This is a genomic window from Allotamlana fucoidanivorans (assembly GCF_006265225.1).
Taxonomy (GTDB): domain Bacteria; phylum Bacteroidota; class Bacteroidia; order Flavobacteriales; family Flavobacteriaceae; genus Allotamlana; species Allotamlana fucoidanivorans.
This window is the reverse complement of the sequence record NZ_VDCS01000005.1, coordinates 57,672-115,342: the sequence shown is the minus strand read 5'-3', so window position 1 is coordinate 115,342 and position 57,671 is coordinate 57,672. Positions and strand designations below refer to the sequence as shown.

General features: G+C 34.4%; 54 protein-coding genes and 1 tRNA gene (2 of these 55 cut by a window edge). 29 read left to right on the top strand and 26 right to left on the bottom strand.

The features are described 5' to 3' along the window. From FGF67_RS06110 to FGF67_RS06100, 3 genes are all read left to right on the top strand, one after another. Positions 1 to 111: the final stretch of a ClpP family protease gene (locus FGF67_RS06110; RefSeq protein ID WP_139695769.1), read on the top strand. It extends 429 nt beyond the left edge of the window; the window shows 111 of its 540 coding nt (coding positions 430–540); its start codon lies beyond the left edge, outside the window; the stop codon is at positions 109 to 111. Then, complete coding sequence (locus tag FGF67_RS06105; RefSeq protein WP_139695767.1) at positions 112 to 1,041, top strand: DUF58 domain-containing protein; 930 nt, start codon at positions 112 to 114, stop codon at positions 1,039 to 1,041. Positions 1,042 to 1,165: 124 nt separating this feature from the next. After that, a tRNA-Asp gene (locus FGF67_RS06100) sits at positions 1,166 to 1,242 on the top strand. Between the two features lie 172 nt (positions 1,243 to 1,414). Here the strand turns inward: FGF67_RS06100 and FGF67_RS06095 are convergent. After that, a complete protein-coding gene (locus FGF67_RS06095) occupies positions 1,415 to 2,212 on the bottom strand; it encodes a sulfite exporter TauE/SafE family protein (protein WP_139695766.1) in 798 nt (265 codons plus the stop codon). 573 nt (positions 2,213 to 2,785) lie between these two features. Here FGF67_RS06095 and FGF67_RS06090 point away from each other — a divergent pair. Continuing rightward, entirely contained in the window at positions 2,786 to 3,235 is a 450-nt protein-coding gene (locus tag FGF67_RS06090; protein ID WP_139695763.1) for a hypothetical protein, read from the top strand. Positions 3,236 to 3,329: 94 nt separating this feature from the next. Further along, entirely contained in the window at positions 3,330 to 4,214 is an 885-nt protein-coding gene (locus tag FGF67_RS06085; protein WP_139695761.1) for a helix-turn-helix domain-containing protein, read from the top strand. 3 nt (positions 4,215 to 4,217) lie between these two features. Here FGF67_RS06085 and FGF67_RS06080 read toward each other — a convergent pair whose 3' ends face one another. The 5 genes from FGF67_RS06080 to FGF67_RS06060 all read right to left on the bottom strand — a co-directional run bounded on the left by FGF67_RS06080 (position 4,218) and on the right by FGF67_RS06060 (position 8,191). Next, positions 4,218 to 4,607 (bottom strand): hypothetical protein, encoded by a 390-nt coding sequence (locus FGF67_RS06080; protein ID WP_139695760.1) that lies wholly within the window; start codon positions 4,605 to 4,607, stop codon positions 4,218 to 4,220. Between the two features lie 135 nt (positions 4,608 to 4,742). After that, complete coding sequence (locus tag FGF67_RS06075) at positions 4,743 to 5,105, bottom strand: rhodanese-like domain-containing protein (RefSeq protein ID WP_139695758.1); 363 nt, start codon at positions 5,103 to 5,105, stop codon at positions 4,743 to 4,745. Positions 5,106 to 5,116: 11 nt separating this feature from the next. Continuing rightward, positions 5,117 to 5,485: a DsrE family protein gene (locus FGF67_RS06070; protein ID WP_139695756.1), complete on the bottom strand. Its 369-nt coding sequence runs from the start codon at positions 5,483 to 5,485 to the stop codon at positions 5,117 to 5,119. 527 nt (positions 5,486 to 6,012) lie between these two features. After that, a complete protein-coding gene (locus FGF67_RS06065; protein ID WP_139695754.1) occupies positions 6,013 to 7,326 on the bottom strand; it encodes a hypothetical protein in 1,314 nt (437 codons plus the stop codon). 259 nt (positions 7,327 to 7,585) lie between these two features. Then, a complete protein-coding gene (locus FGF67_RS06060) occupies positions 7,586 to 8,191 on the bottom strand; it encodes a hypothetical protein (protein WP_139695752.1) in 606 nt (201 codons plus the stop codon). Positions 8,192 to 8,435: 244 nt separating this feature from the next. Between FGF67_RS06060 and FGF67_RS06055 the strand changes: the two genes are divergently transcribed. After that, positions 8,436 to 10,331 carry a helix-turn-helix domain-containing protein gene (locus FGF67_RS06055; RefSeq protein ID WP_139695750.1) on the top strand — a complete coding sequence of 632 codons (1,896 nt, stop codon included), beginning with the start codon at positions 8,436 to 8,438 and terminating at the stop codon, positions 10,329 to 10,331. Between the two features lie 8 nt (positions 10,332 to 10,339). Here the strand turns inward: FGF67_RS06055 and FGF67_RS06050 are convergent, their stop codons facing one another. The 9 genes from FGF67_RS06050 to FGF67_RS06010 all read right to left on the bottom strand — a co-directional run bounded on the left by FGF67_RS06050 (position 10,340) and on the right by FGF67_RS06010 (position 25,894). Next, positions 10,340 to 11,821 carry a pyridoxal phosphate-dependent decarboxylase family protein gene (locus FGF67_RS06050; protein ID WP_139695748.1) on the bottom strand — a complete coding sequence of 494 codons (1,482 nt, stop codon included), beginning with the start codon at positions 11,819 to 11,821 and terminating at the stop codon, positions 10,340 to 10,342. Positions 11,822 to 12,145: 324 nt separating this feature from the next. After that, positions 12,146 to 12,493: a hypothetical protein gene (locus FGF67_RS06045; protein WP_139695746.1), complete on the bottom strand. Its 348-nt coding sequence runs from the start codon at positions 12,491 to 12,493 to the stop codon at positions 12,146 to 12,148. A 2-nt stretch (positions 12,494 to 12,495) separates the two neighbouring features. Further along, positions 12,496 to 15,798: a VCBS repeat-containing protein gene (locus tag FGF67_RS06040; protein ID WP_139695743.1), complete on the bottom strand. Its 3,303-nt coding sequence runs from the start codon at positions 15,796 to 15,798 to the stop codon at positions 12,496 to 12,498. Positions 15,799 to 15,818: 20 nt separating this feature from the next. Next, complete coding sequence (locus FGF67_RS06035) at positions 15,819 to 16,667, bottom strand: N-acetylglucosamine kinase (RefSeq protein ID WP_139695741.1); 849 nt, start codon at positions 16,665 to 16,667, stop codon at positions 15,819 to 15,821. Between the two features lie 2 nt (positions 16,668 to 16,669). Continuing rightward, positions 16,670 to 18,721 (bottom strand): beta-N-acetylhexosaminidase, encoded by a 2,052-nt coding sequence (locus FGF67_RS06030; RefSeq protein ID WP_139695739.1) that lies wholly within the window; start codon positions 18,719 to 18,721, stop codon positions 16,670 to 16,672. A 17-nt stretch (positions 18,722 to 18,738) separates the two neighbouring features. Continuing rightward, a complete protein-coding gene (locus tag FGF67_RS06025) occupies positions 18,739 to 19,164 on the bottom strand; it encodes a hypothetical protein (protein WP_139695737.1) in 426 nt (141 codons plus the stop codon). Positions 19,165 to 19,171: 7 nt separating this feature from the next. Then, positions 19,172 to 21,049 carry a glucosamine-6-phosphate deaminase gene (gene nagB, locus FGF67_RS06020; protein WP_233244023.1) on the bottom strand — a complete coding sequence of 626 codons (1,878 nt, stop codon included), beginning with the start codon at positions 21,047 to 21,049 and terminating at the stop codon, positions 19,172 to 19,174. A gap of 154 nt (positions 21,050 to 21,203) precedes the next feature. After that, positions 21,204 to 22,781, bottom strand: coding sequence for a RagB/SusD family nutrient uptake outer membrane protein (locus FGF67_RS06015; RefSeq protein WP_139695733.1), 1,578 nt, complete (start codon positions 22,779 to 22,781; stop codon positions 21,204 to 21,206). Positions 22,782 to 22,786: 5 nt separating this feature from the next. After that, positions 22,787 to 25,894, bottom strand: a complete 3,108-nt coding sequence (locus FGF67_RS06010; RefSeq protein WP_139695731.1) for a SusC/RagA family TonB-linked outer membrane protein — start codon at positions 25,892 to 25,894, stop codon at positions 22,787 to 22,789. 470 nt (positions 25,895 to 26,364) lie between these two features. On the opposite strand from FGF67_RS06010, the gene FGF67_RS06005 reads away from it, so the two are divergent. From FGF67_RS06005 to FGF67_RS05990, 4 genes are read left to right on the top strand one after another with little or no spacing between them, the layout of a single operon-like run. Further along, on the top strand, positions 26,365 to 27,165 hold the full coding sequence (locus FGF67_RS06005; RefSeq protein WP_233244019.1) for a sensor histidine kinase: 801 nt from the start codon (positions 26,365 to 26,367) through the stop codon (positions 27,163 to 27,165). After that, a complete protein-coding gene (locus tag FGF67_RS06000; protein WP_139695729.1) occupies positions 27,165 to 27,887 on the top strand; it encodes a LytR/AlgR family response regulator transcription factor in 723 nt (240 codons plus the stop codon). Before FGF67_RS06005 ends, FGF67_RS06000 begins: the two co-directional genes overlap by 1 nt. Before the next feature lie 24 nt (positions 27,888 to 27,911). After that, positions 27,912 to 29,240: a sugar MFS transporter gene (locus FGF67_RS05995; RefSeq protein ID WP_139695727.1), complete on the top strand. Its 1,329-nt coding sequence runs from the start codon at positions 27,912 to 27,914 to the stop codon at positions 29,238 to 29,240. 3 nt (positions 29,241 to 29,243) lie between these two features. Continuing rightward, complete coding sequence (locus FGF67_RS05990) at positions 29,244 to 30,335, top strand: acyltransferase family protein (protein WP_139695725.1); 1,092 nt, start codon at positions 29,244 to 29,246, stop codon at positions 30,333 to 30,335. 104 nt (positions 30,336 to 30,439) lie between these two features. On the opposite strand, the gene FGF67_RS05985 is transcribed toward FGF67_RS05990, so the two are convergent. Next, positions 30,440 to 32,959, bottom strand: coding sequence for an outer membrane beta-barrel family protein (locus FGF67_RS05985; protein ID WP_139695723.1), 2,520 nt, complete (start codon positions 32,957 to 32,959; stop codon positions 30,440 to 30,442). Between the two features lie 252 nt (positions 32,960 to 33,211). Here FGF67_RS05985 and FGF67_RS05980 point away from each other — a divergent pair, with 252 nt between their 5' ends. The 4 genes from FGF67_RS05980 (at position 33,212) to FGF67_RS05970 (ending at position 37,521) form a co-directional block, all read left to right on the top strand. Beyond that, positions 33,212 to 34,216 (top strand): LacI family DNA-binding transcriptional regulator, encoded by a 1,005-nt coding sequence (locus tag FGF67_RS05980; RefSeq protein ID WP_139695721.1) that lies wholly within the window; start codon positions 33,212 to 33,214, stop codon positions 34,214 to 34,216. A gap of 352 nt (positions 34,217 to 34,568) precedes the next feature. Continuing rightward, positions 34,569 to 34,715 (top strand): hypothetical protein, encoded by a 147-nt coding sequence (locus tag FGF67_RS17230; protein WP_158293185.1) that lies wholly within the window; start codon positions 34,569 to 34,571, stop codon positions 34,713 to 34,715. 103 nt (positions 34,716 to 34,818) lie between these two features. After that, complete coding sequence (locus tag FGF67_RS05975; protein WP_139695719.1) at positions 34,819 to 36,837, top strand: tetratricopeptide repeat-containing sensor histidine kinase; 2,019 nt, start codon at positions 34,819 to 34,821, stop codon at positions 36,835 to 36,837. Positions 36,838 to 36,846: 9 nt separating this feature from the next. Further along, the gene (locus tag FGF67_RS05970; protein WP_139695717.1) at positions 36,847 to 37,521 is read left to right on the top strand and encodes a response regulator; all 675 of its coding nucleotides are present in this window, start codon (positions 36,847 to 36,849) and stop codon (positions 37,519 to 37,521) included. Positions 37,522 to 37,765: 244 nt separating this feature from the next. Here FGF67_RS05970 and FGF67_RS05965 read toward each other — a convergent pair whose 3' ends face one another. Continuing rightward, on the bottom strand, positions 37,766 to 38,269 hold the full coding sequence (locus FGF67_RS05965; RefSeq protein WP_139695716.1) for a DUF456 domain-containing protein: 504 nt from the start codon (positions 38,267 to 38,269) through the stop codon (positions 37,766 to 37,768). Between the two features lie 117 nt (positions 38,270 to 38,386). Here FGF67_RS05965 and FGF67_RS05960 point away from each other — a divergent pair, with 117 nt between their 5' ends. After that, the gene (locus FGF67_RS05960) at positions 38,387 to 38,863 is read left to right on the top strand and encodes a hypothetical protein (protein ID WP_139695714.1); all 477 of its coding nucleotides are present in this window, start codon (positions 38,387 to 38,389) and stop codon (positions 38,861 to 38,863) included. On the opposite strand, the gene FGF67_RS05955 is transcribed toward FGF67_RS05960, so the two are convergent. Both FGF67_RS05955 and FGF67_RS05950 read right to left on the bottom strand, forming a co-directional pair. Further along, positions 38,864 to 39,988 carry a glycosyltransferase family 2 protein gene (locus FGF67_RS05955; RefSeq protein WP_139695712.1) on the bottom strand — a complete coding sequence of 375 codons (1,125 nt, stop codon included), beginning with the start codon at positions 39,986 to 39,988 and terminating at the stop codon, positions 38,864 to 38,866. Continuing rightward, complete coding sequence (locus FGF67_RS05950) at positions 39,985 to 40,953, bottom strand: lysylphosphatidylglycerol synthase domain-containing protein (protein ID WP_139695710.1); 969 nt, start codon at positions 40,951 to 40,953, stop codon at positions 39,985 to 39,987. Before FGF67_RS05950 ends, FGF67_RS05955 begins: the two co-directional genes overlap by 4 nt. A 50-nt stretch (positions 40,954 to 41,003) precedes the next feature. Between FGF67_RS05950 and FGF67_RS05945 the strand changes: the two genes are divergently transcribed. The 9 genes from FGF67_RS05945 (at position 41,004) to FGF67_RS05905 (ending at position 47,071) form a co-directional block, all read left to right on the top strand. Next, complete coding sequence (locus FGF67_RS05945) at positions 41,004 to 41,624, top strand: outer membrane beta-barrel protein (protein WP_233244018.1); 621 nt, start codon at positions 41,004 to 41,006, stop codon at positions 41,622 to 41,624. Further along, positions 41,624 to 42,172, top strand: coding sequence for a crossover junction endodeoxyribonuclease RuvC (gene ruvC, locus FGF67_RS05940; RefSeq protein ID WP_139695706.1), 549 nt, complete (start codon positions 41,624 to 41,626; stop codon positions 42,170 to 42,172). The genes FGF67_RS05945 and ruvC overlap by 1 nt, the downstream gene beginning before the upstream one ends. 14 nt (positions 42,173 to 42,186) lie before the next feature. Then, positions 42,187 to 43,323, top strand: a complete 1,137-nt coding sequence (gene hemW, locus FGF67_RS05935; protein WP_139695704.1) for a radical SAM family heme chaperone HemW — start codon at positions 42,187 to 42,189, stop codon at positions 43,321 to 43,323. 12 nt (positions 43,324 to 43,335) lie between these two features. Further along, a complete protein-coding gene (locus tag FGF67_RS05930; RefSeq protein WP_139695702.1) occupies positions 43,336 to 44,085 on the top strand; it encodes a cyclase family protein in 750 nt (249 codons plus the stop codon). Further along, entirely contained in the window at positions 44,086 to 44,439 is a 354-nt protein-coding gene (locus tag FGF67_RS05925; protein WP_139695701.1) for a DUF4260 domain-containing protein, read from the top strand. 3 nt (positions 44,440 to 44,442) lie between these two features. Continuing rightward, entirely contained in the window at positions 44,443 to 45,054 is a 612-nt protein-coding gene (locus tag FGF67_RS05920) for a DUF4230 domain-containing protein (RefSeq protein ID WP_139695699.1), read from the top strand. After that, a complete protein-coding gene (locus tag FGF67_RS05915) occupies positions 45,051 to 45,419 on the top strand; it encodes an MmcQ/YjbR family DNA-binding protein (RefSeq protein ID WP_139695696.1) in 369 nt (122 codons plus the stop codon). The genes FGF67_RS05920 and FGF67_RS05915 overlap by 4 nt, the downstream gene beginning before the upstream one ends. Positions 45,420 to 45,553: 134 nt before the next feature. Continuing rightward, entirely contained in the window at positions 45,554 to 46,378 is an 825-nt protein-coding gene (locus FGF67_RS05910) for a hypothetical protein (RefSeq protein WP_139695694.1), read from the top strand. A gap of 114 nt (positions 46,379 to 46,492) precedes the next feature. Next, positions 46,493 to 47,071: a PhnA domain-containing protein gene (locus FGF67_RS05905; protein WP_139695692.1), complete on the top strand. Its 579-nt coding sequence runs from the start codon at positions 46,493 to 46,495 to the stop codon at positions 47,069 to 47,071. A 64-nt stretch (positions 47,072 to 47,135) separates the two neighbouring features. Here FGF67_RS05905 and FGF67_RS05900 read toward each other — a convergent pair whose 3' ends face one another. Next, positions 47,136 to 47,999, bottom strand: a complete 864-nt coding sequence (locus FGF67_RS05900; RefSeq protein ID WP_139695690.1) for a fructosamine kinase family protein — start codon at positions 47,997 to 47,999, stop codon at positions 47,136 to 47,138. 111 nt (positions 48,000 to 48,110) lie between these two features. Then, positions 48,111 to 49,325: an RsmB/NOP family class I SAM-dependent RNA methyltransferase gene (locus tag FGF67_RS05895; protein WP_139695688.1), complete on the bottom strand. Its 1,215-nt coding sequence runs from the start codon at positions 49,323 to 49,325 to the stop codon at positions 48,111 to 48,113. Positions 49,326 to 49,525: 200 nt separating this feature from the next. On the opposite strand from FGF67_RS05895, the gene FGF67_RS05890 reads away from it, so the two are divergent. The 5 genes from FGF67_RS05890 (at position 49,526) to FGF67_RS17225 (ending at position 52,316) form a co-directional block, all read left to right on the top strand. Beyond that, complete coding sequence (locus FGF67_RS05890) at positions 49,526 to 50,104, top strand: RNA polymerase sigma factor (RefSeq protein ID WP_139695686.1); 579 nt, start codon at positions 49,526 to 49,528, stop codon at positions 50,102 to 50,104. A 38-nt stretch (positions 50,105 to 50,142) separates the two neighbouring features. Beyond that, positions 50,143 to 50,457 (top strand): hypothetical protein, encoded by a 315-nt coding sequence (locus FGF67_RS05885; RefSeq protein WP_139695684.1) that lies wholly within the window; start codon positions 50,143 to 50,145, stop codon positions 50,455 to 50,457. A 2-nt stretch (positions 50,458 to 50,459) separates the two neighbouring features. Beyond that, positions 50,460 to 50,999 carry a hypothetical protein gene (locus tag FGF67_RS05880; RefSeq protein WP_139695682.1) on the top strand — a complete coding sequence of 180 codons (540 nt, stop codon included), beginning with the start codon at positions 50,460 to 50,462 and terminating at the stop codon, positions 50,997 to 50,999. Between the two features lie 111 nt (positions 51,000 to 51,110). Further along, positions 51,111 to 52,031, top strand: coding sequence for a YHYH protein (locus FGF67_RS05875; protein WP_139695680.1), 921 nt, complete (start codon positions 51,111 to 51,113; stop codon positions 52,029 to 52,031). Positions 52,032 to 52,166: 135 nt separating this feature from the next. Then, entirely contained in the window at positions 52,167 to 52,316 is a 150-nt protein-coding gene (locus tag FGF67_RS17225) for a hypothetical protein (protein ID WP_158293183.1), read from the top strand. A gap of 85 nt (positions 52,317 to 52,401) precedes the next feature. On the opposite strand, the gene FGF67_RS05870 is transcribed toward FGF67_RS17225, so the two are convergent. The 5 genes from FGF67_RS05870 to FGF67_RS05850 all read right to left on the bottom strand — a co-directional run. Beyond that, positions 52,402 to 52,851 (bottom strand): hypothetical protein, encoded by a 450-nt coding sequence (locus tag FGF67_RS05870; protein WP_139695678.1) that lies wholly within the window; start codon positions 52,849 to 52,851, stop codon positions 52,402 to 52,404. A 10-nt stretch (positions 52,852 to 52,861) separates the two neighbouring features. Then, positions 52,862 to 53,359, bottom strand: a complete 498-nt coding sequence (locus tag FGF67_RS05865; RefSeq protein WP_139695676.1) for a hypothetical protein — start codon at positions 53,357 to 53,359, stop codon at positions 52,862 to 52,864. A gap of 44 nt (positions 53,360 to 53,403) precedes the next feature. Then, the gene (locus FGF67_RS05860; RefSeq protein ID WP_139695674.1) at positions 53,404 to 53,946 is read right to left on the bottom strand and encodes an RNA polymerase sigma factor; all 543 of its coding nucleotides are present in this window, start codon (positions 53,944 to 53,946) and stop codon (positions 53,404 to 53,406) included. A 296-nt stretch (positions 53,947 to 54,242) separates the two neighbouring features. After that, on the bottom strand, positions 54,243 to 56,069 hold the full coding sequence (locus FGF67_RS05855) for an ABC transporter ATP-binding protein (RefSeq protein WP_139695672.1): 1,827 nt from the start codon (positions 56,067 to 56,069) through the stop codon (positions 54,243 to 54,245). Then, a protein-coding gene (locus tag FGF67_RS05850; RefSeq protein ID WP_199240661.1) for a phospho-sugar mutase crosses the window boundary here: on the bottom strand, positions 56,069 to 57,671 show its 3' portion. The gene runs 128 nt beyond the window's last position; the window shows 1,603 of its 1,731 coding nt (coding positions 129–1,731); its start codon lies beyond the right edge, outside the window; it ends in the stop codon at positions 56,069 to 56,071. The genes FGF67_RS05855 and FGF67_RS05850 overlap by 1 nt, the downstream gene beginning before the upstream one ends.

Here is a 57,671-nt window from a genome sequence, read left to right as displayed (position 1 = left end):
GCCGATAATTGTGGGCAAGATTTTGAGAAAGTGATGAAAGACTTTAATAGAGATCATTGGATGGGAGCCGAAGAATCTGTGGCTTATGGTATAGTTGATAAAGTGATTTAATTGAATTTACAATCAGAATTAAATAAAGCTGAAGGGTTTAAAAATCTTGAATTACTTGCTAAACAAGTGGTTGAAGGTTTTGTGGCGGGTATGCATAAAAGTCCGTTTCATGGGTTTTCTGCTGAGTTTGCCGAACATAAAATTTATAATCAAGGTGAAAGCACGCGGCATATCGACTGGAAGTTGTTCGCGAAAACCGATAAGCTTTATACCAAGCGCTATGATGATGAAACCAATTTACGTTGTCATATCATTATAGATAATAGTAGCTCAATGCATTATCCAGAGTTAAAAGCCTTTTCAATAGATCACTTAAATAAAATTGCTTTTTCGGCTTTGGCGGCAGCTTCTATGATGCATATACTAAAGAAGCAACGGGATGCGGTAGGATTGAGTATTTATAGTGATAGCTATGATTATTATGCGCCCGAAAAAGGCAGTGAACGCCACCATCAGATGCTTATAAATCATTTGAGTGAAGCCGTGGTGTCAAAGCCTAAAATGCGGCGAACAGAAACCTATAAGTATCTTCATGAAATTGCCGAAAAAATCCATAGACGCTCTATGATTTTTTTGTTTACTGATATGTTTCAAACCGTTGAAGATGACATTAAACTTTTTGAAGCTTTAAGACATTTAAAGTATAATAAACACGAGGTCATTTTGTTTCATGTGTTTGATGGTGAAAAAGAAGTAAACTTTCAATTTGATAATCAACCCAAACGATTTATTGATGTTGAAACGGGTGAGTCTATTAATTTGTATGCTGATTCAATAAAAGACAGTTATAGCCATGCGGTTAACACCTATTTTGAAGCGATAAAATTAAAATGTGCACAGTATAAAATTACTTATGTCGAAGCAGATATTCATAAAAAATTTAATAATATACTGACAACGTATTTGTTAGAACGTCAAAAATTTGCTTAGAGTTTAAATGAAAATGTTTAAGGCGGTTGTAAAAAGAAACTTTTTAAAAAAATATGTAAAAAAGTTAAAAAAAGGTTTGACAAATTAAAAAAGCCGTGTATATTTGCAACCGCAATAAAGCAACGGTCTGGTAGTTCAGTTGGTTAGAATGTCGCCCTGTCACGGCGAAGGTCGCGGGTTCGAGTCCCGTCCAGACCGCCAAATTGCTAAAAGCTCTAAGAGATTAGGGCTTTTTTTGGCAATATAAAGAAGTTGTGTTGTTCCTAGAGAAATCTAGGATGTAGTTTGCCAAAGTGATTTGGTAACCAATGGAAAGCTTTCCTTTTTTCTTTATTGAAAATGGGGATGCTTTTTTGTTTTAAGTGAGATTATATTAAAAAAGCTCTATATACAAAATAGCAAATGCTATAAATAAAACCATCCATCCAAAGGACTTTTTGAGGTTTGAGCCTTTAATGTAGGAAGAAAGGTAATGGCCAAAGAATATACCTGAGATTGATATAGTCGTAAAAATCAAAAGAAATCCCCAGTTTATTTCAGTATTTCCAAGGTCGCCCAAAAAACCAACCAACGATTTTATGGCAATAATAAACAATGTTGTAGCAACGGCCTTCTTCATTTCAATTTTCAACAATAGAACCAGAGCAGGAATAATGATAAAACCACCTCCAATACCAATAACACCAGTTAACAAACCAATTATAATCCCTATAATAACAATCAAGAGGTAGTTATGGTGAATTGGATTATAATTTGATTCAATTATTTTTTTCTTTTTAATCATAGAAGTGGCAGAAAATATCATAATTACTGCGAAAAATACCATAATGGCTATATCCTTTGTAATTACAAAGTCATTCACGGTGATTATCTCCATCGGAATTAGAGGCATTAAATACTTACGAACAACATAAACAGCCAAAAATGCTGGAATAGCAAAAACAACAGCTAGTTTATATTCTATCAATCCTTTCTTCCAATTATTTAGAGTTCCTATTGAAGAGGACGTCCCAACTACAAATAATGAGTATGCCGTGGTGGTTATTGGATTGATGTGGAACAAATAGGTTAAAATTGGAATGGCGATTATAGAACCTCCACCTCCCATTAAACCTAATGTCACACCAACAATCAGTGCTCCAATATATCCAAAAATTTCTATTAATTCCATTTTAAAATTCTTTGTTTAATAGTATTATATGCATTTTGCATGCCATGTATTGTAAGTTTCATAATATCAGTTACTTACAGTATTCGATTAAAAAAAAAGGTCATGATATTTAGTGAATTGACGATATTTCGTCATTGTTTTTATGATTTCTCGTGAATTTCCAAAAAGGTCGGCAAAGTATTATTTTAGATGAAGGATGCAAAAACACTGATTTTCGGGAAAGCATAGCAGACCCAATCAGAATACCAAATTGCTAAAAACTCTAAGAAATTAGGCTTTTTTTGGAATAGTAAGAAGTTGTGTTGTTTCTGGAGAAAGCCAGGGTGTAGTGTGCCAAAGTGATTTGGTATCAATGGAGAGCTTCCCTTTTCTTTACAGAAAATGGATGCTTTTTCTTATGTATACAAGCGAAAGGTAATGGGTTTACAGTTAATCATATCGTTAATTTTTGTGGTTAGCTTTTAGGTTGAAGAGTGAGAAACTAATGCTTCAAACCTTAGTAAAATGTGATGTTATATAAACCAAAATGAAAATATAATCGTACATATTGTGATTACCCTAAATCAAAATATTATGAAACATTTACTTTTGTTAATTCTACTTTTTAGTGTTTATACGGCTTCGGCACAAATTTCGTTTAGAACGGGAAGTGTAACTCTTGATGCCGATTTGAATATAGTAAACACCCAAGGGCGTTCAAACTTAAACGCTTTTTATAGCGATATGAGATTGTTTTACAATATCTCAGAAAACAAACTTAATTACATGGGAGCAACGTTGAACATGGTGCCGGGTGAAATCTTTTTGTCTCTAGAGATTTCTAGGGTGGCAAGAGTCTCAATAGATAGGGTTTTAACAGTTTATAAAGGACATAAATCTCAAGGGTGGGGAGCTATTGCCAAACAGTTGGGCATAAAACCAGGTTCAGCTGAGTTTCATGAATTGAAAAAAGGCACTGGAAAAAAAACAAATAGAGGACAGGGAAGAAAACAAAAAAAAGATAAGCACAAAGGCAAGCATTAAGAGATATAATGTGCTTTTTATAATAGAGAATCTGTTCTTTTATTAGAAACATAAATTTTATTAATTTAGTGAATACTAATCAAATACAAATTTTATGTTTGATTCCTATCAACATTTTTTGCAAACACCTGGCTATAACAAAATAATTGGAGAAGATTATTTAATTGTAGAGTTTAAGTGTCCTATAAAGGAAGAATTGTTTACAGCTTGGTCTGAATGCCACAGTGTGGTTTATGTATTGAGTGGCCAAAAAAAATGGATAACTCCTGCAAACGACTATCTGGTAAAAGAAAATCAATCCATTTTTGTTAGAAAAGGAGCGTTTAAAAATCAGCAATATTTTGAGGAAGGTTTTTGCGTGCTCATGTTTTTTATGAAAGATGATTTTATTAGAAGATGTGTAAAAGAAGATATTAGTAGCGAAATAAAAACGTTAAAACAAATAAGCCATCCAAATTTTATTTATAGAATTCATGTTTCTGAAAGCTTAGAAACCTTATACCATTCCTTTTTTTCTTATTTGAAAGAAGGTAAGCAAATTTCACAAAAAATAATTGAATTAAAATTCAGGGAAATGTTGCTTAATATTTGTTCAAGTCAAAGTAATAGTGATATTAAGAACGTTTTTTATACCATTGCCCAAAATGTTGATGGAACCATAGAACGCGTTATGGAAGAACAATTTATCTATAATCTAAAAGTAGATGAATTTGCTAGGTTGTGTGGAAAAAGTATGTCTTCGTTTAAAAGAGAATTTCAAAAAATATACAATACAACACCAGGAAAATGGCTTTTAGCAAAACGACTAAATTTGGCAAGCAACTTAATGTTGAGTACAGACTTTACTATTCAACAGATATGTTATGATTGCGGTTTTGAAAGCGATTCTCATTTTATACGAAGTTTTAAAAATGAGTTTGGGGTAACACCTAAGCAATGGAAAAATTCAAAAAAAGCACGTCTTAATGATGCCGTTTAACCATTAAAATTTTGTTTCATTAAATAATACCCTTTTAGTTTTTCGCTGTTTTTTCTGTTCCTGAAAGTTGTTCCAATCAGACCTTTTTAGCCTGATAAAAATGGTGTGAATCAATAGCGTTGTGCCACTAAAAAAAGCTCCAGAAAACAAATAGGTAAAGAAAGTACTTAATAGAGGATGGCATCCCTCACAAGTAACTTTAACAGGAGTTTCTGTAAGTAATGACACCAATATGCCAACCCAAAAAGGTAAACATTGCATACAACTGGTTAAATGTTTCCAGAAATTCGGACTATGTTTTTCGGCCAAATCTCGTAAAGGTTCAAATAGCTTGCCTATTGTGATAATGGCTGATATGCCATAAACGGTGAATATGATTATTAATATATCCATGTGATTTATTTTAAGATTACTAGAAAATCTAATTAAAAATGCAAGTCTTCCTTTTTGGAATTCACTTTATTCTTTTAGAAAACTTGCATTTTGATTTTATTAAGTAGTGATATTAGGATGGCTTAAATATTGCATTTAAGTATTTTTTAGCTTTAGCCAAGCCGCATGACCGCCTTCTAAGTTATGTACATTATTAACGCCTTTTTCTTGAGCTTTTAAAGCCGCCATATAAGACATAACACCTCCTGTGCAGCAAAATAAAAAGGGGCCATCATTCTCAAAAAGCGGATTGTAATCTTGGTGTTCTTTGTTGATCACGTTTTCAATAGTCTCGAAAGGAATATTAATAGCACCTGGAATACCACCTTGGGTGTCAATACCTTTGGCGTTTCTTACATCTATAATGTTAAATCGACCTTCGGCTATAATCGCATCTAAATCTTTAGCACTTACTTGGGGAATGGCTTCGTTGAATGTTTTTACGTTGGAATGATTCATGATTTTTAGTTTTAAATTGAAATCACTTCGGCACCTTCTAATATTAATTGGTGTAAGGCGCCTGAGCCTATAAGTTCAATGCCATCAATAAGATTATCAACAGAATACCCTCTTACTTCGGCACATGGAGGACATACCATAATTCTACATTTGTTATGAACTACGGCGTCAATCATTTCTTTCATTGTAGGATCTTTAGGGTTGAGGTGTACATTGTCGGCTGCTCCTTTTCTAACCCAGTCAACTCCTGCACTAACAAGAAAAATGCTTACGTCTAATCCAGATTTGATGCCTCCATTTGCAATGCTCCATGCTACAGATGCTCTTTCGTCATCTAACCCGTAGCTTATTAATACGACTAATTTTTGTTTTGTACTCATGATTGTTTTATTTAATTGATTAATAATTGTTTATGGTACAAATGTATAGGCGATTTGTGAGTGTGAGTTGATTCAAAAGTTCAAAAAATAACCTGACTAGTCCATATTAAAAAAATGACCTTTAAACAGGATAAAATATGAGGCGTAGTATATAGAAGATATGAAAAGGAGCTCATAGTAGATGAAGGTTAAAATGATTTCCAAGCCTATACCATGCTAATAGTAAAGATTATTGGTTTTAAATTTACAACTGATGTGGTTGTTGAACTTGCTTATTCAAGCGGGCGGATGATAGTAGGAAACCATATTCATGTAAAAGAGACTGTCTAAAAAAATTGATGTCATGTAAATATAATGAAGGCATCTTTAGCATTCTGGTTGGTTACTATAAGATTACTTCATCCCTAAACTATGGGATTTAAATGACATCAATTTTTTCAGACAGCCTCTTAGAATTAAAAGAGATTAAAACTAAAACGATGAACTATGAAAACCTTTTTAATTCATTTTAATGCGTTTTTTGTTCATTAATCACAAGCTTCCCAATTATGAATGGTGTTGTTACTGCCAAGATTTCTAACCATGTCGCAAACAGTTAATCTGGCTGGAAACTTCATCTCATGTACATAATTATTAGAAGATCCAGGGTTCATAAATACGGCTCCAGGGCCATTGCTGTTTTCAGTCCATCCTGGTAAACCATTGTCCCTGTAATCGTTTTGAATAATGTTGCAATGGGTTGAGTTATTTATAACTATAGCTGCATTTCCAGGTTGACAATCAACAAAGCTAGTGTTGGTAATCGTCGCATTTTGAGAAGCAACTATTAAGATTTGCCACCACCAGTTGGAATTTTTTATCATACAATCGGTAATGGTTGGCGCCGAGGCCATTTCCCAAAAGACCATACCACGGGCGAGACCCCTTCCTTGAGGATTGGTGGCATCATGACAATTTATCTCAACATTGGATATCATGATATCTGAGTCATTTGCTCTTCCTCCAGCTACACCTGTGCCTACTTTTTTAGCAGAGATCTGATCTATTAGTACTTTAGAGGCATCCCCAAAATCCATAAAGCTGATGGCATTCCAAGCTAAGTTTTCAAAATCAATATTTTTAATGGTAAGGGAGCTGCCTTGAGTTCTTGGTGGTGGTCCTGGTTGTCCTGGATTAAAATCACCCCAGGGCATTACATGGATGCCCCAGTTGAGATTGTAGCCAATTAAATTGCCACTAGCTTGAGATGCTTTTCCTTCTATCCTAATGTTATTAATATGAGCATTAAAGGAGCCTCCAATAAGTTCAAGAGCAACTCCTATAAAGGAAGGCCCGGAACCAGTCCCTCTTGGTGCATCATCTTTAATCAAAATTGCCAGATTTTTAATGGTTACATCTCCTGTTGGTTTGTCAAACTGAAATACATTTGGAACAAATCCACCCCAACCAGTCGAATGAACACCTGTAAAGCCTTCTGTATCCGATTTTCTACCAACATGGATCAAGGTTTTGTTTTTGCCTTCTCCTAAAAAGGCTCCGTTAAAGCCTTCAGTCCTAACACTTCTGCTTAGGTAATAATGATCTTTTGTGTTCATAAGGCCGTCCGATAAATACACGGTGCTTCCAGAAGCTTTAGCCAATTCTAGAGCAGCCTCAATGTTATTGGCATCTTCAACGCCTGACATGTCATTACTCGGCGCTACAATAATAGCATCAGACAAAGCATTGTAAGACAGATCTGCGTTACTAAGGTTTTGTTCATGTTCAAACATAATGTCTTCTTTATTACAAGAAATCAATACTAAAATTGATATTGTCAGTATGTAAATATTTTTTTTCATGGTTCAAATAGTTTTGATTAGTAAAAGTGAATAATACAATTGTAGATGTAGCTGTTTTTATAACCTGTAAGATTATAGACTTGTGCTTAAAGTCTTCCCAGTGATAAGTAATGCGCTCAAATTAATAGTTTTAGCCGTGTTTAAGTAGAAGGAGGCTTTTTTTTAAGGTCTGAAATGTTATTTAAATTAGTACGATTAGCGCTTCAAAACCTATTAAATATGTTGTATTTGCTTGTGGTTTTTTAACTTATTGTTACAATTATTTGTTGAAAATAATGGTGCCTTCCCAGGTGTGGTCAGTGCCTGTATCATCGTTTCTTACCAGACCATGCCATGTAAATTCACCATAGGCATTTTCAAATCTTCCAGTCCCTCCTGTAATAACCCATTTATCAAAGAACTCAAAAATATAATGCTCATGTTGGATTGGGATAAGTTTCCCATCAGATGTTGCCGATATATATAAAAGATCTCCATTAGCAGATTGCAATGGAATTGGTTCATTGTCTCCGCTGTATTCACCAAATCCACCTTCAAAATCAGGCATGCCATTTTGGTTTAAAACAACATGGAAACAAAATTTTAAGTCAATAGTAAATTCACCAACATGCGTGGCACTACCGTCACCTACTTGATGCTCCAATCCCCAAAAATCAGTTGGAGAAGTAGCAGAGCATATTACAGTAAGTGCATCTTCTGCCTGAGCTGTATGCAATTTGGATTTAAAAGGTACTTCCACGTGTTTGGAGGTTTTGGAATTCATTTCAGTTAAGTGGTCTTCAGTTATAAGGTCTTGGTTGTCTTGACAAGTCATTAAAGAATAGGTTAAACTGCCCAGTACAAATAATAATTTTAAAGTTTTCATAAGATGTTAGTTTAATTAAACAATGGCTTTATGGCTAAGGTTACTAGCCTTCTTAAAGTTAGTTTTTATTGAAATTAATGTCATTTGTGGTGTTGCAATGCTTAAAACATATGTTGCGAATCCTGTAAAATATGTTGATTGTGTTTGTATTGTATTGAATATATTGCTGTTAAGCGTTAATTTTTGTTGTGGGTTTATTTTTTGCGTATCTTAAAAGGACGTAAATTTTGGTGTGTTTTAGGTTATGAATTCTCAATCATCTTTAGGGCAATCCTTTGTTGAAAGGCTGAATAATATTTTAGAAGAAAATTATCATGACGAAAACTTTGGGGTGAACGATCTGGCTTCTAATATAGGGGTGAGCCGGTCTCAGCTTCATCGAAAATTAAAACGGTTAAATGGTGTTTCAACAAGTCAATATATTAAAATCTTTCGATTGCAAAAGGGTTATGAACTCTTAAAAGATTATGAAAAAAATGTTTCAGAAGTAGCCTATGCTGTTGGCTTTAATAGTCCTTCATATTTCACCAAGTGCTTTCAGCAGCATTATAAATGTTCGCCAGGCGAATTGAAGCATAAAACAGAAAATATTCATACAAATGCTGAGATTAATTTAAATCGAAATACCAAAAAAGCATATTTTCAGTTAGGAACTTTAAAATTACGTTCAGTTCATTTAGGTGTATTATTTTTTATCGCCTTAGGTATAGGTGTGTTTTATTTTTATGCAGGCAATACAAAAACCCAAAAACCCAAATCTATTGCCATACTGCCTTTAAAGGTAAATTCAAATTTAATGGATTCAGATGTTTTGTCTGAAGGCATTCATGACGGACTTACAAAATCATTAGGACAAATAAACCAGTTCAATGTATTGTCAAGAGCCACCACAGTAAAGTATAAGAATAGTAGCAAAACAAAAGCGAAGATTATAAAAGAGCTTGGTGTAGATTTTATAGTTTCTGGTGAGGTATATTATTCAGATAATGATAGTATGCGTTTAAATATAACCATTAATAAGGTTGATGGTGTAAATGCAGGGTCTATAAATTATAACACCTCATTAGAGCATATCGTTTCTATTCAAAATTTGGTGGCTCAAAAAATTGCAAAGCTTACGGGCATGCCCTATGTGTCCGAAAATCAATTTCATAGTGCTAACCATAGAGTAGTCAATACCAGTGCCTATAAGAATTATATTCGTGGTATGTATTATCTCCATAAATCATCTCAAGAAGATTTTGATAAAGGGCTACAATTTTTATATAAAGCATTAGATGATGATCCTGCCGAACCCTTGGCATATGCAGGATTGGCTTATGGTTACGTAATTTTGGGGCACAGTGCTTCACAGAATAAAGATGTTTTTGAAAAAGCATTAATGGCTGCAAATAGGGCTATAGAATTAGATACGTCGTTATTAGAAGCCTATGCTGCCATTGCAAGTATTCATATTTATCATGATAGAAACTGGTATGAAGCCGAAAAATTGTTTGATTATTTATTGACTAAAAACCCCAGTATGGCTAATGTGCATTATGATTATTCATGGTATTGTTTGCTAGTAGGCGATCGGGCAAAGGCTTTACAACATCATGAGTTGGCTGAAAAATTAGACCCATTAAACGCTAAGTATATAGCATGGTCAGGCTGGATGTTAGCTTATTATGGAGATTATAAAGGAGCCATGGAAAAAGTAGAAAGAGCATTAGAAATTGCACCCAATAATGCTATTGCTTATTTAGCTAAGGGTTTTATTTATAGACAACAAAATGATTTTTTGAATGCTAAAGAAGCCTATGGAAAGCTTTATGAAAACAGCCCAGGAATGGTAGCTTCTTTAGGAGGGATTTATGCAGAAATGGGCGATTTTGAAAAAGCCAATGAAATTATTGAACAAGTAAATAACTGGCCAAATTCACCATGGAAAAATTGGTCGTTAGCTGTGTTATATGCGCAATCTAATCAAGCTGAAATGGCTGTTAAGATGTTAGAAAAGGAACCAAAGCATGCCTTTGTAGCATGGGCTGCTGTAGTGCCTGCTTTTGATAAAATAAAAGATCATAAAGATTTTAAAACATTTGCGTCTAACCTCAAAATACCCGTTAGAAACAATCAAAACTTGTTGGTTCAAAAATAGGAAGCTGTTTATGAATTAAGGCTTCCTGAAATTCGAACTCCAATTTCCAGAATGGCGTTCACCAATAGATCAAAATCCTCATAACGTGTTCTATGGTTTGCAATAGCTACCCTCAGGCAATAGGTGCTTTGCAGACTGGTATACCCTATCATAGCCAATCCTTGTTCCTCTATTTGCAGTTTAATTTCCCTGTTTATGGCGTTCAGTTTTTCTTCAGATAAATAATTTACATGATATCTGAAACAAACAATATCAAGCCCAATAGGAGCAAGGAGTTCAAGTTGATTATGGTCTTTAATAAGACGGCCTAAATAATGTGCTTGATTGATGTTTTTGGTAATCATTCGGCCAAACTTTTTTGCACCATGTTCCTTTAGTGACATCCAAATTTTCAGAGCATTGAATCGTCTGGAGAGTTGTAAACCGTATTCGCTAAACCAATCTGAACCAGATCCGAGACCTCTGTCATGTTTTTCTAAATACTCAGGAATAACGGAAAAGGTGTTTTTGTGAGCCTCATGATTTTTTATTAACACACAACCTGCTTCAAAAGGCATGTGTAACCATTTGTGTAAATCTAAAGCTATAGAATCAGCCAGTTCAATGCCTGCTAATTGGGGTTTTGCTATGTCTGATAACACAGCAACAGCACCTATGGCTCCATCTACGTGAAACCATAGGGATTCTCTTTTGCAAATGTTAGAAAGCGCTTTTAAGTCATCAATAGCGCCCGTATTTATGGTGCCTGATGTACCAATAATGGCAAAAGGTACCAATCCTTTGTTTTTGTCTTTTGTAATCTGATCTTCCAACGTTGCTAAGTTTATGGTGTAGTCAGCGTTAACAGGAATTTTATGTAGACTTTCAGCTCCCAATCCTAATATTTCAAGTGCTTTTTGATTGCAACTATGAATTTCACTGGACCCATATATAACAAACTTATTTGCAGTTTCTTTTGTGATGCCTTTTTGCCGAACATCGTACCCTAGTTTTATATTTCGGGCAACGGTTAATGCTGTGAAATTGGCCATAGATCCGCCACTAACTAAAAGGCCACTCGAACTAGGGGGAAAGCGCATCATTTCTTTAATCCAATTAATTACCTGTTCTTCAACTTTATGACCTGCATGATTTCCTCCCCCTAAATTAGGATTCATCACCGAGGCCCAAAAGTCGCCTAAAAACCCAGAAACCGTGCCGCTACCCATATACCACGCCCAAAATCTGGGGTGAATATTTCCCATAGGAAAAGGTAGAATAGTGTTTTTAAACTGATGATAAACCTGTTCTAAGTTTGTTGACTCTTGTGGTAAAGGTGTTTCTAACTGCTTTATTTTCTCTAAAGGCATTTGTTCCCAAACGTGTCGTTGTCTTAAATTAGAAGTATAATCTATGGCATCATCAATCATTTGATGCATGAGTTTTCTTGTGGTTTCCCAATTTGTGGGATCTAAGGTTTCTTGTGATACGTCTTGTTGTTCTGCACCCATTTGATAAATTGTATTTAAAGAAATTTATTTAATTAAATCATGTTAATCAACAAACACACACGCTATGTGGTTTATTACTAGATGTTTTAAAGTTAGTATATTTATCAAGTAATTCAGATAAAATAAGCTAAGGAGTTTGTGTTTTCTTGTAGTTATGTAACATTTGTTACACAGCTTCATTTATATAAATTGTAATATGCAATCCTTAATTCTAACTTCGGATTAGGGAATTAATAGCTAAGTAAGCGCTTGCATTTATGTAGGCGCTTTTTTATATTATTTAATTGAACAGAAGAAGGATGAAATGAAATACGGTAAATAGCCTTAGTTACTAGAAAGGCTTAAAACATGGGTAAGTATTTGATGTACGTGATTATTCATTTTAAGTCCGCTCTTTTTGCGTTTGCTGTTAACCAGAATATCGATGGTAATACGTTTAGAATGCGTTTGACGTACTGAAATTTTAAACCAACCATTAGGAAAGAATACAGTAAATTGAGAGTGATTATCTTGAAGAAAAAGATCAAACTCACCACTTAGCCAGTTGATAAGTTTATAATACAAATCTGTATGAGAAATTTTAACGATCTCATGCCATACATAATAGTTTGTCTCTTGGTGGCTTGATTTTAACTGTTTTATCTCATTAGGCATGACCGATACTGTGCACATGATTATGATTTCAATTTAAAGATATTTAGGGTACTGTTTTTGTTTAGAATAAGCATATGAGTCTGACCTTTAATAGTGATTTTTTTAATGGCTTTAGCTTCAAAATCATTGAAAAAACTTAGGTCTTTTAGGCAGGTGAATTTACCCGAAGAATTACCTAAAAGGATATAGCCTTTTGAGGCGTCATAGCGTATGGTTTCCACTTCGGCATCATACACATTGCCCACGCCCAAAACATCGATAAAACCATCATGATTTATGTCGTGGAGCGCAAAACTTAATGTTGGACTAAATTGGGTTTCTATTGGCAGATTTTCCACACTAAAAGAAACGCCTTTATTGTTTTTAAGTATTAAAGAGCTAAACGTGGTTGCTTGGTAATGCAAGGCATGGGCAAGCTTATCTGCGCCATAAATGTCTGGAAGTGTAGAATTAGAAAAGGCTTTGTATGTTTTAAGCTTATCATTTATAAAAGGTGTTTGTTGTGATGAGCACTCTTTACCGCGTACGGGTAGTAAATCACCCGTTTTAGAGACTTTACTTAAAACCACATCAAAGGAGTTGTTATCATCAAGATAATCGGCATAGATGTGAAGCGGTTTTGTTTCAGAAGGATGAAATTTGTTATTATTGCCCCAATTACCAACTAAATATTCAGGAAACCCATCGTTATTTGCATCTATTTCTTTTATGGTTTGATACCACCCTGAAACATCTGAGTTTAACAGTGTTTTGTTCGCTTCAAACACATTGTTTTTATTTTCAAAAAAGACAATACCCATCCATTCGCCAACGGCAATAATATCAAGATCACCATCTTGGTCATAATCTGAAAAAATAGCATCATTAACCATAGCTAGTTCGGCAATTGGAAATATATTTGTACCAACAGCTGTTAATGTGCCATTTTCATTGCTTAATAATTTTGAAGGGTATGCTTGTGGATATTTACCATGTATAACACCGCCTGCAATAAATGCGTCTTGGTCACCATCGTTGTCCCAATCTGCAAAAACCACTTTTTTACTATTCATAAGATTTGGTGAAACATCCTGTTTTGAAAAGAGTCCTTTTCCATTATTCAGATATATGCGGTCTTGTAGCAGTGGACTTTCTTCTTCTATTTCATAACCACCAGACGCTACATATAAGTCTAAATCGCCATCAGCATCTATATCCACAAATTGAGCATCGGTATCTTCAAATACTTTATCGGTATTAAATATAGACACGCTGCTGCTAAAAAAAGTGCCATCAGAATTTTGAATATAAAGTGCTGCGGCGGCGTTTTGGGCGTTGCCAATAAAAAGGTCATCTAAGGTGTCGCCATTCACATCGCCAACAGCAATGGGGGTGCCTTTTTCAGATTGTTTTTGAGGAAGCAATAACTGATGTTGAAAATCATCATATTGGTTTTCTTTTTGCCTGTAGTTAATACCTAAAGATTCTGAATTGATAGGTGCAAACCATTCTGGTGGGTTTTGATTTGAATCAGAATGCGATTTACTTGCATCACCTTGCTTTACCACAAAAGTTTGATTTATTTCTATATGCTCAAGCCGTTGCTTTAATTGGTTAGGCCATTGTATAATAACACTATCAATGCCTGTGTTTTTGCCTAAGCCGAAGTGCAATTTATTGGTAACCGAAGATTGATAGCCTCTGCTTGGGAAGAGTGTTTTTGATTGCTGTAAGTCTTGAGAAAATACCGAAACCGTACAGCCTAATCCATTTGTGTTTTTGTCAGAGCCTTCAAATTTAAAACTAATATAATTGGAGTTTGCGTTATTTCTGTAAATAGAAACTGCGTCACTTTGGTTATTTAAAACTAAATCTAAATCTCCGTCATTATCTAAATCGGTGTAAATAGCTCCGCAAGAATTTACTTTCTGGTCAATCCCCCAGTCTGTTGTTTTGTTTTCAAAAGTTAGGTTCTGATTATTTCGATACATGTAGTTGCTCAGTTTTTCTGAAGGCATCATGCTAATAGCTTCTTCAAGTGAAACTTTTTTACGATTCCTGATATTCTCTCGCATTTGATTTCTGAAATCTTGATTAGAAAGATCATTTTCAATACCATTACTTACAAATAAATCATTATAACCATCATTATCAAAATCAGCTATAAGAGGCGCCCAACTCCAGTCTGTTTTAGCAATACCCGCTAACTGACCTATTTCACTATACGTGCCATTTCCGTTATTGAGCTGAAGCATATTAGACATATATTGATGATGATATCCACTATTTACAATCAAATTGAAATTTTCTGTACTCATGGTGGCCATATTTTGCTTACCTCGTATATGGTCTTCGGCCATCATATCTAAAACAATTAAATCTGGTTTTAAATCATTATTAATATCGGCGTAATCAGACCCCATACTATTTGCGGCTATATGTTTAAAGCGTTTTAAAATCTCATCCTTAAAGGTGCCATCACCTTGATTGATATAAAGAAAATCGGGTTCTAAAAAATCATTGGCTACATAAATGTCTGGCAGGTTATCATTATTAAAATCTCCAATACTAGCGCTTAATCCCCAAGCTTTATTTTCTACGCCTGCTGTTTTGGTAACATTGGTGAATGTAGTACCGTCATTTCTAAAAAGTTGATCAGAATGATAGGGTTCTTTATGCGCTTGAATTTTTGCATTAATAACCGTATTGTTTTGAAAGTCTGCACGGTGATTAACCAAATACATATCTAAATCTGAATCTTTGTCGTAATCAAAGAAATAGGCTTGTACAGAAAAGCCAAAATGATCTAATCCGTATTTGGCAGCTTCTTCTTTAAAGGTGTTATCTTTTTGATTGATAAAGAGTTTATTTTTTCTAAGCTCATGGCTTTGTAGTGCACCAGATTTACATACATAAATATCCAACCAACCGTCATTGTTGATATCAATCATGGTGACTCCTGTTGTCCAACCTGCTTTATCTTCAATTTGAGCTTTTGCGCTAATGTCTTCAAAGGTAAAATCTCCTTGGTTGAGGTATAGTTTATTTGAATTTTGGTTTGAAGTAAAAAACAAATCTTCAAGACCGTCATTATTTATATCGCCCACAGCTACACCCGCACCGTTATAGATGTAAGCGTAGTTGATGAAATTAAAATAGAGGGTTTCTTTTACTGTATTTTTAAAATGAATACCACTGTGGTTGTTGTCTACTAACGTAAATTGCTTGGTGTTTGTAGTAGTTGGCTTGTTTTCGGTGGAACAGCTATGAAGTACTAAGGTAAGAATAGCATAAAGACCTATAATTAATAGAATACGTAATGTTGCTTTTTGTCTTAATACCATAACGAAGTGGTTTGATTGCATTAAGATAATTCAGTTTGCTGACTAATAATACTTTCCATAGGACTTTTTACAAATTTTCCGGCCTTTATACCGCGTTCCTGAAGTGCTTGTTTGATATAATCTTGTGCGTAATAAGCAATAGAACCCACAAAATGAATAGGTACTTCTTTTAGGGTTTCCCGGTACTTTAGAACATGGTTTTCAATAAATGCATTTATACCATTAAATAGCATACGCTGAATGAATGGATGCGATTCACATTTAAACAAAAAAGGAGCAAAAGCAGCTAGATACTTATTAGGTGTTTTTGATTTATACAACCCTTTTATAATTGCTTTTTCTTTTACGTTAAAAGTACTTTCAAAAATAGACCTTAAATCACTGGGCATGCGTTCGTAGAAATACGATTGTAATAACAGTTTGCCAAAATAGTTTCCACTGCCCTCATCCATCAAAATGTAACCAAATGAAGGCGTTTTTAAGTGTATATGTTTTCCATCAAAATAGCAGCAATTAGAACCTGTACCTAAAATACAAACTACAGCAGGTGTTTTTGTGGTAGCCATAATAGCGGCCATAGTATCTTCATTAGTAATAACCTCTGCGTTTTCAAAATAGAGTTTAAGAATACTATTTACTTTTTTCTGACTCCTTTTTGAACCACAACCTGCTCCAAAAAATTTAATTTGGGTAATGTCATTTTTATAGGTTTTAAGGTCTTGGTTGTCTGCGATAATTTTGATGAATTGTTTCTTATTGAGGATAGCAGGATTGAGTCCTTTGGTTTTTATTCTTAATGGTTCTGAGGAAGCATTTTCATAGAGTATCCAATCGCATTTGGTAGACCCGCTGTCTGCTATAAGTATCATGTTTAGTTAGTTTTTAGGTTTGTTTTACAATAGGAAACAAGTTTGTTTAAAGCGTCTATAATAACAACTTCTGTGTCCATAAACTCCTGACTTAAAATGTCAATATTCGATTGAATTTGATCGATAGTGGTTTCTGAAATATCTTCATTTTGTAGTACTTCTGATAAACCTTTTGAAGCGTTTGACAAACTTTTTGATAAGGTGTTTAATGCGCTTATCTTAGGATTCATTCTAAGCTTTGAAAATTGGGCATCATTTGCAGCCCATTTATAGAGACAATTTAGTACAGCAGTTTGATTGTTGTTATTGGGTGTTTTTATAAAGGCAGTAACATGTTGATTAAAAATAAGAGCATCTGGCGCATCAACAATACAGGCATCTGCAAATAAATTAAAAGGAGAATAGGTTTTGTACTCAACCCCATCTTTATTTCTGGCATAAACTTTTAAGGGTTCACAAATGTTTGTAAGTGTTTCAAGCGATGAAATATCTTGATTATTTGTCATACCTCTTAAAATGACCGCTTTGTTTTTTATGTGGGTAAGTTCTAATTCTTCTAGCCGAAAAGAAACGGTTTTAAGGCGTTTTCTCATGTTTTCAACGTCATTTACGTCTTTGCTTGACCAAAAACGTTCTGCTATAGCTGCTGTTCTTGGCCATATTCTAGAATCGATAGTTTGTGAGGTTACTAATTCGCTCCACATGGTGGCTTCACCTCCCAAAATTCTGGAGCGTTCTTCAGGGGTTAATTCAATATTTTTAATAGGATCATTTGAGTAATGATGTTCCACAGAAAGCATTCTATCAATGTAATAACCGTTTGAGAGTACGGTTTGGTAGCCTTTTTTAGCCGCCGCTATTAAGGAGCCGCCATTAGGTAGACCTTCATTTTCGCCACGCCATGAATGAATCACAGCAGATGTTGGCATATCGGGTGTCATGATTTCATCCCATCCCATAAGTTTTTTGCCCAGTTTATTTAATATTTTTTCAAGTTTTATATTGAAGTAAGTTTGTAGATCGTGATTGGTTTTAAGCTTATGTTTCTTTTTAAATTTTTGAATCTCTTGATTTTCATTCCAGTGTTTACCTTCGTTTTCATCACCACCAATATGAAAGTATTTATCAGGAAAAAGTGGTGTTATTTCGGCAAATAGCGTTTCAAGAAATACATAAGTGGTGTCAAGGGTAGGATTTAAGGTAGGGTCAAACACTCCAGAAAAGCGTTCTATGGCATAGTGATAATCTGCTTTACTACCTAGCTCAGGGTAGGCTGTTAATATGGCTGACGCATGACCAGGAACATCAATTTCAGGAATCACTCTAATTCCTAAATGATCAGCATAGGTTACTACTTCTTTTATTTGTTCTTGTGTGTAAAATAAACCATCAGAAGCTAGTTCTTGTAGTTTTGGGTATGCTTTTGATTCTATTCTAAAACCTTGATCATCTGTAAGGTGCCAATGAAATACATTCATTTTCATTGAAGCCATAGCATCTAGGTTGCGTTTAATAACGTTTACCGGATGAAAATGACGCGATACATCAATCATTAAGCCGCGCCATACAAATCGGGGCGCATCAAAAATGCTGATTCCAGGAAAAAAGTATGTTGACGAGTTGTGGTCTGTGAGTTGTAATAAGGTTTGTAACCCTCTTAAAGCACCAAGATCTGTTTGAGCCTTAATCTCAATAAGGGAGTCGTTGGTATTTAAAGTGTAAGATTCATCGGCTTTTAAATTGAGTGTTACAACCTCATCATACGATATTTGAATGGTTCCTTTTTTGTTTTCTAACGGAAAGCCTTCGTTGAAAAAAACACCAGTACGAGCGCTTAGACGTCTAATAAAATTAACAGCGGCATTACGAACTCGCTCAGAATGCTCTGAGTGTATTGAGATCGTAACGTCGCTATTAATCAAAAACTTAGCAGGTTTTTCTTTGATTTCTTTTGGCCAGGGCATTAAATCATATTTGTTTGATAGTGGGTTTTGAGCCATTGTCATTTGACTTATTCCCAAAACAAGTAAAATATATAATATGATTTGATTCATCTGTTGGGTCTTTTTGTCTAATTAATTCTGATGTACTTTTCAGTAATCGTTCTGTTAATTCCAGCCGTTTCAATTTGCTCTACTCCCGATTGAACTAGAGTATCACCAATAAACTGAACCTTGAATATGAACTTCTGAGATTTCAGGTGATTATCGGTTGTATAATCAAGAGTTTCTGTATAGGTGTTGTCTTCTAAAACATAGGTGCCAGCCCCACTGTAAAAAAGATCATTGCCATGTTCACTCTGATTAAAAAAAGCAAAATGCGTTTGATTTATAATTTTTATAAAAGCCGTATGCGTTAAATCTTTTGTCTGTATGGAATCGTCTTCTAAAACATCTGCATAAACCATTTTCCAAGAACCAATCATGTGGGTTGATACTTGTTTTTGGTGGCAGCTATATAGTGCTATACTTAAAAGAAATAACATAAGTACTTTCATAGTCGTTTTAAAAATAATACCGTTTAAAGGCTTCAATAGCGGCATACTCTGCCAGTCCTAAATCATTGTATTTTTTTGCTGTTAATCTGTTTCTGTCTTCTGCACGTACCCAAAATTCTCGCGAATCTCCCCCTTGAAACATAACGCCATCTTTTTGAGACTGGTGGTAGAAAATAGCATGGCGTTTTCGCAGTACTTGATCTGGACTCATAGGAACAGCCATCTCAATTTGGTAAGACTCCCATTCATGCCAAGCACCTCTGTACAGCCATACCCAACAATCATTCATGTAGGTGTTAGGTTTTAAAACTTTTAGAGCTTCAAATAGTGTATCTAAGCAGACCTTATGCGTGCCATGCGGATCGGCTAAGTCTCCAGCGGCATAAATTTGATGAGGTTTAATAGTCTCTATTAAGTTGCACATGATTTCAATATCTGCTTGTGAGATGTTATTCTTTTTGATAGTACCCGTTTCGTAAAATGGGAGGTCCAAAAAATGTACATTCTCATCTTTCAACCCTAAGTATCTTGTAGCACCCAGCGATTCACTTCTTCTGATTAATCCTTTTAATTGACGTACCTCAACCGAGTCAATATCATTATCGGTTTTTATTTTAAGAAAATTTATAATGCTTTGGGTTTCTTCGCAATCGGGACAAAGAGCTTGTGTGATTTCAGCAAACTTCAAAGCTTCTTCATCTGAAACAGCTATGTTTCCAGAGGTTTGGTAAGCAATATGTACCTCATGGCCTTGCTCCACTAATCGGTCAAAAGTACCTCCCATTGAAATAACATCATCATCGGGATGCGGGCTAAAAATTATGACACGTTTTTTGGGAATACTAGCACGTTCGGGTCTGTTAGAATCATCAGCATTGGGTTTGCCTCCTGGCCACCCCGTAATGGTATGCTGAAGCTTGTTAAACATTTTAATGTTTAAATCATAGGCTGTGCCTTCCTCAGTTAAAAGGCCAGACATGCCATTGTTATTATAGTCTTTGTCGGTAAGTTTTAAAATAGGCTTTTCGGTGCGTTCACTGAGCCATACAACGGCTTTAAGTTTTAATGATTCTTCCCAAACACAGTTTGTTACTAGCCAAGGGGTTTTTACTCTGGTAAGTTCAGCAGCTGCTGCTTCATCGATGACAAACGTGGTATTATCATGATTCTGTAAATAGGTAGCCGGAACTTCAGAAGTAATTTCACCTTCAATTGTTTTTTTAAGAATTTCAGCTTTATTACCTCCCCAGCCTAAAAGAATGATACGTTTTGCACCCATCACGGTACCAATTCCCATAGTTATGGCCTTTCTAGGAACGTTTTCAATACCCAAAAAAGCTGGTGCGGCATCCACACGGGTAATATGATCTAGAGTGATACTTCTGGTGCCTGAATTGTAATGAGAACCAGGTTCATTAAATCCAATATGTCCTGTTCGTCCTATCCCTAGTAATTGAAAATCAAGACCGCCGTAAGATTTGATTTTCATTTCGTAATCAATACAATATTGGTATAAGTCTTCTGAGCTTACTGTGCCGTTAGGGATGTTTACATTTTCAGGAAGAATATCAATATGATTAAATAGATGTTCATGCATGAAATAGAAGTAACTTTGAATATTGCCTTTGTCCATGGGGTAATATTCATCTAAGTTGAAAGTAACTACGTTGGCAAAACTCAGACCTTCTTCTTTATGCATTCTTACTAATTCTTCATACACTTTTATGGGAGAAGAACCTGTGGCTAAACCTAAAACGCAAGGTTGATTTTGTTGTTCTTTTTCACGAATTAAAGTGGCTATTTCTTGAGCAACAAGAATGGACGCTTCTTTTGATTCTTTGAAAATAACATTATGTATTTTTTCAAAGCGAGTCTCTTCAAACATACCAGCTTTTGTATATGCTATATTTTTATTGTCGGTAATTTTCACGGCTACAGTTTTTTCTTTTTTATCTCTTGTTTTAGTTTAAGCAAGCGAAAAACCGAAGTCTTCCGCTTGCACAACCACAAACTAAACTCTATTTACAATTCAACTTAAACTAAAAGTTTGATGCTCCAGTGTCCCACCAAAGACGTGTGCCTCCAGTATCTGGACCATTTAAGAAACCAATGGCTTCTTCAACATTTTCTCCGTTGGTGTTTTTTTCGTTTTGAACAAAATTGATTCTTCTAATTTGAGTATTAGTATCAATAGTTCCTCCACTATTATTCACAACCACAGGAAAGATTCTTGGGTAGCCTGTACGTCTAAATTCAGACCAAGCTTCTTGTCCGTCAGGGAACATAGCAATCCATTTCTGTGTAATGATTTGTTCTAGTTGCTCTTCAAGTGTGCCAGCATCGTTATAAGCAATTTTTACATCACTGGCGTACGCAATATCATTTGTTGCATTTAAGGCATCAACAAAATCGGCAGGTGTACTGGTGTTATCGGCTAAATAATCAGCAATACCTGAAACACCGTGTTGTGCGAAGGATGCCGTAACTCCAGCTTCATAATTTGCTTTGGCGTCTCCAGCACCAGCCCAACCTCTTAGGGCAGCTTCAGCTTTCAAGAAATGCACTTCGGCAGCGGTCATCCAGGTCATAGTTTCACCATCAATAACACCGCCAATAGCCGCATGATCACCATATTGCCCTTTAGCGTCAATATCAATACCCATTCTAATACCTTTGTAATCACCAGCCAAACTTTCATCCTCAGATGGAGTGAAATACGTTTCAATTCTTCCGTCATTATATCCTGTTAAAATAGATTCCATTTCGGCGCCCATTCTAATATCTCCCCATGAACCACTAATAACCGTAAGTGGATGTGGAAATCCAGTGTTGATTACCATATTGTTTGATTCCATTAAACCAGCGTCACTAGCTAAAGCTAATTCGCCTTGTGTTTTAGCTAAAGCAGGATTTACCTTAGATACGCGGATGGCTAAGCGCAATCTGATACTGTTAGCAAATTGTCTCCAAGAAGCAATATCCCCTTCGAAGTCAGACATGTCAAAAGGGATAAATTGCACATCCCCTTCATAGGCTTTTAAGCCATCAATGGCTTCTGTTAAATCATTAAAGAACGCATTGTATGCCACTTCCTGAGAGTCGTATTCACCAGTTGTAGCAAAATCATCAAACTTAGTGTATCTAATAGGGCCGTAGATGTCTGATACACGATGCATAGCAGTCACCTTTATAATGTTTGCTAAATACACAAACTTAATACCGTCAGGATCACCTCCTAATGCTACGGCATTTTTTACATTTAGAGCTTGTGGCATAATGCTTCCATAGGCGTCACTCCAAGGAAATCCATTCCAACCATCAACTAAGGCATAGGTCATGTTATTTACATTTCCAGCAAATGGTGTGGGAGGGGTCATATACCCTGAGTATACATCACCTATTAAGTTTTGTTGCAACTGGAAATTCCATGCTGGAGTTACATTAAACACATTTAAAAACATGGGGCCAAACTCATTGCCAACATTGTTATTCATTTGTGTTAAGCTCTCTTCGCTAATACCGTGAGGATCGGTGTTTATCTTTTCAAAATCACTAGTACAACTTGTAAAGTTGATTATAATTACAGAAGCTAGTAGGTATTTATATATATTCTTCATTTTTCTTAGAAATTTACGTTAATGTTTAATCCTATACTTCTTGTAGAAGGTTGGCCATAGATGTCAACACCTTGTAATCCTATACCTGTACTGGATGCAATGTTTGGATCAAAAGGAGCATCTTTATAGATGAAAAACAAGTTGTTTGCAATGAGTGATAACTTGATAGATTCAAAAAAGTCACTAAACTTTGGTAAGGTGTATCCTATTGATAATTCTCTTAAACTTACGTTAGTTGCATCATACACATATTCACCAAGTAAACCAGCTCTGCCAGCTGTTTTAGTATAGTAGTCTTGTGCTGTCATTGTAGTTGCATTACCATCGGTAGTCACTACATTGATTAGGCCACCATTGTTGTTTCTGGCGTCAGCTGTTGCTTGAGATACACCATAAAAATCATTTACCGCTTCGGTGACACTCACTACATTACCTCCAAATTTTCCATCAACTAAAAAATTGATTGTAAAGTTTTTGATATCAAATGAGTTATTCCAGCCTAAGGTGAAATCAGGTTGTGCGTGAGCTATGGTTTGAAATTCTGTAGCTTCAATAGTTAAGTTTCCGTTTCCGTCATCAGTCACTACAGGTAATCCATTCTCATTTCTTACCACAGAACGTCCTTTGATGCTACCGAAATCTTCACCTTCAACAAGTGAATAACCATAACCATTTACACCAGGAGCGGTTAAAATAGCTTCGCCATTTTCAAGTGATGGATGAACGGATACTACTTTGTTCGTGTTTTGAGCAAAGTTTAAGGCTGTATTCCATTTAAAGTTGTCATTAACAATAGGTTTTCCGTTAAGGACTAACTCAATACCTTTGTTTGAAATCTCACCGGCGTTTACAATATTTTGAACATATCCTTCAATGTTTGGTTGTGCATCAATATAGAATATTTGATTTTCAGTAGAAGAATCATAGTACGTGAAATCTATACCAAGTCTGTTTCCTAAGAAACGCCATTCTGTACCTATTTCAAAAGACTTTTGTCTTTCAGGTTTAAGTGTTTCGCCTTCTCTAGGTGCAAATGTAGCTTGATTTGCAGATCCTATGGTACCTCCTGAATTGGTTGTTCCAATAGTTCTTCTAGGTACTGTAGCATATACCGGAATATCTTTTCCTACTTCAGCATAAGACAATCTTACCTTAGCAAAAGATACTGATTCTGGCATTTTAAATGTCTCTGTTATTATGTTAGTTAAACCAACAGATGGGTAAAAGAACGATTTAGAGTCTGTATTAACCAGTGTTGAAGACCAGTCTGTTCTACCCGTAATATCTAAGAATAACATGCCTTTGTAACCAATGTTTGCGGCTCCAAAAACAGATTGTACTTCTCTGTTGCCTACTTGCTGCATGATGCCATTTGAAGATTCAAAATTTGCAATAGTAAACTCATTAGGGAATTTTAAGCCTTCAGGCCCTGAGTCTAATGATATTTGATCTCCAATTTTATATTTGGTAAGACTTGTTCCTAAGGTTAAACCAAAATCGAAATCTTCTGAAATAGCACGGTTATAAGTAGCAATTAAGTCTAAATATTGTTGTGTGTTTTCAGTTTTTTCAAGTTGGTATCTTCCTGTGTTAGGAACAAAAGTAGGATCACTACCAGCATATAATCTTTTGTCATAAGTAAAGAAAGATTTGTCATAACTACCTCTTGATTGTAAGGCGAACGCATCTGTAATTTGATATTTTACACTAACACTTGCCAATGCACGTTGCACAATATCTTTACTTGGATTTCTGTAAATTAACCAGTAAGGGTTTTGCTGAATATTTTCATCAAATGACGTAGCATATTGATCCATCATATTGGTTGCTGTATTGAAATATTCAAAGTTTTTGTAATTGTTTAAATCAATACCCACAGGGTTAAGATACAAACCTGTTAGTGGGTTTGAGTATAAACCATTCCCAGGCCTGTTCCAGATTCTTTGGTCAGATAAGGTGATGTTTGCAGATACGTTAATTTTTTCATTTAAAAAGCTAGCCGTTTCTCTTAAGTTTAACACATTTCTGTTTAAACGATTTTCTGGCATGACTCCAGTAGCTGACGTATTGGCGTAAGAGAAATAGGTCTGTGCCTTTTTATTTCCAGCACTTAACGATAGAGAATTAATGGTTGTAATACCTGTTTCAAAGAAGTCATCAACAGTATTTGATAAACCACTTGCTTTTGTCCCCCATGATTTAGGATCTGATACATTGCCATTTTCGTCAATGGGTTGTCCTACTGAATTTGATTGGTATTCAGTTTGTAATTTAGGTAAGGAAACCACATTGTCAACAGTAAAGGTTGAATTGAAATTTACACTCAATTTTCCTTCTTTTCCGCTTTTAGTATTAATTAGAATAACACCGTTAGCACCTTGACTACCATATAGTGCAGCAGCAGAAGCACCTTTTAAAACAGTCATACTTTCAACATCATCAGGGTTAATTAAAGAGGTGATATCACCTCCATCACGATTTCCTGTTTGACTACCAAATATGTTGGTTCCTGGGGTTTCTCCGTTTTGGCCATTACCATTATTCAACATAGGCACACCATCAATAACATAGAGCGGGTCATTATTAGTGGTTGAAGAGTTACCTCTTAAAACAACTTTTGTTGCCCCACCAGCACCCGATGAACTTCTTGTAATGGTTAAGCCAGCAGACTTACCAGATAAGCTATTTATAGGGTTTACCTGTTTTACCTTGGTAAGATCATCGCCTTTTACATCTTGAGCAGAATAGGTGAGCGTTTTTCTTTCCTTTTTTATACCAAGGGCAGTTACAACAACTTCGTTTAGTTGTTCAGCATCTTCTTCAAGCATTACATCAATGGTGTTTGATGCTCCAACTGTTACGTCTACAGAAGTCATTCCTAAGTAAGAAAAGTGCAATACATCACCTACATTAACGGTAAGTGTATAATTGCCATCAAAATCTGTTTGAGCCCCATTGGTTGTGCCTTGCACGGTCACATTAACTCCGGGAAGGGGAAAACCGTCACTTTTTGAAGTTACTGTTCCCTTAATCTCTTTTTCCTGTCCGAATGAAAACTGAACAGTCAATAGTAAGAAAGAAAACAAGAAAAGTGTTTGTAAGTTTTGTTTCATAATTTGATTATTTTGTTTTTTTAGTTGAGCCAAACTATCTATAAATAAATTTGTTTTAAAAAAAATTATATAAACGACATCGTTTTACACATAGACAACATTTAATTTTCGATGAGTGATTTTTACGAAATAAACTATTGCTATTTTTATTGCTAATTAATGAATATATCACTAAAATTGCTGTGTATTGTTATAAAATTTATACGTAAAACCTTTAAAATTTAAGAATTATTCTGTTTTCAAAACAAAAAATAGGAACTACTATACCCATTAAATATCATGTGATATTTTGGTTGGCATACTTCATTTTTAACGTGTTACGTTGGGGGAGTTACTTTAATGATTATGTATATTCATTCAAATCCAATGTTGTAGAATTCGCCATACATATTATTATTGTTTATGGAAACATCTTTTATTTAATACCAAAATTCATTCTTAGGAAACGCTATAAAAGGTATGTTTTTATCATGTTAGTGATTTTAGCATTGGTTTATGTTATTAGAACAGCATTAAATTATGTATTAGTTACAGAAGAAGTTTTTCCAGAGTCTCAATTACCATCTAGTTTTTTTGATATCAATTATATTATTGCCGTTATTTTAGGTGAGTTGTATGTGATATCATTTGTAACAGCAATAAAATTTGTGGTTGAATGGTTTTTAGAAAAAAAGAAGAATGAAGATTTGGCACAGTTGCAGTTAAGTACAGAGCTTAAATATTTACATACTCAAATACAGCCTCATTTCTTTTTCAATACATTAAATAATTTGTACGCTTTAACCCTTCAAAAATCTGAAGATGCTCCTAAATTGGTGATTAAGCTATCTGAAATGATGCAGTATGTACTCTATAATATTGATGGCTCTAAAGTAGATTTGATTAATGAAATTACGCATATCAATAATTATATAGACATAGAGCATTTAAGGTTTAAAGATAGGGTTGAAACCAATATGGATATTACAGGAAATATTGAAGATGTTCAAGTGCCTCCACTTTTGATACTCTCATTTGTTGAAAATTGTTTTAAGCATGGCATGAAGGCCAATGACTGTTTAAAAATCGATATGAGTTTTAATGTGTTAAAGGGATATCTTGAATTCTCCTTAGAGAATAATTTTAATCCTGACGTAGCTCAAGACTCATTCTCGGGAATAGGAAATGAAAATGCCATGCGAAGACTAAATTTGCTTTACTCAAACAATTTTATTCTTAATTCAAAAGTGGAAGGAGATATGTATAAACTTTACTTAAAAATCCCAATATAATGAAGATAAAGTGCCTTATTATTGATGACGAACCTTTAGCAATAACGGTTATTGAAGATCATTTAAAGAACTTTGATCATATTGAGGTGGTTGAAACATTTAATAATCCGTTAAAAGCCTATCGTGTTTTAGAACAGGAAAAAATAGATGTTATTTTTCTAGACATCAATATGCCACAAATGACGGGTTTTTCATTCATTGACAATTTGAGTTATAAGCCACTTATTGTAATAACTACAGCGTACAGAGAATATGCGGTGAAAAGCTTTGAAATGAATGTTTTAGATTATTTGGTAAAACCTATTCCGTTTAATCGATTTTTAAAAACAGTCAATAAAATATACCAACAGGTATATGTTAATAGCACCGCCTCTGATGCGAGTTTACATCAAGAACCGCACATTTTCTTGAAGGTTAATAAAAAACTAGTAAAAGTAAATCTAAATGATATACGGTACATAGAAAGTTTAAAGGATTATATAAAGGTGATTACAACGCTTGGAGATTATGTTGTGCACAAATCATTATCGGCCATTACAGAAGAGTTACCACAATCTAACTTTATGAGAATTCATAGGTCTTACACGGTTTCTATTAATAAAGTAAGCGCTTTGGAAGGCAATACCGTTGAAATTGCTAACCGAAAAATACCAATTGGCAGAAACTATGTAAAACATGCTAAAGAACGCATTTTCAATATAAATGAAGATAAAGAAAACTAACATTAACTAGAACAAATTAATACTATGAATACTGATCAATCAACTAAAAAACCTGCACAGAATACTTTAGTGCCTATAATTATAATTGCTGGTTTGTTTTTTATTTTCGGCTTTGTAACTTGGATTAATGGAGCCTTGATTCCTTTTATGAAAACCATAAACGAATTGACCGATGCACAATCTTATTTAGTGGCATCAGCGTCATATATTTCCTTTGTGGTTATGGCATTACCTTCCTCATATATCATTAATAAAATAGGCTATAAAAAAGGCATGTCCTTAGGGTTAATTATTATGGCTTTAGGGGCATTAATATTTATTCCAGCAGCTGAAGCTAGAACTTATTGGATGTTTTTATTGGCTATTTTTATACAAGGAGCTGGTATGACCCTACTTCAAACGGCATCAAATCCATACATTACTATTTTAGGACCAATTGAAAGTGCCGCAAAACGCATAGCTATTATGGGTATTGCCAACAAAGTGGCAGGTGCTTTAGGCTCAGTTATTTTTGGAGCTATATTGTTGGCTGGCATTGACGAAATTAAAGCGAAATTAAGTTTAGTTGATGATTCTGAAAAAGCAAGTCTGTTAAATACAATGGCCGATAGCGTGGTTACACCGTACATAGCCATGGCAGTGGTGCTTGTTTTACTGGGTTTATTGATAAGAAAAGCACCTTTACCTCATGTGGAAGCAAAACCGATTGAAGAAACCGTGTCTGGAGAAAAAACAAAGTCTAGTATCTTTCAATTTCCACATTTGTGGTTAGGGGTATTGGCTCTATTTGTGTATGTAGGTGTTGAGGTGGTAGCGGGTGATACAATAATTGCATATGGTATTTCTTTAGATATTCCAGCGAGCGAGGCCAAGTTTTTTACGCTCTTTACGCTTATGGCTATGGTAGCAACGTATGCGCTTGGCGTATTTTTAATTCCTAAGTATATCAGTCAGTCCTTTGCCTTAAAATGCAGTGCCATTTTAGGTATTTTCTTTTCTTTTTGTATTGTTTTTACAAGTGGATTTACTTCAGTGCTTTTTGTAGCGTCACTCGGTATCGCTAATGCATTGGTTTGGCCGGCTATTTGGCCGCTAGCATTAAATGGACTGGGGCAGTTTACAAAAACGGCATCAGCGTTACTTATCATGGCAATTTCCGGGGGAGCTATTATTCCTCCGCTTTATGGCGCTTTGGTTGATAGTAAAAAAACGCAATTGATGGTAACTGGTTTAGAGGAGGTTACAGCTACATCTCAAGCAGCCTCATTTGGGTATTGGATACTTTTGCCTTGTTATATCATTATTTTGTATTATGCATTTTACGGACATAAAGTAGGCTTGAAGCAGAAGTAAGTTATGGTTGGAAAAAAGCGTATTCAATCTGTCGACATTCTCAGAGGGTTTACTATTATAGCTATGATTTTGGTCAATACACCTGGCGACTGGGATCATGTATATGCGCCATTATTGCATGCACCTTGGCATGGTTTAACCCCAACAGATTTAATATTTCCCTTCTTTCTTTTTATTGTAGGAATTTCTATTTATTTCGCTTACAAGAATAAAAAGACTGGTGGTTCTGTTTACAAAAAGATAGGCATAAGGAGTTTAAAGTTAGTAGGTTTAGGACTGTTTTTAAACCTCTTTACTCCTTATTTTCCTTTTGTAGTTGATATAGAAACATTACGATTTCCTGGTGTGCTTCAGCGTATAGGGGTGGTGTTTTTTATAGCATCAGTGTTGTACTTAAATTTTAATTGGAAAGTACTACTGGGAATTTGTGTATCTATTTTGCTTGGGTATTGGTTGTTTCTTGGGTTTATGCCTTTACCAGATGGAACAGCTCCAACCTTTGAAAGAGCCACCCATAATTGGGTGAATTATATAGATCTAAAAGTTTTGAGGTATCACATGTGGCAACCCGATTATGATCCCGAAGGGTTGTTGAGTACCTTACCCTCAATAGTAAGTTGTCTTTTTGGGGTTTTAATAGGTAGACTTTTAGATCGGTTTGGGCAGCTAAGTATATTATTCATAATAGCTGTTTTGCTGTTGATTTTGGGATATAGTTTTAACGTGGTATTCCCTATAAATAAAGCCATTTGGAGTAGTAGTTTTGTATTGGTTAGTACAGGTTGGGGCTGTCTGTTCTTGGCTTTGATTTATTATTTAAGTGATGTTAAAAATATTCAATTCCCACCTATATTTAAATATGTTGGTATGAATGCTATTACCTTATATTTTTTATCCAGTTTCATTTCAAAGTGTATGTATCTTATTAAAATTGATGAAACATACAACTTACATGGATGGCTTTATCACAACCTATTTATGTATAAGTTTATAGACTTGAGGACCTCTTCCTTGCTTTACGCATTTTCGGTTTGTGTATTTTATAGTTTGCTAGCTTATTTTATGTTTAAAAAGAAGATTTTTATTAAGGTATAGTGTTTTTGTCTACCACTACCATTTACTTTTTAAGAGTTATTTTTAAGTGTTGAGTGATGAATGAAAAAGGGAAGTAAACTTAATCACTTCCCTTTTTCTATGTTTTAAAATTCTTTTTTACCGAATTCACTATCAATGAATTTCGATTTGTTTTTTGTGTTTTTGAAGGTGTAAGACAGATTGAGCATGACAACATCTACCTCATAAACATAATTGGTGGTGGTAAAAAACTCACCAGGTTCCCAAGTGGTGATACGTTGCTCATTGGTGCTTAACAGCCCCATATCTATGTTTTGCCATTGTGCGGTTAGTACCAGTTGATTATCTAAAAAGCTTTTTTTAAAGCTTAAATTGGGCGAATAGAACCGAGCATCCTCACCTTGAGCTGTTTTTCTTTCAGATAAATAATTGAATGTAAACTGAAGCGAAGCGGTGTCAGAAAGATCATAGGTGCTATTGGCATTTATGGAAAATTGCGTGGCTTTAGTGTCTATTTTTTTACCATTATATGCGCCATCAATGGTGTAATGGTAAACGTTGGCGCCAAGGAAATTATTCCAATTGTCCCCCACATTAATATTGGTTCCAAGATCAACTCCTAAAGAACGGCCTGTGCCTACATTAGAGTAAATCCTATCTAAAACAACATTATCAAATCTTGGGTCGTTCGGGTCAATAGGAGGACCGTCATAAATTTTATTAACACGGTTTACTAAGTTTTGTACATTTCTAAAGTAACCTGTTATAAAAAAAGAACTAGACTCTTTAAATTTTTTGGTAAAACCGACTTCAACTAAGTCAATAAACTCAGGTAGTAAAGTTTTATCACCTTGCTCTAAGGTTTCAGAATGCTCACGCTCCCTAAACGGATTTAGTTTAAAGGCTGAAGGTCTTTCAACACGCTTACTGTACGACGCTTTTAAAGAAGACTTTTCAGTGAAATTGTATTTTAAAGTGGCTGAGGGAAATAGTTTTTCATAGCTATAGTTTAATTCTTCTTCGGTGGTGCCTGCTTTATCTGCTAAAAATAATTCTCTATCTAATAACTCTAATCTTAACCCAGCTGAATATTCCCAGTTATCGTCAGAGCCATCTAGTTGTCCGTAAACAGAATGGATGTTTCGTTTTAGTTTAATATCGCTAGAAAATAGATCTACTCGTTCAAAATCGTCATTGTAGTCATAACGTCTACCATAAAAGAAATCCCCTCGGTTGTTAAGTGTTCTAAATTGGTATCCCGTTTGAAGGGTTCCAAAGTCAAAAGGTTTTAAAACATAATCTAGCTGTCCTCTAAACCCATTTAAAGGGTTGTCATTAGTATTATATTCATCTTGAATTACATTTTCAGTATCCGGATAATTCAAATTTTTGTTTGTTGTTGGGGCGCCTAGCTGTGTATACTCGTATAAAATTGATGATGATAGTTTAGACTCGTTTTTAAATGTATGTGCATAATCAAAACTTCCTAAAATAAAATCTCCTTTTCTTATTCTTAAGTTTTCATTAAAATATGTGAGTTCAAATATTTTGTTGTCTTCATCGTCTACGGGATACGCTTGATTGTGATATAGAATGTCGGCCGTCCTTGCTTTTTCACGTTTTCCGGCGTAAAAACCAAAAGAAAAGGCATTGTTGTCATTGGGTGTATAATCAACAGTAAAACGTCCAGAATAGTTTTCTTCATCAAAGCTGCGTTCACCATCAGAAGGGAATTCTGTAAATACATCATCTACAATGGTATACACATAACCTTCACGTCTTCCGCTAATGTCCTTACGCTGGTAATTGGCTCCTAAAGAAATATTCCAGAGTTCTTTTCTAATATTGTAAATACCATCAAAGCCATAACGCTGAGCGGCCTCTTTATTATCGTAATCTTCAATAGAAGGCAGACCCGCACTAATATTGATTTGAGCAAAATTGCCATTAAGAGCACCTTTTTTAGAGATGATATTTAAAATTCCAGCTTTTCCTTCAGGGTCATATTTTGCAGATGGTGCTGTAATCATTTCAACACGTTCTATGGCGTTTGCAGGAATTTGATTAAGAAAAACCGAAGCTTCGCCTTGAATGGGCTTTCCATCAATAAGCAATACAAATCCTTGGCTTCCTCGTACACTAATTTCACCTAAGCTATTAACACTTACAGAAGGTAAATTTTTAATGATATCTGTTGCAGAACCCCCTTTGGTATTTTGAAACGCGTTGGAATTGTATACTTGTCTATCTATTTTATTAACTACGGTATTTCGTTTGGATTTCACCAAAACCTCATCAAGTTCATCACTGTTTAAGGCAAGTTTGATCGTTCCTAAATTAATATCTAGATTTTTATTAGTTATTTCAATGTTATTAATCGTTTTGGTATCATACCCCATAAACGAAAGTTGCAAATAATAACTCCCCCTTTTTATATTGTCAATGTTAAAACGACCATCCTCTTGACTAATAACTCCCGTAGTTAAAGATTTATCTTTATTAGAATACAGGGCTATAGTGGCGTATTCTAACGGAACATTAGTTTCGTCATCAATGATATTTCCAGAAACGCTTCCTCTCTGTGCATTTGATATGCCAATGCCTACAAAACATAAGAAGAATAAACAGATTACATTTTTAATCATGGGAGTTTAATAAAGGTTAAGTCTTTTAATTTTCAACGTGCAAAAGTATGAATAAAATATTTATAGATTTTACTATATGACTGACTATAGAATACTGCAAAGGTTTAATCTGTTTTTAGTATAATGTTTGCTTTTTACATTTTTAGGATTAGATTGAGGTATGAAATGAGGAACTAATAATATTTTTTATAAAAAAGTTAATGAAAAAACTATTTTTGTAAATTACGCAGATATAATTCACGATTACACTTTATGGTAACATTAAAACAACTGGCAAAAGAATTAAACGTTTCTATTTCTACGGTATCAAAAGCTTTAAATAATAGTGATGAAATAGGAGTGGAAACAGCCAGACGCGTAAAAGAATTGGCAGAGTTATATAACTACAAGCCAAATAAAGTTGCGCTTAGTTTAAAACAAAATAAAACCAAAACCATAGGAGTAATTATTCCTAATATACTAAATCACTTTTTAGCCAAAGTACTTTACGGTATAGAAAGGGAGGCCACCAAACAAGGTTATAATATCATAACTTGTATATCAAATGAATCTTTAGATAAGGAAAAAGAAAGTTTACAGCTATTAGCTAACGGAAGTGTTGATGGTTTTATACTATCAATAGCAGAAGAATCGCAAGCAAGTAACGCGATTGATCATTTTAAAAGAACCATTAATCAAGGACTTCCTGTTGTTATGTTTGATCGTGTAGCTAATGATGTGTTATGCGATAAAGTCATAGTTGACGATTTTGAGTCTACTTACAATGCCACAAAAGCGTTAATTGCCGAGAAGCGAAAAAAAATTGCGTTTATTACGAACATCAATGGCTTAAGTGTTGGCAAATTAAGGCGTCATGGATACTCAAAGGCCATACTTGAAGAAGGTGTTATGGAACCTTTGGTTTTAAAAATTAAGAATAAGGATGATAAGCAAAAAAAGATTAAATCCTTTTTTAAGAAACATAAATCAATTGATGGTATTGTAGCAGCAGATAGTTCTGCTGGTATTATAGCACTTAATACTGCTATAAATTTCGGATTAAAAGTGCCAAAGGATATTTCAGTAATTGCTTATGCTAGTAAGAGTGATTCGTTTCATACCTTGCCTAGATTAACAACCATTCGTCAGCACGCCAAAGCTATTGGTGCGAAAGCTGCTGAAATGCTAATCAATAGAATTCAAAGTGTGCACCCAACAGAGAATTATAAAACTACAATAGTTAAAACCAGTTTGGTTAAAAATAAGTCTACACTTTAGTCAATCGTTTCGTCGATAATATGTATTTCATCGATTAAAAAAGTATTTTATCGATGAAAATTTTACAACAATAGCTTTTTGTCATATATTAGTTGCTCTTAAACGAGCGACCCCAAATTATATCCCTAAGTTGGTTTAAGAAAGTTAATCCATTCAATTTTTTGACCTTTGGTCAAATTCCCTCAAAACATATTGAAAAAGTTGGTGCGCTTTAGTGTATTCAATTTTTAAAGTTAATTATCCATTTTTTCCCTCGTTTGTGGTTTTGTATTTCAAAGCCAGAATCATATTGTATTTAAATGATTTAAAAAACATAAAGAAAAACTGTATTAACCTTAAAAACCGAATTATCATGAAAGCCCTAAAAGTTACTTTAATTTTAGCCGTATTATTTGCATCATTAACCTCTTGTACCAAACAAGATTTAACTGAAGATGATGTACTTGTTGAACCAGACACACAATCATACTACAAAAGTGGAGATATTGAAGAGAGATAATCTTCATGCTAAAAAATAAAAGCCAAAGCCTATATCTGCAGATATAGGCTTTGGCTTTTTAAGAAAATTAAAAAATTATAAATACATTTGAGATTCATATGGTATGGCATTGAATTTCAAATTTTTTATTTTATTCTTTTTATTGGCTGTTGTGTCTTCTGCTCAAGAAGTTGCAAATCCTGTTGTAGACAGTATTGTAGATTATTTGTTGAAAGCAGAAAGCAACACCTTAGACGCCTTTGAAACTAAGCTTGATTTTGCGCTTCGTGCAAAAAAACTATCTGAAACTTATAAAATAGACTCCTTACGTATAAAAAGTAATAGGGTTTTGTCTTCGCTTTATGGAAGTAAAAAAGACAATCGCTTATTTTTAAGATATAATCATAAAGCCTTAAAATTGGCAAAAGAGATTCAAGACTCTCTTGCATTAGCGCAGATAAGTAAAGATCTCGGGTATTACTATTATAATAAATCTACTGATAGTGCCTACTATTATGATATCAAAGCTGAGAAATTATTTAAAGCACTAGGGGATAACTTCAATACTGCAGTTATTCTTTTAGATATAGCGCTTCTTCAAAAAAATGATAAGGATTATACGGGAAGCGAGTTAACTTGTGTAAAGGCATTATCTTTATTGGATCAACTAGAAGAAACCGAAACTGTAAAAAAATACAAGTCTTATTTTTACAACAATTTAGGTTTGGTGTTTAAAGAACTTGGTCAATTTGAAGAGTCTATTGAATATAATTTAAAGGCGCTTGAAGTTAAAGATGAACTTCAAGGTGATAATAGAGCCACAATTGATAACCAAAAGAATAATTTAGCCAATGCGTATAATCATTCTGAACAATTTGATAAAGCAGATTACTATTACCAACAAATACTAAAGAATGAAAACTTAATTCATGAGCGCCCAGATTTTTATGCCGTAGTGCTAGATAATTATGCATTTAATCTGTTCTTATCTGGTGATTATAGTCAACTACCACATTTATTCCTAGAAGCTTTACATATTTCTGATAGTATTGGGAAGACTTTCAATACTATAGTCATCAATCAACATTTAGCCGAATATTATCATAAAAAGAAGCGGCCAGATTCAGCCAAATATTATGCCTATCGTGCCAAAGAGTTATCAGAACCTAATTATACAGACTATTTGCTGGAATCGTTGTTAATCCTGTCAAAAGTTGAAGTAGATAGCATAGCTGTAAAACATTACGATGCCTATGTTACGCTTTATGATAGTATTATAAAGAATGAGCGAACCATTAGAAATAAGTTTGCCCGAATTCAGTTTGAAACTGACAAAATTGAACAGGAGAATATTGAAATAGCTAGAGAGCGTACTTGGCTCTTTATCATTTCGGTGGTGGTTGTCATTGCATCGCTCCTATTATATATGGTTATTATTCAAAGGAATAAAAACAGAGAGCTTCAATTTGTTCAAAAGCAACAAGAAGCCAATGAAGAGATTTATAACCTTATGCTGTCTCAAAACGAAACCATTGAAGAAGCTCGAACACTAGAAAAAAAACGAATCTCACAAGAGTTGCATGACGGTGTGTTAGGGCGCCTTTTTGGAACGCGATTAAGTTTAGATAGTTTAAATATGAATAATAGTCCTGAAGCGGTTAAGACCAGAAGTCAGTACATTGAAGGATTAAAAGCTATTGAGGAAGATATTAGAAAAGTATCGCACGAACTTAATACTGATTTTGTTTCTGGTTCTGGGTTTATTGACATCATAAAAACCTTAGTTGAAACACAAACTTTGGCTTATGGTTTAGAATACAATTTAGTGCATGACGACGCTATTAATTGGGACAATATGTCGAACAGAGGAAAAATTCATATATATAGAATCATTCAGGAAATTCTCCACAATATCTATAAACATGCACAAGCAACCCAAGTAAGTATTAGATTTAAATTGAAAAAAAATGTAATTTGCCTAATCGTTGCAGACAATGGCTCTGGGTTTGATGTTAATAAATCTAAAAGCGGTATTGGGTTGAAAAACATGAAGGCAAGAGTTAATGAAATAGAAGGGCATATTAATATAAAATCGGAAATAAATAAAGGAACAACAGTGACCATTGAAGCTCCATTTCAATAATTTTATCATATGACTGAAAAATTAAGAATACTTATGATTGATGATCACCCCATGATTATTGAGGGGTATCAAAATACACTACAATTTACCAAGAAAGATAATCAGGAGTTGTTTATTGATATAGCTAACAATTGTGATGAGGCTGTAGCGTTTATGGATAAATCGGTTCAAAGCGAATGGCTTTATGATATTTTGTTTGTAGATATCAGTCTTCCACCATCTACAGATGGTACAATGAGTTCAGGAGAAGATTTGGCAGAGTATGCACGTAAGATTCTGCCGAGCACAAAAATTATAATTCTTACTATGTTTAATGAAGCGTTTAGAATTCATAATATCATAAAAACTATAGACCCCGAAGGGTTTTTAATAAAAAGTGATTTAACCTCAAGCGAATTAGCTAGTGCATTTCAAGCAGTGTTGAATAACCCGCCATTTTATAGCGGTACGGTGAACAGTTATATCAGAAAAACAATAACGAGTGATATTGTTATTGATGATAAAAATAGAAAGATTTTATATTTACTATCACAAGGCGTAAAAACTAAAAATTTAGCATCCCATTTAGATATTTCTCTGAGTGCCATTGAGAAGCGAAAAAAACAGCTTAGAGATATTTTTGATGTGACCGATGGTCAAGACGAAACACTACTGGATCGAGCCCGAAAACAAGGTTTTGTGTGATAGGTTGTGTTAAAGTTATGCTAAATGGAAATTAATCTACTTTTTTTGGAAGCTTGAAAGGTACGTTATATCTAGATTCTACCTTTTACCCGTAATACTGTTGCGGGTTTCCCGCAGTTCAAAAACAATCATAATAAATATATTTGTATATCAACACTTCAGAAAATTAATTAATCCCTCAATTTTTTGTTGATAATAGCAATTTACAAACCCCGTGGAGGTGAGAGACCCACGGGGTTCTTTTTTATAGGATGAACAACGCTGAGCTATGGTCTATTACAATTCCAATCCAAAGGCCAAAATAAATTATAGACACAGCAAACTTTATAAATGTTGAGGTTAAAAACCCAATGAAAGAACCAAAAGCAGCCTTTGTTGCTATTCTTGTGTTGTTGCTATTTATTAACTCGCCAATCAGAGCGCCTAAAAAGGGCCCAATAATGATACCCCCAGGTATTGGGGCTAGTAGTCCAACAATTAAGCCAATAGTAGTGCCTATTATTCCATATCTTGAGCCTCCAAAACGTTTTGTACCTATGGCAGGAATAATGTAGTCTAAAATCAAAATAAGTAGCGCTATTATTAGAGTAATAATTAAAAACGACATGTTCATTGAAATAGCCTTTGTAAAATGAAGTATGAGCAGTCCAAACCAACTGGTAAGCGGTCCAGGTAAAATAGGTAAAAAGCTACCAAGTATGCCAAGAATCATTAAAATGAAAGCAATAATTGTTAAAAGAATATCCATAGGTTAAGAAGAATTTTATTTGTATGACGTTATATGCCTAAAATAGTTACAAATACATAGTTGTCATAGTTTAAAATATTGGATTAAAATTGTACTTTTCGGTTTCAGTTTTAGTCCATGAAGAAATATCTGGTTTTTATTGTTTTTTTTACCCTGTATTCCTGTGAGAATTTCAAGGTTAAAAAGACCACTTCAGAAGCCATTTTAAAAGAAGAGTTAAAAACTTTTAATTGGAACGATGTTGATGCATATCCTAGTTTTTCTGTTTGTGATTCTTCCGCAACAAAAGCAGATAGAATAACCTGTTTTCAAACCACAATTGTAAATCAAATTACGCATCATTTGAAAAACGAAATCATTGTAGTTACTCAAGATATTGATGATACCTTACATTTAGATTTTGAGGTTTCAACTTCAGGAAAACTAACTTTATTACAAGCTGAAATGGATGACATAACACGAGAAGAAATTCCAGATATTGAAACCATTTTGAATGAAAGTTTACATGGTATGCCAAAGATATTTCCAGCTATAAAAAGAGGTCAGCATGTGAAAGCAAGATTTAGTTTGCCAGTCATCATTCAGGTGTATTAATTATTTTTTAAACGAGCGTTCTTTCCAGGTGTATGAAGAGAACAAAGAGGTTATAGCAATAAAAGAGCAAAAAATAGGATATACGCATAGGGACCACAGATAACTTTTTAAGACATGCTTTTGATTAAAAAATAGGGCTGTTTTATAAAGTAGTATAAAATCTATTGTAGTTTTTATAAGAACTGTTAAACAAAACATTTCTAAAGGGAAAAGTGATAGAACTGCCAATAAAAAAGTAATGATTATCAGCATGTTCATAAATAAAACGATAAGGGCTGTTCCTTTGCCTAATACACTAGTGTAGGCTCCGGTTTTTGACGCCCACCGTAATCTCTGGTTGATTAAACCTATTAGGGATGATTCGGCATTTGTTCGTACAATACCCGCTTTGTTTTTTAAGAACCCTATATTTTTTTGATTGTTTTGAGCCATTTTTTCTAATAAAAAGACATCATCACCACTAGCAATACGGTCATTATTTTTAAACCCTTCAACGGCATTAAATAATGTTTTTTTGTAGGCAAAATTGGCTCCGTTGCATAAAAAGGGTTGTTTAAGTCCAAAAGCCCCCATGGTAGCACCTTGAAGGCTTAGCAAGTCTAATATTTGAAACCTGTTTAACAACGTGTTTTGCTCTAAATAAGTTACGGGACCAATTACACAAGAAACACCTGTATTTTGAATATAGGTATCAAAGCTGTTTAGCCAGTATTTTGGTAAAATACAATCGGCATCTGTCGTTATAATCCAGTTGTTTTTTGCTACACTTATAGCGGTTGTAATGGCATCTTTTTTAGGTGATTTTGATTGCCTGTTGTTTGCAATAGTTTTCCAATGCAGGACAGAATCTTGTAGTAATTGGTTTATAATTCCTTCTGAGGTGTCACAAGAATCATCGTCAACCAAAATAAGTTCAAACAGCTCTTTCGGGTAGTTTAAACCTTGTATAGATGCTATGAGTTGGGGTAAGTTTTGAGCTTCATTTCTAAAAGGAATGACTATAGAAAATTTGGTTTTTGGTTGAACTTCTGGTGGATTAAATGGTTTTGTTCTATTGAAACCGTAAATCAGGCTGCCCATTAAAGCCAAATAACCCAATGTGATACTTAGGCAGAAAATAATCATATGAGTTGGCTTTTTTTAGGAAAGGTAAATTGCATAATACAGTAACTTCCAAATAAGCTGGGCAATACAAAATTAAGTAGCCACATTATGGTCGTGATACAAACAATAGGGGTTTCGGATATACCCGCAAGTGAAAATAAATAAGCGGCTACACTGCTTTTTACTACAACATCAAAAATGAAGATAGATGGTATAACAGAAGCCAATAAGTAAGTGAGTGCTATTAAACTCAAAGCATAGATGTAATCAATATTTAGGTTGAAAAGCAGTAATAAGAACAAGAATTGAGAGGTGAAGGTAATGTATCTAGCAATAGATAATACTATGGCTTTTCGCAATCTGATTTTTGAAAAATGAGTTACGTGAGTAACCCATGTTTTTAATGAAACCCCTTTGATTGAAATGTTACTTTTTTTAAGTAAAAACAATGAAAGCAAAATGATAATGAAGAGTAAAAAAGGAGCCCAAACGAACGATGCTAAATTTGTTTTAAAATTGAAATTAAAAAACAGGAGGGTAAATCCTAAAACCCCAAAACACAAGGTGACTCCCATTTGAAGGAGGTTGCCCAAAATAGAAATCAGTACAATACGCTTTCTTAAATCTGCTGTAAAATAAAGGGCTTTTGCTCCATATTCACCAATTCTGTTTGGTGTAAACAAGGATGCTGTAAGAGCGCCTAAACTTTGATGTAATGCACTACTAAAGCGCGTTTTCTTAACACCACTGACTAAGATTTTCCATTTTACTATTTCTAAAAACCAATTTAATACAGACAATCCGACAACAACGCAAATTCCAAAGAACGAAACATCCATATGGCTTATAGTTGATTCAATAAAATAGGAAAAGGGTAAGGTATTATTAGTGAGCCTGTGATAAATGAAAAATAAACAGCAGACGATAATGCCAATTTTAGTCAGCACAAAAAAGAATTGTTTAGATTTGTATGAAATGGTTACCATTAACGGGTACAAATTAAATCAAATAATAACTAATGCGCTCCACTTTTATCTTGAATACGTATTTTTTTATTGGAATTATTATATGTTTTTCCAGCCCGATAGGTTATTCACAAAGTGACACATCGACTCTAAAAGCACAGTTTGCTTTAGGTGTTAATAGTCCTTCGTCGGCTGGTTTTGTGACTGATTTTGAAGCTAATTCTGTGAATTTTCCAAGTATCAATCTAGGTTTGCAATATATGTTTTGGGAACCGTTGGGAGTGAAACTTGATTTTGGTTATAATCGATTTTCAAGTGCAAATAATTCGCCTGATTTTAAGGTGAATTATACCAGAATTAATGGACAATTGGTTTTTGATGCGTCTCATTTTACCAGTTTTTTAAACAGAATGGGAGCCTTTGTTCATGTGGGGCCTGGGGTTACAATGATAAAACCTTTAGGTAACTATGGTGAGAATAAAACTTCTTATCTGAATACCATTACTGGATTAGAATTACATTATGCCATGTCAGATAAGTTATCTGTGTATCTAGATGCTTCTTATATAGTTGGTTTTTCAGATGATTTTGATCCTGTAGAAAGCGGCTTCGGATCTTTTAACGGAAATATGTTTACCCTAACTATTGGTGCTTCAATTTCACTAAGTGGTTGTTATTATTGTGGTGATTAATGAAAGAAAGAATTATTTTAGGTATTGACCCAGGAACAACAATTATGGGGTTCGGACTCATTAAAGTTGTTGGTAAATCCATGCATTTTTTACAGCTTAATGAATTGGATTTGAAAAAATATGATGACCACTACCTTAAGTTGAAATTGATATTTGAACGCACTGTAGAACTTATTGACACCCACAACCCCGATGAAATTGCTATTGAAGCTCCTTTTTTTGGTAAAAACGTGCAAAGTATGTTAAAGTTGGGGCGTGCTCAAGGAGTGGCTATGGCAGCAGGATTGAGTAGAGAAATTCCTATCACAGAATATTTGCCTAAAAAAATAAAAATGGCCATTACAGGAAACGGCAATGCTAGTAAGGAACAAGTGGCAAAAATGCTTCAAAGTCTGCTGAAGCTAAAAAGTTTGCCAAAAAACTTAGATGCTACCGACGGTTTAGCGGCTGCTGTTTGTCATTTTTATAATTCAGGACAGGTGTCGGTGGGTAAAAGGTATACAGGGTGGGATGCTTTTATAAAACAAAACCCTGATAAGTTAGGCTAATTTCTAAATTACTTATGGCTGGAATTTACATTCATATTCCTTTTTGTAAACAAGCGTGTTTTTATTGCGACTTTCACTTTTCAACATCATTGAAGAAAAAAGAGGATATGATAGCATGTCTTGTAAAGGAAATAGTTATAAGAAAGGATGCTTTGCAAGGCCAACCCATTGAAACGATATACTTTGGTGGTGGTACACCTTCCTTATTAACCAATGAAGAATTAGCCAGTATTTTAAATGTTGTGCATCAGAATTTTACAGTGGTTGCTAATCCTGAAATAACACTTGAGGCTAATCCAGATGATCTATCATCAGAACGAATCAAAAATTTATCAGAATCAAAAATTAATAGATTAAGCATCGGTATTCAGTCTTTTTTTGATGACGATTTAAAAAGTATGAACCGCGCTCATAATGCTGAGGAGGCTGTAAATTGTTTAAAAACCGCTTCAAAATACTTTGATAATATCACTATTGATTTGATTTATGGAATCCCTAAAATGGGTGCCCATAAATGGAATAAAAACTTAGATATCGCTTTAAGTTTTAATATTAATCACATATCAAGTTATGCGTTAACTGTTGAGCCTAAAACAGCTCTAGATGCTTTTATAAAGAAAGGGGTTTATCCGCCAGTGGAGGAAGCTTTGGCTTTACAACATTTTAATCATCTAATCAATCGCTTAGAAACCGAGGGCTTTGTACAGTATGAAATATCAAATTTTGGAAGGCAAAATTACTTTTCAAAGCATAATACCAGTTACTGGCAAGGGAAACCATATCTAGGCATTGGGCCTTCGGCACATTCATTTGTAGGGAATCAGCGTAGTTGGAATGTGGCCAATAATTCAAAGTACATACTAGGTATTCAAAAAGGAACGTTACCTGAAACGGTTGAAGTGCTCTCAAAAAAAGATCGTTATAATGAGTTTGTTATGACAGGTCTAAGAACCATTTGGGGTGTGTCATTTACTGCTATTGAAGAGGTCTTTGGAGAAGCGTTTATTTTGCATTTAAAAAAAGCGTCTGAAAAGTTTGTGCTTGAAGGATTATTACAAATAGAAACTCAACATAGAGAAAAAGTACTCAAAGCTACATCGAAAGGAAAATTTTTAATTGACGGTATCGCTTCTGAATTGTTTATGATTTGATTATATTTACGTATGATCACAACAATACAGTACAATTCAAGAAAACTTAAAATTGATTTAAAACAACCTATTGACATCTCTATTCCTTTAAGAGCGTCAAACATTAATGTGAATGCTTGGTATGTTGGTCCGCCAACTATAGAACCCGAAAAGGATGGTGATTGGGTGGCAGCAGTGGCTCAAGAGGCGAGTGTCAATTTTAACAATATTTACTTTAATCCCCATGCGCATGGCACACACACAGAATGTGTGGGGCATATTACCAAAAAAGTACATTCTATAAATGCACATTTAAAACAGTTTTTTTTTCTGGCCGAAGTCATTACTGTTGCTCCAGAAACATTTTTAGAAGATAAAGTGATTTCAAAAAAACAGTTACAATTCATGCTGGGTAATAAAAAAAGAGACGCCTTGGTGATACGGACCATGCCCAACACAAAACTTAAAAAAAACAAGCAGTATTCAAACACCAATTGGCCTTATTTACTTGAAGACGCGGTTGCTTATCTGGTAGAAAAAGGCATAAAACATTTGCTAATTGACTTGCCAAGCATTGACCGAGAGAAAGATGAGGGTGCTATGCTAGGACATAATGTGTTCTGGAATACCAAAGGGGAGTTGCGCATGGATGCCACCATTACAGAACTTATTTATGTGCCTAATAGTGTTGAAGACGGCGAGTATTTTTTAAATTTACAAATAGCACCCTTTGAAAATGATGCTACACCAAGTAAACCTATTTTATATAAAATTATAAGCTAAATGAAGACATCATTAAAAATAGAAGAACTTTTTATGTTTTTTTTAGGGGTTTATCTTTTTAGCGCCTTAAACTATAGTTGGTGGTGGTTTGTTGGCTTATTTTTATTGCCAGATTTAGGAATGCTTGGTTACGTTGTTAATTCAAAAGTAGGAGCTATCACGTATAATATGTGTCACCATAAGGGTATTGCTATTTTTATGTTGTTGCTAGGGTATTACTTAAATAAAGAGCTCTTGCAATTAGCTGGTATTATTTTGTTTTCTCATGCGTCTTTCGATAGAGTTTTTGGGTATGGCTTAAAATATTACAGCCATTTTAAACAAACACATTTGGGAGCAATTGGTAAAGTGTAGGGTATGGATGTTGTTTTAGGAATTTTAATAGGGCTGTTGCTATGTTGGGGAATTATCGCTTATTTTCAATCCATAAAAAATAAACAGATAGTTGAATCACAATCGGCCATCTTGCTAGATAAAATTAATAAAGTATGTAAGCTCATTACTGTAGAAGGCGATTTTGCCGAAATTTATCATTATCAAGATGTAAAAGAGCGGTTTTTAAAATTGGTCTCTAGTAGAAAAAAAGCGTTAGTAGTTATTAAGGCTAAAGCGCATGTTGGTTTTGATTTGTCAAAAATCGCCATTCGTACAGATATTAAAACCCGAACGGTTATTTTAGAGCGATTTCCTCAGCCCGAAGTATTGTCAATTGAAACCAATTTGAATTACTATGATAAAACGGATGGTTTGTTCAATAAGTTTGAAGCAGCCGATTTAACAGGGCTTCATAATGAAGCAAAACAACATATTAAAGATAAAATTCCTAATAGTGGTTTGTTGGAAGCCGCGAAGCAGGAAGCCAAGGAAGCCGTTTTAATTATTGAAGCTATAGTTGAAACCATTGGGTGGAAACTAGACTATTCTGATTTAAAAATAGAATCTTATAAAACGCCTAAACTTGAAGCGTGAACATAGAAGCAATCCGAACATACTGCCTCGGTAAAAAGGGAACTTCTGAAAGTTTTCCATTTGATGAAGATATACTAGTGTTTAAAGTGCTAGATAAAATGTTTGCGCTAATTTCATTAAAAAAATGGGAAAGTGGACAGGCGGCAATAAACCTTAAAGCCGATCCAGATTATTCAGAAAGGTTAAGAGCCCAGTATAGTAATATTCGACCAGGGTATCATATGAGTAAAAAACATTGGAATACCCTTTACCTTCATGAAGGCCAGTTAGCACTAGAGCTTATAACGCATCTTATTGATCATTCCTATGATATGGTTGTAAAAGGTATGACAAAAAAAATGCGTGATAATCTGAATAATCTTTAGTATTCCACAGTTTTTTGTTGTACATTTATAAGGCATTGTCTCTCAAACATTTGTTATTAGCATAATCGAATTGCCTTAAATCCTAAAGTAGTATTTAATCAACCTATTATATTAACTTTAATTTTTAACAGATTATGAAAACAACCAATCAAATTTTACTGCTGTTATCATTTTTATTAGTGAGCTCTACAAGTTTTGTAATGGCTCAAGATGATGCGCCCAAACGACCAAAGTATATCACCGTAACCACAATGCACTGGAATATGGATTACGAAGATTTCGATATGGACACTTGGAAATCGGTAGAAAAAGAGTATTTAGAAAAAGTAACCATGAAAAACGAGTATGTTATGAACTCGTCATTCTATTTACATCAAATGACTCCTGATAATACAGAGCTGATTTATGTAAGAACTTATGAAAATTGGGCAGATATAGAGAAAGCTGGAGAAAGAGATAATGAATTAACTAAAGAAGCTTGGCCAGAAGAAGAAGATCGTGACGCCTTTTTAAATAAACAAAGAGCTTATTATTCAAATCAACACGCTGATGAGATTTACAACACAATGTCGTTCGTGAAACCATTAAAAGATGTGTCAAAAGATCTTATTTGTTATGTGCGAACAAATCATATGGCATTTCCAGAAGATGGTGATATTGAGGAAATAAGAGCATTAATGACTAGTAATTTTGAAAAACTAATCAAGGATAATGATTTGATAAAAGGGTATTATACCCACAGACATGCTTGGGGGCATGATGCTACCGAAATGATGGAAGCCTATTTTTTAGATTCTATGGCAGACTTAGAAAAAATGTTTGATGGTTTACCTGAACTTATGAAAGAAGCATGGCCAGATGAGGCTGAAAGAAAAGAACGTTGGAAAACATTTAACAAATATTTTAATGGCGTTCATGGTGATGCTGTTTACCAGTTTGTAGCTGGGTTAAGTAAGTAAACAAAGAAGCAAATACTGAAAAAAGACGTCAAAGAGGCGTCTTTTTTTGTGATAGCTAAACTTGTAAGCAGTTGCATTTAAACGTACTTTTGCAGTCATAAAAGTCACACCACTATGAGCGTTCTACAAACTTTAAAAGAAAGAAGTAACAATACCTGTGAATTATGTAAATCAGAGAAAGATTTGGCTCAATATACCATTCCACCATCCTTAAATGAAAATGTAGCTAATGATGTATTGGTTTGTAAAACGTGTCTTGATCAAATTGATGGACATGAAGCAATGAATCCAAATCATTGGCGATGTTTAAATGATAGCATGTGGAGTGAGCACGTTGCAGTGCAAATTATGGCTTGGCGTATGCTTCAAAGATTACGCAACCAAGGATGGCCTAAGGATTTATTAGATATGATGTATCTAGATGACGAAGCCTTAACTTTGGCAAGAGCCACAGGAGAAGATAAAGACGATAGTGAGAAAGTTATTCATCGAGATATTAACGGGGTGGTGCTTCAAAATGGTGATGCTGTAGTGCTGGTAAAAGACCTTAAAGTAAAAGGGTCAAGTATGGTGGCTAAACAGGGTACAGCTGTTAGAAACATTCGTTTAGATCGGGATAATGACAAGTATATTGAAGGTAAAGTAGGGGCGCAACAAATAGTAATAGTTACAGATTACGTGAAAAAAATATAATTTTGAGATTCTTGCCCTAATCTTGATTTTCATTTTAAATTAGCTTGTACTTAAGGTTTTATAACTAAAATTGTTTTTGTAAGATAGAAGTTACCGCACTATGGTATGAACTTCCAAATAGGTTTAAATGTACCAAGAGGTAATACAGCAGGTATATTTCCAATCTATCACTGCTTTCAGGCGTAATTGGAAAATAGGAATGATACGAATTGTAGAATGACGTATCAAAACCACCAAACAGTTTTGTCATAGCAATATCCACTTCATGATGTCCATAATAAATGGCTGGGTCTATCAAATAAGGCGTGCCGTCTTCAGAAATTAAATAATTACCGCTCCATAAGTCCCCGTGAAGTAAGGAAGGTCTGACCGCTTTTAATAACTCTTTTAAGCGCGTTTCTATTTGTTTTTCGTTAGGACATTCAGCATTTTTTAACAAACCTTTTTGTTTGGCTAAATTTATTTGTGGTAAAAGACGTTCGTTAAAATAAAAGCTAGCCCAATCATTATAATGTTTGTTGCTTTGGGGTAAACATCCAATAAAATTATCGAGTTTTAATCCAAAAGTATCTGAAGTGCAGCCATGCAGTTGAGCTAATTGAGTGCCTAAGCGCTTAAAATCATTCCCTGAAGACGGTTTTGAATTAATATATTCCAATAACAAAAATGCTGTGTTGTGAAACCTGTCACAGACCAAAACCTCTGGTGTTTTTATAGTGTTTGTGTGTGCAATACTATTTAGACCATAAGCCTCCGCTTGAAATAGTGCTTTGGCATCTGGCCTGTTATTGAGTTTTAAAAAATAACTATTGGTAGCCGTATCAATCTTAAAAGCTTTTGAGATATCACCGCCATGAATAGGTGATATCTGCGTGATGTTTTCGTTGAAGTGTTTGGTAAGGTAAGTCTTAAAACTATTAGGAATCATGTATTAAAAATACAAAGTATTCTTAACATGGTTAAACCTATTTATAACTTCCCGTGGTAGAAATGCTCTATTATTTTATTTAAAAAATATCGTCTTTAAAAGCTGTTTTAATTAAGGTTTTCGTTCTAAAAGTGCCATGTAAAATCCATCAAAACCAGATTCATGAGCGAATACTTTTTTGTCTTTAACAAACTTAAATTGAGCACCAGCTTCAGTTTTTAAAAAGGCATTAACTTGATTTTGATTTTCAGAAGGCAACACTGAACAGGTGGCATAAACTAATTTACCACCAGGTTTTACCATTTTTGAATATTGTTGCAGTACCTCTTGCTGTGTTACTCTAATACGATCTAAAAATTCTGGCTCTAGTTTCCATTTAGCATCAGGATTTCTTCGTAATACTCCCAAACCAGAACAGGGTGCATCAATTAAAACACGGTCGGCCTTATTGTATAATTTTTTTATAGGTTTTGTAGAATCTATAACTTTTAAATCTACATTGTGTACTCCATTTCTGCGAGCTCTTACCTTAAGCTTTTTGAGTTTACTTTCGTAAATATCCATGGCTGTAATTTGTCCTTTGTTTTCCATCAAAGAAGCAATGTGTAATGTTTTACCTCCAGCACCAGCACAGGTATCTATGACCTTCATGCCAGGTTTCACATCAAGAAAATCAGCTACCAATTGAGAAGAAGCATCCTGAACTTCAAAAAGACCATTTTTAAAGGCGTCGGTGACAAATACATTGGCACGTTCGGTCAATCTAAGAGCCGAAGGATAGCCTTTTAAAAATTCGGTTTCAATATTTTGATCCGCAAGCACATTCTGTAGCTTGTCTTTTGTTGTTTTTAGCGTATTCACTCTAAGAATAACATCGGCTTGCTCATTTTGCATAGCAATTTCCTTAGTCCATTTATTCTCTCCCAATTCTTGCACACCAACTTCGTCAATCCAATCTGGGATAGACTCTCTGAATTTTCTAATTTTTGAAAGTTCATCAAATCGTCCTTTTATTTTTCGGGTAGGTGTGTTTTCAAAATATTTCCAATCGGGAAGTCTTATGCCTTTTAAGGTGGCCCAAACCGCAAACATGCGCCATAGGTTATCTCGATGAAATGGTTCTTTAACTTCGGCTATTTCAGCATAAAGACGTTTCCATCTTACTATGTCATAAGTGGTTTCGGCAACAAAAGCTCTGTCTCTAGCCCCCCAACGTTTATCGCGTTTTAATAATTGCTGAATCACTTTATCGGCATATTGCCCTTCATTAAAGATTAATGTTAATCCATCAATGACCGCAAAACAAAGGTTTCTGTGTAATCTCATCTTGATTTATTGAAGCGCAAAGGTACGTTTAAATTGTTTACATTACTATTTGTGATAAATAGGATTTATTACAACTTTAAGAGTGGTTGGCTAAGGCTATAGTGTAAACCTGAATCTAAGCCACAAGTGAGAAAAAAAGTTATCAAGCACAAGTTTTTTTGTTCTTTATCATCTAAACTTGCATAAGTTAATTAGCATATTTGACCGAAGACGAATTTATAGAAAAGTTAAAGCGCCACAACGCCAGCGCTTATGCGCGATTGTTGGATGATTTTCAGCAAAAGGTGTTTGCTACTTGTATCTCTTTTGTGCCTAGTAAAGAGGATGCCGAAGATATTGCACAAGAAGTGTTTGTTGAGGTCTTTAATTCCATTGGAACATTCAAAGGTAATTCTAAATTATCAACCTGGATTTATAGAATTACCACCAATAAATGTTTGGAATTTATTAGAAAGCGAAATACTAAAAAACGATTTGGGTTTATGCAGTCGTTATTAGGACATGAAATGCCTTTAGATAAAAGCCATTACTTTACAGAAGTAAACCATCCAGGGGTAATTCTTGAAAACAAGGAGAAAAGTGATATCTTGTTTTATGCTATTAATCAGTTACCAAATGCCCAGAAAGTGGTGTTTATTTTGCACAAAATTGACGGGAAAAGTTACCAGGAAATAAGCGATATTATAGAAAAAAGTTTTTCTTCAGTAGAGTCTCTTATGTTTCGTGCCAAAAAGAATTTGAGAACGCTTCTAGAGAATTTTTATAAAAACAATAAATAACGCAAGTTTTTTAAATGTATTGCATCTAAATATTTGATATGGATAGAGATAAGAACATACAAAACCAGATTGATGAAACTATAAATGTTTCAGAGCGTATTCAGAAAGTGTCTGTATCTGCATTTTTTAAAGATAAAACCATGCAGGTTTTATTTGCTGATAAAAAAGAAGAAGAGAGCCGCATTTGGTTGTGGTTTACGCCAAAATTACAATTGGCGTCATTAGTTTGTATTATTATTCTAAATGTGATTGCTTATACAAGAATGCAACAAGCCACTTATGATCATCATGTGTCTCAATTTGCTGAATCTTATGGGTTATCAACTCCCAATCAATTTTCATTATTAAAATAACTATGAAAAAGAATATCGTTTTATACATACTGTTCCTTTTTTTAGTGATAGCTAATGGGTTCTTTTTATATAATTATGTAGGGAATAATATTGATAGAAAGGGGAAAGATATGGTTAGGCCAGGTGATTTTATATTAAAAGAACTACAGTTCAGTGAAGAACAAATGGAGGCGTTAAGAATGTCAAGTGTGGGGCATCATGAACGTATGAAAAGGTGTTCTGAGGAGTTAAAACGATTGAAAGATTTATTGTTCAATACCTTATCAGAGCAAGAGACTAATGAGACTAAAACAGACTCTATTATTTCTTTAATAGGTCAAGTTGAAATGGAAAAAGAGAAGGAAGCGTTTTCGCATTTTAAAACGATTCAAACGCTATGTAACAACAAACAAAAGGAACGTTTTAAGAGAATAATTAATGATGCGCTGCACAAACACGGTAGGCAAGAGCAGAGGCCTCCAAGTAGAGCAACGTTTCAGGGAGCTCACCCACCGCATCCTCAAAGAATGGATTCGAATAGACATTTGCCGCAGCAAGAGTAAAAAAATGTTTAAAAAGTGAGACCTTCATATTTGTGAAGGTCTTTTTGTTAGTAGTTGCACCAGTTTTTTGTTCAAGAAACATCTAAAAACTAAATGTTAAAAGGAATACAGATGATAAATAAAAATTTACCTAAGGTGCTAATCCTCATAATGCTGTGCTTACATATTATAGGCACTGCACAAAACGATTCAATTGAAACCGGTCGGTCATCCCATGTTAATCATCAGCATACAGACTATTTTGGAGCGTATCAATTGAATGACCCTGTATTTGGTACTAAAACTTCAGTAATCATTAAAGGTGCTAAAAGAATTATGACTACTAACGCTTTACCAAATCATGAAACAGGCCAGTTTCCTACTCGAGGCAATCCTAATACCATTTCTGAACAACATAGAATTTATTCTTTTCCAGTTCGTCCAAAATATACGGGACAACCTAAATGGGTGAGAGAACCCGGTGTGGCGCTTAATGGTGTTAAGTTTGAGCCAGGTACCGCCGAAGTGGTTGTTTGTGATACGGGAGAGAATTATCGGGTAGAAGCTTTTCAAGATTTGATTAATTTAGGTCTGGATTTTAATCATGCGCATGTGCAACCCACAGGTGCCTATCATTATCATGGTACACCAACTTCTGTTATTAAGACCTTTGATACTGGTGGTGATTTGGTTCATATTGGATTTGCTAAAGATGGGTTTCCTATCTATTTTTCTAAAAGTGAACGTTATAAACCAAGCTATAAGTTAGCAATAGGAAATCGCGTAGGTGATGGATGTACATATACCAATCCTAAACAAATACTTAGTATTTTAGTAAAGGGTAATCATGATGGTACTTTTACGTCAGATTATGAATATATTGAAGGTTCTGGTGATTTAGATGAATGCAATGGTGTTATGGTAAATGGTGCCTATATGTATTTTGTTACTACTACATTTCCTTATGTTGGCAGGTGCTTAATGGGAGCATTTGAGGAGGACGAACTACGACGCGGCAGATTTGGCTCACGCCACCATAAATCTAGAAACTAACGATGTCTTTTAAGAAAAGTAGTGTCGCCAAAGTATTCTAACCAAAGATTTGATAAATCAGGAGAAATTATTTTTTCATCAAGACGCAAGTTTTTTTTAAAAGACGCATCAAAATACCTAAACAAATCTCAATACATGAACTTTAAGAGAAACCAAATTGTTGCCATTTTTGTTGTTGTTATTGTAACCATTGTAGCATTAAATATCATCATGATAAGCAATGGTTTTAATCAAAGGGAATCTAGTAAAAAAGTAACAGCAACTATTGGTGAACATGCACATTAAATCTATAATTTAATGGAGGTATATTCAATTATTAAGGGTTCTGTATGGAAGTTTTTTTAAGGGAGGTATAAAAAAAGGAGAGCGGTTAATGGCTCTCCTTTTTACGTTTTTTAAGTTCTTCAAACATATGCCTTTTAAACTCTTCTTCAACTAATTTTAGGAGCACTATTTTTTTTGATGAAATAACAGGAGCCAGTTTGTTTGGTAGTTCCATTCTTAAGGCGTGTAGTTTACGCTCTGCAGTTTTAATTCTATTTATCAGATTTTCAGCTTCAGCTTCAGACATCGTTTCAGCGTGATCTTTTATTTCATTACGCAGGGCACGCATTTCTTTGTGTTTAATTTGAAATGTTTCTTTTTCAAAATCGTTATAAATAGGCCAAAAATTTTGGGCTTCACTTTTACTGAGATTTAGTTTTTCAGTAATAAAAGATACTTTAAGCGCCCTAATTTGCTCTCTGCTAGTCCCATTCTTATTTTGGGCCGATAATATTGGAGTTACCACTAATAAAAGTACGGCAATTAATTTTTTCATCTTTATGTATTTATTCAATCATTAAAGTTTCAATGTCAGCATGCTCTAGTAAATAAGCTTCAAGCGCGTCATCATCCACATTAAGCGTCATACCTGTTTCAAGTTCTTCTTCTAATAATAAGGATGCAATTTCATAAGAACTCACATTTTCATCAATGAGATAATCTTCAACCGTTTCAGTGGTTAAAGTATCAAATGTTGGCGTTTTATCAAATATGGAAAGGTTAAGTAATAATATGATGGTAGCAGCGATGCTGGATGCATAAAACACGGCTTTTTTTGTAAAAAGTGATCTTACTTTAGTTGCGGGTTTATCCTCAATACGTGATATAACTGCTTGTTCAATAGTTTCAAAGTACTGCTTTGGAACAGTGAACCCAGAATCATGGCCACTAAGAATACTTGGTTGACCTGTTTTACTGAACACTTTGCTTTCTAGAGATTCAAAATAGTCCTCAGGTATTTTAAACCCCGTTGATTTTATATGATGTAATTTTTTATTTTTCATTTTTTTCTACTTACAGTGTTTTGACTCATTAATTTTACAAAGGTTTAATTATTAGTCAAATAAGCTTCAATTTTTTTTACAGCAATATGATAGGAGGCTTTTAGTCCGCCTTCAGTTATTTCTAGAATTTCAGAGATTTCTTTATATTTTAAATCCTGAAAATATTTCATGTTAAATATCAATTGTTGTTTTTCAGGTAAGGTAGCAATCGCTTTCTGCAACTTTAATTGAATGGTCTTGCCTTCAAAGTAAACATCAGCAGATAAATTAGTAATAGCTAGTTTTTTTACTTCCTCACTACTCACCTGTAATTGTTTGGCACGTTTATTTATAAATGTAATAGATTCATTTGTAGCTATTCTATACATCCACGAGAACAGTTTGCTATCTCCCTTAAAATGATTAATATTCCTATACACCTTAATAAAGGTGTTTTGTAGCACATCATCTGTATCATCATGTGATTTTACTATATGCCTGATGTGCCAATATAGACGCTCTTTGTATAACGACATAAGTGTGCCGAAAGCTTTATCCTTGTGTTGTTCAGATTTTAATTGTTCTACTAGTTCGGCTTCCTTAATCACAAACAATTGTTTACATGTATGACCACGAAATATACAAAAAGTTTAAAATAAATTTTTCATAAACTTGAATAATGTATTATGTTGATATACAGTGTTTTAAATAAAATATTATCGATAAAAAGCATCATAATATCGATAAAGTGTAAATTTTTCTTGTCAGAAACAATTTTCTAACTTATATTTGTCTCAGAAACCTACTTAATATGTTAGTCGTCCCCAAATCTAACATAAACTAAAAAAAGGATAGAAGCCCCCAAAACTCTATCCTTTTTTCATTTTATTTAACTCTTTAAGGGTTATTCAAAACTTTGCATTTCCACTAGCTTTTGGTATACCCCTTTTTTAGCAATGAGTGCCTCGTGTTTTCCTTGCTCTACTATTTCTCCTTTGTGTAGTACAACAATCTCATCGGCGTTTTGAATAGTAGAAAGTCTGTGTGCAATAACTATAGAGGTTCTGTTTTTCATCATGTTTTCAAGTGCCACCTGAACTAGACGTTCACTTTCTGTATCTAAGGCTGAGGTTGCCTCATCTAACACCATAATGGGCGGACTTTTTAAAACGGCTCGCGCAATACTTAAGCGTTGTTTTTGGCCTCCAGAAAGTTTATTGCCAGAGTCTCCTATGTTCGTTTCAATACCTTGAGGTAAGTCTTTTACAAATTCCCAGGCATTGGCCACTTTCAAAGCTTCAATAACTTCAGTGTCAGTGGCGTCGTCTTTGCCAAGTTTTAAGTTATTCTTAATGCTTTCATTGAATAAAATAGCATCTTGGGTTACAATACCAAGTTGATTTCTCAATGAGGCTGTGGTAAGGTCTCTAATATCTGTACCATCAATTTTTATAGCTCCTTTGTTAACATCATAAAATCGGGTAATAAGATTTGCTATAGTGGATTTGCCACTGCCAGATTGGCCAACAAGTGCCACTTTTTTCCCTTTTGGGATAGTAAGCGAAAAATCCTTTAAAACATAATCGTTTTCATACTTAAACCAAATGTTTTCAAAAGAGATGTTTTTGTTAAAGCCTGTTTTAACAACAGCATTATCCTTATCTTTTAAAGGGTTTTTAGCATCGATTATTTCTTGAATCCGTTCCGCAGCAGCATTACCTTGCTTGATATTATACAGCCCTCTTGAAATGGCTTTGGCAGGAACCATAATGTTATAGGCTAATCCCATATAGGCAATAAAGGAACTACCATCAAGAGATTGATCTACTAAAACAAGCTGACCACCATACCACAGTAAGATTGAAATTACTAAAATACCAAGAAACTCACTGGTTGGTGAGGCTAAATTTTGGCGGTTTAATAATTTATTTGAAAAGTGATAAAATCGGTCACTTGATTCTTGAAAACGGTTGTAAAATTTCTCCTGGGCATTAAAACCTTTAATGATTCTTAATCCAGTTAATGTTTCTTCAAGCGTAGAAAGAATAGACCCTTGTTCCTTTTGAACCCGATCTGATTTTCGCTTTAAACTTTTGCCAATTATAGAAATAATCCATCCTGAAAGCGGTATAAAAACAAAAACAAAAATGGTTAGCTTCATACTAATTAGAAGCATCATGATGAGTGTGAAAATAATCATTAAGGGTTCTCTGGCAATAAGCTCTAAAACAGGTAGCATAGAGTATTGAAGGGTGGCTACATCGGTAGTTACTCTGGCCATTACATCTCCTTTTTTCTGATCTGAAAAATAAGATAAAGGGAGCTCTATGGTTTTTTTATACACAGTATTTCTTAAGTCTCTAACAACACCATTCCTTAAAAATACCATAAAGTAATATGCCAAATAGCTAAATATATTCTTTAATAAGAATAGAACGATAATGAGACTTACAACAAAAATTAAGGCTTTTTGGGGATCGTCTTGAGCATATTGATTAACATGATACGCCAAGAAATCCTTATAAAAATCTTTAATATTATTTATACCTTGGTAAACGGGTGCTTCAGTTGGTACAACGGCATCCTTTTGAAACAAAATATCTAGCATAGGAATGAGCGCTACAAAAGAGAGCGCTCCAAAAAGGGCGTAAAAAATATTTGAAACAATGTGTCCTAAAGCATAAGCCTTATAGGGTTTAGCATATTTTAAAATATTGGTAAAGTGACTCATTAAATTAGCTTCATGTCTTTTAAAATCGTTTCAGCTTTAGCGTCTAATTGCGCTTCCACCTTATCGAAATTTTCTATTGAATTTAATGGGGTGTTTACACTAACGTAAAATTTAATTTTAGGCTCTGTGCCGCTTGGTCTTAATGCTACTTGTGACCCATCTTCAGTATAATAAATAATTACATTTGATTTTGGAATATCAATGTCTGATACTTCGCCAGTAAGCCCGTTTTTAGCTACCGATAACTCATAATCTTCAATGCGTACAACTTTTGAACCGTTGATTTCTGATAATGGATTCTCTCTGGCATCAACCATCATTTGTTTGATTTCTTCAGCACCTTCAATACCCTTTTTAGTTAGAGAAACTAGTTTTTCTTTATAACATCCCAGTTCTACATAAAGTTTTATGAGTTCGTTGTAGAAAGAGCTTCCTTTTGATTTGGCAATAGCCGCAATTTCACAGGCTAAAAGGGTTGAGGTTACCGCATCTTTGTCTCTCACAAAGTCGCCCACCATAAACCCGAAACTTTCTTCGCCACCACCAATAAAATCTAATTCAGGGAAATCGTGAATGAGTTTTGCAATCCATTTAAATCCTGTTAAAACAATCTTGCTGTCAACATGATAAGCCGCGGCAAGTTTTTTCAACATGGGCGTAGATACAATAGTTGATGCAATAAACTCTTTGCCTTTTATTTTATCTTCAGCTTTCCATTGTTTTAACAAGAAATCGGTCATCATAACCATGGTTTGATTTCCGTTAAGTAATTGCAATTCATTTTTGCCATTACGCACCGCAACACCTAACCTGTCGCAATCAGGGTCGGTCCCAATCACAATATCTGCATTTACCTTGTCAGCCAATTCTAAGGCCATTTTTAGGGCGGCAGGTTCTTCTGGATTTGGAGACGCCACAGTTGGGAAAGCCCCATCAGGCACTTCTTGCTCTTTTACAATATGTGCGTTTTTGTACCCTGCACGCTTTAAAGTTTCAGGAACAGCGGTTATAGATGTACCGTGAAGTGAGGTAAACACAATAGTTAAATCATCTTTAGCTTCTTGTGTAGCGCCAACGCTTCCGTTAATTACTGAGGCATTTATAAAAACATCATCTACATCTTCACCAATATATGTTATAAGATCTTTGTTTGCGTCAAATTTAATGTTAGAATACTCAACGGTATTTATTTCATTAATCACCCCTTTGTCATGTGGCGGCACTAGTTGCCCACCGTCTTGCCAATACACTTTATAACCGTTATATTCAGGTGGATTATGAGAGGCCGTTAATACAATACCACAATGACAATTTAGGTGTTTTACGGCAAATGATAATTCTGGTGTAGGCCTTAAGTCTTCAAATAAAAAAACTTCAATACCATTAGCAGAAAACACATCGGCAACGACTTTGGCTAAAGTTTTACTGTTATGTCTGCAATCATAAGCAATAACCGTTCTGGGTGTTTCGTTTGGAAACTGTTGGTGTAAATAGTTACTTAAACCCTGTGTACTTTTGCCTAGGGTGTATTTGTTAATCCTGTTTGTGCCAACGCCCATTATGCCACGCATGCCTCCTGTTCCAAACTCTAAATCTTTGTAG

Bases quoted from the DNA above. Each gene is read 5' to 3' on its own strand.
- FGF67_RS06095 (WP_139695766.1), bottom strand. From the start codon at position 2,212: ATGGAATTAATAGAAATTTTTGGATATATTGGAGCACTGATTGTTGGT.
- FGF67_RS06090 (WP_139695763.1), top strand. From the start codon at position 2,786: ATGAAACATTTACTTTTGTTAATTCTACTTTTTAGTGTTTATACGGCT.
- FGF67_RS06085 (WP_139695761.1), top strand. From the start codon at position 3,330: ATGTTTGATTCCTATCAACATTTTTTGCAAACACCTGGCTATAACAAA.
- FGF67_RS06080 (WP_139695760.1), bottom strand. From the start codon at position 4,607: ATGGATATATTAATAATCATATTCACCGTTTATGGCATATCAGCCATT.
- FGF67_RS06075 (WP_139695758.1), bottom strand. From the start codon at position 5,105: ATGAATCATTCCAACGTAAAAACATTCAACGAAGCCATTCCCCAAGTA.
- FGF67_RS06070 (WP_139695756.1), bottom strand. From the start codon at position 5,485: ATGAGTACAAAACAAAAATTAGTCGTATTAATAAGCTACGGGTTAGAT.
- FGF67_RS06065 (WP_139695754.1), bottom strand. From the start codon at position 7,326: ATGAAAAAAAATATTTACATACTGACAATATCAATTTTAGTATTGATT.
- FGF67_RS06060 (WP_139695752.1), bottom strand. From the start codon at position 8,191: ATGAAAACTTTAAAATTATTATTTGTACTGGGCAGTTTAACCTATTCT.
- FGF67_RS06055 (WP_139695750.1), top strand. From the start codon at position 8,436: ATGAATTCTCAATCATCTTTAGGGCAATCCTTTGTTGAAAGGCTGAAT.
- FGF67_RS06050 (WP_139695748.1), bottom strand. From the start codon at position 11,821: ATGGGTGCAGAACAACAAGACGTATCACAAGAAACCTTAGATCCCACA.
- FGF67_RS06045 (WP_139695746.1), bottom strand. From the start codon at position 12,493: ATGTGCACAGTATCGGTCATGCCTAATGAGATAAAACAGTTAAAATCA.
- FGF67_RS06040 (WP_139695743.1), bottom strand. From the start codon at position 15,798: ATGGTATTAAGACAAAAAGCAACATTACGTATTCTATTAATTATAGGT.
- FGF67_RS06035 (WP_139695741.1), bottom strand. From the start codon at position 16,667: ATGATACTTATAGCAGACAGCGGGTCTACCAAATGCGATTGGATACTC.
- FGF67_RS06030 (WP_139695739.1), bottom strand. From the start codon at position 18,721: ATGAATCAAATCATATTATATATTTTACTTGTTTTGGGAATAAGTCAA.
- FGF67_RS06025 (WP_139695737.1), bottom strand. From the start codon at position 19,164: ATGAAAGTACTTATGTTATTTCTTTTAAGTATAGCACTATATAGCTGC.
- nagB (WP_233244023.1), bottom strand. From the start codon at position 21,049: ATGTTTGAAGAGACTCGCTTTGAAAAAATACATAATGTTATTTTCAAA.
- FGF67_RS06015 (WP_139695733.1), bottom strand. From the start codon at position 22,781: ATGAAGAATATATATAAATACCTACTAGCTTCTGTAATTATAATCAAC.
- FGF67_RS06010 (WP_139695731.1), bottom strand. From the start codon at position 25,894: ATGAAACAAAACTTACAAACACTTTTCTTGTTTTCTTTCTTACTATTG.
- FGF67_RS06005 (WP_233244019.1), top strand. From the start codon at position 26,365: ATGTTAGTGATTTTAGCATTGGTTTATGTTATTAGAACAGCATTAAAT.
- FGF67_RS06000 (WP_139695729.1), top strand. From the start codon at position 27,165: ATGAAGATAAAGTGCCTTATTATTGATGACGAACCTTTAGCAATAACG.
- FGF67_RS05995 (WP_139695727.1), top strand. From the start codon at position 27,912: ATGAATACTGATCAATCAACTAAAAAACCTGCACAGAATACTTTAGTG.
- FGF67_RS05990 (WP_139695725.1), top strand. From the start codon at position 29,244: ATGGTTGGAAAAAAGCGTATTCAATCTGTCGACATTCTCAGAGGGTTT.
- FGF67_RS05985 (WP_139695723.1), bottom strand. From the start codon at position 32,959: ATGATTAAAAATGTAATCTGTTTATTCTTCTTATGTTTTGTAGGCATT.
- FGF67_RS05980 (WP_139695721.1), top strand. From the start codon at position 33,212: ATGGTAACATTAAAACAACTGGCAAAAGAATTAAACGTTTCTATTTCT.
- FGF67_RS17230 (WP_158293185.1), top strand. From the start codon at position 34,569: ATGAAAGCCCTAAAAGTTACTTTAATTTTAGCCGTATTATTTGCATCA.
- FGF67_RS05975 (WP_139695719.1), top strand. From the start codon at position 34,819: ATGGCATTGAATTTCAAATTTTTTATTTTATTCTTTTTATTGGCTGTT.
- FGF67_RS05970 (WP_139695717.1), top strand. From the start codon at position 36,847: ATGACTGAAAAATTAAGAATACTTATGATTGATGATCACCCCATGATT.
- FGF67_RS05965 (WP_139695716.1), bottom strand. From the start codon at position 38,269: ATGGATATTCTTTTAACAATTATTGCTTTCATTTTAATGATTCTTGGC.
- FGF67_RS05960 (WP_139695714.1), top strand. From the start codon at position 38,387: ATGAAGAAATATCTGGTTTTTATTGTTTTTTTTACCCTGTATTCCTGT.
- FGF67_RS05955 (WP_139695712.1), bottom strand. From the start codon at position 39,988: ATGATTATTTTCTGCCTAAGTATCACATTGGGTTATTTGGCTTTAATG.
- FGF67_RS05950 (WP_139695710.1), bottom strand. From the start codon at position 40,953: ATGGTAACCATTTCATACAAATCTAAACAATTCTTTTTTGTGCTGACT.
- ruvC (WP_139695706.1), top strand. From the start codon at position 41,624: ATGAAAGAAAGAATTATTTTAGGTATTGACCCAGGAACAACAATTATG.
- hemW (WP_139695704.1), top strand. From the start codon at position 42,187: ATGGCTGGAATTTACATTCATATTCCTTTTTGTAAACAAGCGTGTTTT.
- FGF67_RS05930 (WP_139695702.1), top strand. From the start codon at position 43,336: ATGATCACAACAATACAGTACAATTCAAGAAAACTTAAAATTGATTTA.
- FGF67_RS05925 (WP_139695701.1), top strand. From the start codon at position 44,086: ATGAAGACATCATTAAAAATAGAAGAACTTTTTATGTTTTTTTTAGGG.
- FGF67_RS05920 (WP_139695699.1), top strand. From the start codon at position 44,443: ATGGATGTTGTTTTAGGAATTTTAATAGGGCTGTTGCTATGTTGGGGA.
- FGF67_RS05910 (WP_139695694.1), top strand. From the start codon at position 45,554: ATGAAAACAACCAATCAAATTTTACTGCTGTTATCATTTTTATTAGTG.
- FGF67_RS05905 (WP_139695692.1), top strand. From the start codon at position 46,493: ATGAGCGTTCTACAAACTTTAAAAGAAAGAAGTAACAATACCTGTGAA.
- FGF67_RS05900 (WP_139695690.1), bottom strand. From the start codon at position 47,999: ATGATTCCTAATAGTTTTAAGACTTACCTTACCAAACACTTCAACGAA.
- FGF67_RS05895 (WP_139695688.1), bottom strand. From the start codon at position 49,325: ATGAGATTACACAGAAACCTTTGTTTTGCGGTCATTGATGGATTAACA.
- FGF67_RS05885 (WP_139695684.1), top strand. From the start codon at position 50,143: ATGGATAGAGATAAGAACATACAAAACCAGATTGATGAAACTATAAAT.
- FGF67_RS05880 (WP_139695682.1), top strand. From the start codon at position 50,460: ATGAAAAAGAATATCGTTTTATACATACTGTTCCTTTTTTTAGTGATA.
- FGF67_RS05875 (WP_139695680.1), top strand. From the start codon at position 51,111: ATGATAAATAAAAATTTACCTAAGGTGCTAATCCTCATAATGCTGTGC.
- FGF67_RS17225 (WP_158293183.1), top strand. From the start codon at position 52,167: ATGAACTTTAAGAGAAACCAAATTGTTGCCATTTTTGTTGTTGTTATT.
- FGF67_RS05870 (WP_139695678.1), bottom strand. From the start codon at position 52,851: ATGAAAAAATTAATTGCCGTACTTTTATTAGTGGTAACTCCAATATTA.
- FGF67_RS05865 (WP_139695676.1), bottom strand. From the start codon at position 53,359: ATGAAAAATAAAAAATTACATCATATAAAATCAACGGGGTTTAAAATA.
- FGF67_RS05855 (WP_139695672.1), bottom strand. From the start codon at position 56,069: ATGAGTCACTTTACCAATATTTTAAAATATGCTAAACCCTATAAGGCT.